Source organism: Candidatus Methylobacter favarea (assembly GCF_902806695.1).
In the GTDB taxonomy this organism is placed as follows: domain Bacteria; phylum Pseudomonadota; class Gammaproteobacteria; order Methylococcales; family Methylomonadaceae; genus Methylobacter_B; species Methylobacter_B favarea.
On the sequence record NZ_CADCXN010000056.1, the window covers coordinates 1 to 46,202 of the forward strand.

Consider the following 46,202-nt stretch of genomic DNA (forward strand, 5'->3'; position numbering starts at 1 on the left):
TTCCTTGCCAGGTTGCGCCGCAAGTCAAAATGCTACAGCAAGTGCCAAAAGATGTTGGAATATTCCGTAAGGCTTCTGATGGCTAAAAGAAATAATGAGATTATCTATAGTTAATTAGCAATACCTGAAATAGTATGAGACAAGATCAATGAAACACAGGCCAAGAGAATATGGTAAATTTATAGCGCTGGACACCCTTTCATAATTTTAATAAAAACTTACAGGTGAATAAATCAATGCGCAAATATTTCTTAAATCTAATCTTTGCCATATGGGCTATTTCTTCGATTTCCGTCAATGCTGAACTTCTTACTAAAGAAAGCATTCCGGAAAAAATAATGACCGAAATTTATAAAAGACATCCCGATGCATTGAAGATTAAAGCCGAGCAAAAAAAACACTTCGGCCAGGAGCTTTATGCGATTTACATTAAAGAAGGAGAAAATAATCTAATAGAATTTTACAGGCCAACCGGACATTTTTTTGTGAGCGGAGAAAAGATTGAGGGATTCAAAATGCTTCCCCCGGAGGTTGAGGACAATTTAAAAACCGCTTTTACCACCTATGAAATAAAAGAAGCAATACTGATTCCAAATCCTAACGGCTCGGGCGAGGAATATGATTTATCGGTTGACTCATCAGGTAATACCTATAGCGTTTCAGTTAGTGGCAAAGGAAATATAATAAAAAAGGTTCGTTATTGAAACTCGGGCAAAGGCTTCACGGAAGTAACTATCAAGCTTGGTCTTTTATGATAACCATGCTTTAACAATTGATTTTTAACTGCTTCCAGCCTCTTCATATCTCTGCCGGGAAACAGGTTTTGCTTACTGACATCAGACTGGAGTTTGATAAATTTATCCTTAGTCATTAGTTATTTTATAGTGACCTTTCTGGTATTGGTCGTCTTTTATCCGGCCTGGAATTTGCCGGGCTGGATTCAGATCAGTAAACATTCTTATAATTTTGCTCTTGAGCAATGGTCTTATAAAGGACATTGCCTGGCTGAAGCCATTTTTCACGTCGCAGGCAAATATTTTTTATATAGGCCTCTCGACGGGCGTATTGTTTTGTATGCGGAATTCGTTCAGGGTACACTCCGCTCTGTATGTCTTTCGCCGTTCTCTTGTGTTTCTACTGACGGCCACTATCAGCGGTCCGATTATCGTTGCACTCTTAAAAGCAATACCCGTAATTATTGCCACTGGGCTTTAGATCTATTCGGCGGTTTAAACCTTATAGGCGATTGTTTGATTAAGCAAGTAACAATTTACCAATAGGCCAGTGCTTTTATGCCGATAGGGCACTTAAAATCGAACTGCTCATGGACAAATATCCTATTCCCCTGTTTATTTATGCGCTCAAATAGGTGCCGGCGCTAAAATACGAGATGCTTTTCAACCCGCTTGATGTCGCGTCCAACGGCTGAGGCTATTAAATATCAGTTATGAAAGCCAGTTTTATGGTTTGAATATTTTGAAAATGGACGAAAAGGAAAGCAGGGCGCTGATCAGTAATTATCAGAAACTGGAGCTATTTAAAACCAATAAACGGGTGTATTTATCCCCGCAACGAAAAATTGATGTCATTAATGATTCGGTGGTAGAACATAAAGCAGTCATTATTAATTCAGACTTCCAACTGGTTCTGGAGGTTACCGCCCATTGCCAGTCAGTTGATTATATGTGCTTCCAACGCTTGAGCTGTTATCAATAAATATGTAGGAAAAGCAAGTTGTTTATATTGATCAGTTTATGGTTAATTATTTCTTTTAACTACCCTCGTTTAAGTTATAGCTCGACCAGAAAAAATCTACCGGTAAAAGATATATGCTGAATTAGTTATTGTTGCATCTTTCTCTAATGAAATTAGAAAGGGTAATACGGCCACTTATGAAATTATTTGCTAAATCTGAAGTCGATATTAATATCTGTCAGGTATCATAAATTAGAAGATTATAAGAATATAAGCATTTTACTTTATCAGAAATCTTAATTTATATATTAAGACCGATATCGTAAACGAGGGGTTAGATACTGTGTAGTTGCTGCTCCGGAGGTGCTTGCGCTTAAAAATTCAGACGCAAACGAACCCCTCTATGGTATCGTTTGTGGCCTTCGAACGGTCCAATGTTCATTTTAGCTGTCGCTGCAATCGTTTCTGAAAAAGCTCTTCAATGTCAACCGGCTCCTTAGTTGGTTTGGGCTTCAGTGCCTGCAATGCAAGATTGCCCTTATGATTAGTTACATCTGATTCTGGTTTCGTTTTCTGCTGAGAACAGCAACACGTTAATATGTTGCTGCTATTTAATTCCTGGTTGTCTTTTTTATAGGTAATCATTTTATTTCCCCTCTCATGTGGATAGAAAGGATGTCTCGTCCACATGTAATAATTTTAAACTGTTCTACTCTTAACTGCATGCCAACATTTTTTCTGATGTAAGCAGTATTTATTTAATCAGAATGTCTGATTAATCGTTTCTCTTTTACACCCCTATTATTCCGGTTAAAATAAATATTCTCATATTGACTTTATTCTGTCTGTTAGATGGCGTACTGAACAGTTATACGAACGGTTGCTTAACAGAACCTGAATTCCTTAAACATACGCATGGAATAGGCCTTTATTGCTGATTCCTGAACACAATCAAGTGCCGAAACTGAACATAAAAGTTGCTATTTTTTGCTATTCTGTCGATTGAAAAAAGACTTACAATAACCGATTAATTTATAGCCGGTTAGTTTCTTAAATCACTATTATTGGCGGTTTGTAAATAAATAGCTAGTGATGAATATAAACATTGTTTACGCTTCTTTTACTTTGTAAAGGTATTTAGTCAGTTAACCATATCTCTGGCGGTGGCTATGAAATAGTAGCCGAAGATTTTAATGCCCAATTCCCTTCATGCCTAATAAGAACAGAACACCTTTATTGAAAAAATCCGCCAATGCAGCTCAGGTTAAATTGCCTTATATTGATTATTTGCTAGCTTCATTAGAAGCCGGTGATGAAGTTGTAGAAAAAAGTTTTGGCAGGCATAATCACTGGGGCTACTGGGAAAACCCCGGGTCAGCCGCATTGACAACTGCCGATTTTAAACAGGCGGCAGAAAATTTAACGAAAGAGATCTGCAAAGCCGGGCATATAGAAGACGGTCTGAAAGTGCTGGATGTAGGCTGCGGTTTCGGCGGCACGGTCGCGCATATCAACGAACATTTTACCGGCATGGAACTGACCGGGCTGAATATTGATGAGCGTCAGTTGCAGCGGGCAAGAGAAACCGTCATTCCCTTAGCAGACAACAGCATTCAATTTGAACAGGGCGACGCCTGCGCCTTGCCTTTTCCTGACCAGTCATTTGATGTGGTTTTAGCGGTTGAATGTATCTTTCATTTCCCTGACCGCAAGCAGTTTTTTAAAGAAGCTTATCGCGTGCTCAAACCGGGCGGCTTTCTGGCGCTGTCTGATTTTGTTCCGGAAACTGTATTGCTGCCTTTTGCCCGCATAAAACTGCCGGAGCGCCTGAGCGTCGGTTTTTATGGAAAATGCAATCTGCAATTTGCTGCGGAACATTACCGGAGACTGGCTGCTCAAATACGGTTTAATGTACAACTGGAACGCGATATTACGAGGAATACCCTGCCGACCTATGCCTATATAAGACAGCTTGGACAACAAAAAAATGTTTCCAGTATATTTGCTGTTGTTGAAACAGCAGCCATTGAACTGCTCAGCAGGCTCAGATTGATCAGGTATTACATTTACGCGTTTCAAAAGCCTTTAAGATAAACGCATTCGGGCTCTAACTGGCCCGCCCCTTACAATAAACAGCTTTAGACATTTTTGTCGACGTATGACCAAAAGAATACTCCTTGCTTTAATTCCGCTGATTTTCCTGCTGGCCGCCGTCGCCATTCAGTTTTTCCCCAAGCCCTCGCAGAAAGCCGGCATTCTTCCGCCCGCCACGGTTTATCATCAGTCCGGAGAAACTGCCAGCGTGGAAAAACCCTGCTCCAATGAACATCCCGAATGGCGGCAGGCGCAGGTTATCGACGGCGTGAAAATTGATGAGGCGCTGTCCTGCGAGCCGGATAATCCTTATGACGTTGCCGTTGCCGTCAAGGGCGTCAACAATGTATCCATGGCTACGCTGATGCAATCCGGTCTGTCTGAGGACGCCTTGACCCTGACCGATGATCTGGACGGCGACGGCGATCCCGATATTATCCGCATCAAACTGGAGATTGTAGAGCTGAATGGCGCAACTCCGGAGGGAGATTTTCTGATTAATACCTACGACATTGCGCCGGGCATTCAGCCGGGGCTGTGGGTTTTCGCGCCCAAATCGCGCGGCATGGCGCTTAAAAACTTTAATTCGGCGGTCGCCAACCCGCTGCTGCGCGCGCCGTCCCCCACAATCCGCGTCGAGCAGGGCGACAAGGTTTATATCACGCTGGAAAACACCCATTATTTGCCGCACACCATTCATCTGCACGGCGTCGATCATCCGTTCCAGACGGCGGCCGGCGAAGATAATGACGGCATGGATGACCACCCTGTTTTTCCGGGCAAAAGCCATACCTACGAATTACAGCCCCGGCATGCCGGCACCATGTTTTATCATTGCCATGTGCAAACCGCGCAACACATGATGATGGGCTTGAATGGCATGTTCGTCATAGAGGAAAACCATCCTGACAACTGGGTGCAGACTTTTAATATCGGGGCGGGGCAGGTTCGTCATCCATCGGTTTCGGTAAAGAAGTCCTACAGCCGCGAATATGATCTGTACTATCAGTCGGTCGATAAAAAACTGGCGCGCATCATACAGAATGCCAATGACCCGAGACTTATCGCCAACCGGATGAGCCGCGGCTATAACATGACCGATTCAGTTGAAAATTACTTCATGCTGAACGGTCATTCATTGCCCTACACGCTGCGGGACGCAATGATTGTCGTCGCTGAAAATGAAGATATAAAACTGCGCATCGCCAATGCCCAGCGCTCATCCGTGGCCATCCATTTTCATGGGCACAAAGCCGCGATCACCGCTTATGACGGCGTCGAGCAGCCGGCGGGCTCGCAGTTGACGCGCGATGTGTTTGATATCGCCCCGGCGCAGCGGCTTGATCTGCATTTGAAAACCAAAAACGACGGCCTGAACAGCTACGGCCCGGGCTTATGGATGTTTCATGACCATGTTGCGACCGGCACGACTACCGATGGCATGGAGCCGGGCGGCAATATGGCGATCCTGGCCTATAAACCTTTACTGGACGAACAGGGCATGCCGAAAATGCATGGCGACTTGCTCAGCCAGCTGTTTAATAAGGATTACTATGCCAAAAAGCAGGCGGTCTGGCCGGAAGGGGATTTTGCGCAGCTGCTGGGCGAAGCCGGATTAATTGCGCCGGATACTCTTCGTCTGATCATTTTCGGACTGGCGGCTGGTTTAATGACAGGGCTGCTTATTTTTATTGCACTGGTCTATAGGCGGAAACAAAACCTATGAAAATGCACCATCGCTTAAAGCGGATGTTGATAATTTCAGGAATGCTGGCAGTTCTCAATCCATCCTTTGCGATGATGAACCATGACGGCATGCTGATGGATGAAAAAGGCATGATCATGAATGCCAATAGCGACAATCTGCCTCGCGACTGCCCGAAGGTGTCAGGCGACGTCAATATTACCATCCATGCCGGCCGCAAGCATGCCTTGAAATTCAACGGCAAAATGTTTGCGTTCGACCGGCAGGAATGGGATGTGGCGCCGTGTTCGCGAATTAACATCACCTTCATCAATGACGATGAGATACGCCATCAACTGATGATTCATGGCTTGCCCGGCTATTTATACCCGCAAGGCATGTTTCATCTGGAGCTTTACGGAGCCGGCGAATTGAAGGCCTCCTTGATTGTGCCCAGCCAGAAAAAAACCTACCTTGTCCACTGCGAATTGGCGCAGCACATGGAAAAAGGCATGAAAGCGCAACTGAAAGTCGACGGCGGCGACGGCGACTTGCCCAGTATTCCCGGCATCACCGAGCCTGTCCGCGCCGATGTTTACCCCATAGACTGGAACAGCTCAGCCTGGATGATTCTGGCCGTCTGCATGATAGCGGGGTGCGTTATTCCATTTTTTGTCCTGAACAGAAAAGGCGATTTCACTTTTTTTCAAGACCAGGCAAAACGTGATAAATAAGGATCAACATCAAACTTGACATTTAACAACAATACTGCCTCAACGGATTTTTTAATCTTTTGTTCACCTTTAAAAACACAGAAGTTATGCCGAACAAGAGCTAGCGCTACCCCTCACCCATATAAACGCTCAACATAAGCAAAAGGAAGTTTTGCGCTGGCTTAACATTCAACCTTGCTACAATAACTGGATAAGTGCGCTTGCATCACTATTGCGATTAAACGATTAATTTGTGTTCCCGCTAAATATGACTGAAATACCTTATCTAACCATTCCGGAAGGCAAAATTTGTGACTTTATTAGCGGAGGTTTTAGACACGACACGCCTGAAGAATATGTGCGTCAAAATCTGGAAAAACGCTTGGTTAATGAATTGAAATATCCGCGTGAAAGAATCGGCGTTGAAGTAGCTTTACAAATGGGCAGTAATAAACCCCGTGCCGATGTCGTCATTTATCTGGAAAAACTCCCGCAAACCCAGGAAAACATTCATGTTGTCGTGGAATGCAAAAAAGAAAACGTGTCGCCTTCTGATAAAAAAGACGGCATTGAACAACTCAAAAGCTATATGTCAGCATGCCTTAACTGCGAATGGGGCTTATGGACAAACGGCAAGCAAAGGCAGGTCTGGCGCAGGATAAAGAACGCCGCTGGACAGGCTGAATTTATAGAATTCAACGACATTCCCGATGTATCCGGCTCAACCGAAGACATAGACCGCCCAAAACGCAACAAGCTGGTGCGCGCCGACGGCGACAACCTATTTTTAGCCTTTCGCCGTAGCCATGAAGCCATTCATGTGAGCGATGGGTTTAACAAAGAAAACGCCTTTTTCGAGTTTCTGAAAATCATCTTTTGCAAAATTGAGGATGAACGCAACATCCCCAAGCCGCTTGAGTTTTATGTCTCTTCCAACGAGCGCATTTCAATTGACGGGCAGCAATCTTGCAAACAGCGCATTGAAGCCATTTTTAAGCGCGTGAAAAGCAAATTCAATCAGATTTTTGACAGCAACGAAGAAATCAAATTATCGCCGCGCAGCCTTGCGCAAATAGCGGCTGAACTCCGAGGATACAGTTTTTTAGCAACTGATATTGATCTTAAAGGCCATGCTTATGAAGAAATTGTCGGCTCAAACCTGAAAGGCGATAGGGGGCAATTTTTTACGCCGCGCAATGTCATGCACATGGCGGTTGCCATGCTCAACCCCAAACTGGATGAGAAAATACTTGACCCGGCATGTGGAACGGGCGGTTTCCTGGTCACAGCGATGAACCATGTGATAGCGCAACTCAAGAAAGACTGGGCAAAAGATTTAGGCAAGCAGGAAAGTGAATGGAATGACGACGAAAAGAAAGCCTTACAAAACCGCATCAGTGAAATGGCCGAAAGCTCATTTTTCGGTTTCGACATTGCCCCCGAATTAGTCAAAGCCACCAAAATGAACATGGTGATGAATAATGACGGCAGCGGCAATATTCTTCGCACCGATTCGTTATTGCCGCCGCATTTATGGGAAGCCGATTTCAAAAATGCACTGGCTAAATCGCTGAAAATAAAACCCGCTGAATTAAGCAATAAAGACAGCATCGGTTTATTTGATGTCATTGTCACCAATCCGCCGTTTGGCAGCAAAATCCTTATCAAGGAAGAGTACATGCTCGATCAGTACTCGATTGGGCATGGTTGGGAAAGCCCCAAAAAAGCCGGGAACGGCGAATGGAAAAAGAAAACCGTTTTATCTGCGTCCCCTCCCGAACAGCTTTTTATTGAACGCTGCTTACAACTGCTCAAGCCTGGCGGACGCATGGCAATTGTCTTGCCGGATTCAATTCTTGGTTCGCCTGGCTTGGGGCATATTCGCCAATGGTTATTGGGCGAAGCAAAAATTATTGCCAGCCTTGATCTGGATTCCGACACCTTTCAGCCTCACACGGGCGTGCAAACGTCGATTTTAATTCTGCAAAAGCTTACTCCGGAAGAAAAAGCCGAAGAGCAGCGCACCCGCATCCTGCGTCCTTACCATATTTTCATGGCGGTGATTGATAAAGTCGGTCACGACAAACGCGGTAATAATCTTTACCAGCGTGACGAGCACGGCGAAGAAATACTGATTGAAGTCAATGAAACCGTGACTGAACTGAACAAAACCGCAGACGGACAAACGACCGTAAAATCCGCCAAGCGTTTTGAAAAAGTGCCCGATGATCAAACCCGCGCCGTTCCTGCTGTATTTAGGGAATGGAAACGCGATGAAGGCATTGCATGGTAGCTGCGACCGGGTATCAGGCTCCGATTACTTGGGACGCGCCCCATAAGCCGCAAACTTTTGGCTGGGTAAGTGTTCCAGTACAAAGCGTGTTTGAGAGTGGTTTACGGCTGGAAGCGAGTGTTTATGCAACGGAGGCAAAACAAGCTGAAACAGCAATTCAATCAAACCCGCATGGGTGCGTTAGCATTCACGAACTGGCTAGTATTTATCATTGTCCACGGTTCAAGCGCGTCTTTGTGAAAAAATCAAAATTTCCAATTTATCAGCCGTCTCAGATTGGCGAATTGAACCCATCTCCAGCCGCTTATATTTCTGATAAGACACTTGCCGATTTAGATAGTCTTCGAGTTTCAGAAGGTCAGATATTAATGACTTGCTCAGGCACAGTGGGCAACGTTACCTATGTAAGCCGGACGCTCGCAGGACATATTTTTAGCCATGATCTTTTAAGAATTCGTAGCCATGAAGAACATCATGCAGGTTATTTGTATGCTTTTTTTAAAAGCCAACAGGGACGAACGCTCATTCAGTCCAATAATTACGGCGCGGTAATACAACACATTGAACCCGCGCATTTGTTAAAACTACCGATTCCAGACGCGCCGGCCCTACTTAAAACCCACATCCACTATGCCATCACAGAATCCTTTAATCTGCGTGATGAATCGAACGACCTGATCGCACAAGCCCGCGCCAAATTGCAAGCCGCGCTAAAACTGCCGCCGGTTGAAGAGTTGAATCCGCCAGCCAACGGAAATAATGGGTTACGCTGTTTCAGCGTGAATGCCGCAGATTTAAACCAACGTCTTGAAGCCAATTATCACAACCCGCTAGCTCAGGCAATTACTCAGCACTTACACCAATACGCCGCGCAAGTATTAGCATTGGGCGATGATACATTAACCAAGCAATTCGTTTTGCCCGGTAGATTCAAGCGAATCTATGTAAAAAAGGGACATGGTATAGTCTTTTTTAGCGGCAAAGATATTGGTGAGCTTGATCCGAACGACAAAAAATATTTGTCATTTTCGCAGCATGACAAAAAGATCAAGGATGAATTGACCATAAAACAGAATATGCTTCTGATTACATGTAGCGGAACATTGGGTAACATAGCATTAGTGCCAAAACATTGGGATGGTTGGACTATGACGCATGACATAGTTCGATTAATACCATCTTCCAGTGAAATTTCAGGTTATCTATTTGCATGGCTGGGTTCAAACTGGGGCAAAGAGCTTATTAACCGCAACCGTTATGGCGCTGTAGTTCAGCATATTGAAGTAGAACATCTTGCAGATGTCTCCGTTCCTCTGCTGACAGACGTAAGGCTCATGCGCGAAATCAATAGCCTCGTACTTCGCGCCAATGAATTACGCTACACCGCCTTTACCAAAGAACAGGAAGCTTTACGTTGGTTTAATGAAGAGGTACTGAAATTGCCAGTGCTGTAGCTTCAGTTTTAATTAAAACTAACACAAACTAGAGTGCATAAAGTTCCCGACCCAACATCAAGAAATAGCTTATCATATCGCTCTGGAATGAAGGATAGTCATTTTAAAATAACTATTCAGTTGAAATACTTATGAGGGTTTAATGAAGCATTTTCTTTTGTTGATCACGGTTTCCATACTGGTAATGAACTGCCAGACAGGATCGGCGGGCCAGAAGGCGGCCGCGCTTCATCCAAGCACTCAGAACAGTAAAAAAGACGCGCTGCAATGCGCCGCTTTCAGTCCGTATGTAGGAAAGCTCAGTCCCGATTACGGCGCGCATCCGTCCCCGGAATTAATTGATGAACTGCTGGATAAACTGGTTAAGGAAACCGGTTTTCGCTGCATCATGACTTACGGCGTGTTGAACGGACTGGACTATACGTTTGCCGCGGCCGAGGCGCGGCATATCAAGGTGATTGCAATTGTGTGGCTGGATAATGATGCGGCCGTCAATTCCCAATCCATTGCCAAGGGCATCGAGGTCGCCAAGGCATTTCCAAAAACCATCATAAAGCTGAGCTGCGGCTCCGAAGTGCGCACCCGCCACGGTTATGCGTTTGACGGCGAAATCATGCGCTGCATCGACAGTCTGCATAAGGCCGGCGTGACGCAGCCGGTTACGACCATAGATATCTGGTGGGAATGGTGTAACCGGACTTACCCTTGCCAACCGAACAGTTTCGGCAAAAGCGTCGATTGGATAGGAACCAATATTTTTCCGTGGTGGGATAATAAATATTCAGGGATATTTCCCTGCACGCCCGCGAAAAAAGCCGCTGATTTCCATATTGCCCGGCTTAAGGATATCGGGCGCGCTTATCCCGGCAAGGAAGTTATCGTGACTGAATTCGGCTGGCCGAACGGCCCGGAAGGCAAAGGCGAAATCAATAAAACCACGGGCCGGCCTTGCGATGTGGCGAGCCGGAAAAATCAGGCGCTGGTGGTGCGGAATACTTTCAAAAAACTGGCTGAAAAAAACTGGTCAGGCGTCGTGTTTGAAGCCTTTTCGGAAAGCTGGAAACCCAATGATGAGGGCGATTTTGGTAAATACTGGGGTATCTGCCAGGGAAATCCGCCTTATGCCTGTGCGAAAGGCTTACGACGCAATTGAGATTTTTATAGCGCTGAATTTACTTTTCCAAGACGCCATTTAAATATTAATTAATCAAGCACTGTTAAAATTCGACTATATTAAAGACCTATTCTCAATTTAATTAAAATTTAAGTTGTGAGTCAGGTTCAGTAAAGTTTTTTCCTTACGCCCTGAATGATGCGATTCCTTGCCGTACTCGCCAATTCATGATTCAACACTTTCTAACCGGCAATAAACGTGCTTTATAATTCGCGGGTAAATAAATACCGCCTATCAGACTACATTTCATTAACTGCTTATGGCTATCGATTTTAGTGGAGAGCAATTTTTTAGTGAGTAAGGCAAAATTATTTTTATACATGCTGATGCCGGTCTGGTTATTGTTCATGTCTGAGGTTGGTTATGGACGGTATTCCGCCATCATTATCGACGCCGACAACGGCAGCGTGTTACATGAAGTGGAGGCGACCCAAGCCTGGTATCCGGCTTCCCTAACTAAGGTAATGACACTTTATATGACATTTTCCGCCTTGAAAATGGGGCAAGTTCAGTTACGCGATAATATAAGAACTTCCGCCCATGCCGCGCGCCAGCCAAATAGCAAGCTGGGTTTAAGGCAGGGCGAATTAATCACCGTTGAAGATGCTATTATCGCTGTTATTACGCGCTCTGCGAACGATGCCGCCGTGGTTCTGGCTGAAAGTCTGGAGGAAAGTGAAGATTATTTCGCCTTAAAGATGACTTTGAGAGCTCAGTCTTTAGGTATGAAAAATACCAATTTTATGAATGCCACCGGCTTGCCCAATGATAAACAAGTGACAACTTCATTGGATATGGCAATTCTGGCCTGGCGAATACAACGCGATTTTCCCGATTATTATCAGTATTTTTCTATTCACAGTTTTAATTATAAAGGCAACGAGTTGCGGGGTATTAACAAGTTTGTAGCGAACTATCCCGGAGCCGAAGGAATGAAGACCGGCTTTACTTGCGGTTCCGGCTATAATCTTATCGCTGCAGCGCATCGAAATAACCAGCATCTTATTGGGGTAGTTCTCGGAGGCATGACCAGCGCCGAACGGTATCAGCTAATGAATAGCATGATGGATGAAGGCTTCGCCAATAGATACAGTACAGTTCAGCCACGGCATATCAGCAATATACCTACAGTTTCAACAGGTGTGCCTCCCTACCAGTTATCTTGCGGTAATGGAAAAGCCAGTGCTATCGGCGATAACTATAATGAAAAGAAAAAAGCCCACCCTAACAAGCGCAAGCACTCGCTTATCGGCAAGACAAAGCGCCTCGGCAAAAAAACACTTATTAGTAAGAAAAAAGCTGTCAACAAGAGTAAGGCAGCCAGTAAAACCAAAACTATCAGCAAGAGTAAACGGCTAGGCAAGTCTAAAAATCCTGGCAGGATCATGAAACCGGCCAGCAAGAGCAAGCGACTAACCAAAAGCAGGCCTGTGGCCAGCAAGCGCTATCGCCATAATAACTGAAGGTAAAATAGTAGAAATGCAGAGCTTGATTATTTGAATCTGTAAATGTGTAGAATATAAAAGGCAAGATTATTTTTGTTCCAGGCAGCTTGATAAGGCAAACCTCATTATTAAAAGCGTCATCATGACGGGAAAAAGCAGGTAATGTTTCTGAAATTCCAGGGTCACGAGAACGCAACTCATAATCAGCCAGGGCTGTAATCCCTGCATTTCTGAAACAGACTGCATGCCGCGATAGGTGTCATAATCAATTTTATGTGCTTGGTTGACCAAAAGTAACGACACCAAAGCGGTCATAAAAGCGAAATAAAGCGGGAAAAAAAAGAATATCGGCGAGTCTTTGTTAAATAACATTTTCCAATAGGCGAACCATACCAGTAAGGTGCTGCTGGCAAAAATATCATAGCCGATTTTAAGCGGTATTTTTTTAACAATGACCCCGGCAATACTGAAGATAGCCGCTCCTGTTCCGAGATAAATTAACAGAGGCGATATCAACAGGTTTTGCAATGAACTGGCAAATTGCACCAGGAAACTCAAAATAAGGCTAATAATAATGAAAAACGGCATAGTCTGATGTATTAATAAGGAATATAAATTCGCTAATTGATTAAATTAATATCTTGCTTTTTTTATCAGATATTGCTTATGCACAGATTTGTTTTACTGGGTTAAAAAGTTATCGAAGGTTGACTTAGGCCTTATCCGGCAAAATTAATTAATTGTAACCTTTTGATTATAAAATACAATTACTTTTAGTATAAAAAGACTACAATCTAACAAAGGCACAGATTTCATAAGGGTTAAGCGAGGTTATGTAAGCATTATGCACAGAGTTATCCACAGCAATTGTGGATAAGAATATAGGTGCTTGATTGTTAAATTCTAATAATAAAACTGGCAGCATAATTTAAAAAAAGATAACTTTAGCTAATCCGTTTTTATTTAAAAGAGATAGGAATTGCCAGTAAATTTCTGCGCCTGATCAGAATAATCAGGAGTCAGAACTCGATTTTTTTTCAGTCAAATTAAGTGCTCGATACCGCGCCAGATCTTTTGGCGTGTCCACATCCCATTGCTTTTGCAGTTCATGACAGCGCAGATTAAAGCGGGCAATTCGGGCGCGGGTTTCATTAAGCACACCCGCCGTGCCCCAAGGGATGTCAGCAAAGAGTTTCGGGTGTAGCCGATTAAGGCCAATGAGCACATAGCCTCCGTCTTCGGCAGGAGCCAAAGCACAGCATTTTTCCCGGCTCAAGGCAGTTATTGCTTCTTCCAGATCACGTTCGGTTAAGGAGGGGCAATCGCAGCCTATCAATAAGGCCTGGGAGTATGTGCCCAGCGTCAAACCAAAAGCGTGATGCATGCGCTCGCCCAGACCAAAGCCTTGCTGTTGCTGAAGAACCACGCGATAGGCTGCGGCCGATGCCATAAAAAAAGGCTGATCAGTTGTCGGCGTACACCAGAGTTGCACAGGGCATAAATTATTTTGCGTGGCCAGTTGCAGGGTTCTTATAGTCAATTCGATATGAATATCGGCAGCCTGCCCGGGCGTTAACGCGGGCAGCAAGCGGGTTTTTACCTGACCTGGGACAGGGGCTTTACAAAATATCATTAACACCGCTTCAGGGTATTTATACACCATGTCTAGCGTCTACGGAGCGGCTTAAAGGGCAGCAGCAATAATTTCATAAATCCTAATTCGGCTTGCCGGCGGAAAGGCTTTAAACCAATCGTCATGGTTGTTTGAGGGTGTTTCGGTTCTGCGGTATAGGTTTTACAAAGCTTGTCCCACCAGGAAACGGAAAAGCCGTAATTGCTGTCTGTTTCAGCGGGAATAGTTGAGTGATGAATGCGATGCATATCGGGCGTGATAATCAGCCAGCGTAATTTTTTATCTATTGCAGGCGGAATATTGACATTGCTGTGATTAAAAGTGGAGGCGCCGTTCAGAATAACCTCGAAAGCAATGACAGCGCCGGGATGAGCGCCAATTAAATAAATGCAAAGCACTTTGTAAGCCATGGAAATCATAGTCTCCAACGGGTGAAAGCGCACCGCAGTCGTGGCGTCAAATTCCAGATCGGTATGATGAACCTGATGCAGGCGCCAAAGCAGAGGCCATTTATGCAATACGAAATGTTGGGCATAAATGGCAAAATCTAGAAATAATAATGTCATTATAATTGACAGCCATGCGGGAGCTGCAAACCAGTTTAAAACACCCCATGATTTTTCAGCCGCGGCAATCGCGCTTAAATAGGCGATACCGCCGGCGGTTAAACGCATAAGCAACATGTTAAACGTGGCAAGCCCGAGATTAATGGGCCAGCGTTGCTTACGGCCAATCGGCAAGGGTCTTCGCGGACTGAAATATTCCCAGCCAATCATGACACCAAAAATGCCCAGCGCCGCCGTTAAACGGATTATGGTTTCCAAAAATGTCCCCGGCAATAAAGGTCAGCCAAAAGCTGAGGGTCTGCTCCAAAAAAATAACGCCAGCGTAAGCTCCACATAAGCAGTAGGGTTTTATAAATACCGAATTGTTCCCATCTTCGAGCTGAACTGGTAACTTTTGCTTTTAGACAGACGGGAGGACTGATTTTTTTGAGCGCTTGGCATAGCTCGATGTCCTCCATTAGGGGAATTTCAGGATAGGCGCCAGCCGCCGCAAACGCCTGCCTGCTGACAAAAATTACCTGGTCCCCGGTGGCGATCCCCGTTAGCCGTGAACGCTGGTTCATCATGTAGGCGATGAGCTTTAACATGAAATGGCTGCCGCTCAATTGAATATCAAAACGCCCCCATTGGAAATTACTAGCCAGTTGCTGCTGAATTCCGGGCAACGCGTTTTCAGGCAGATAGGTATCAACATGCAAAAAAATCAGGATTTCCCCCCTGGCATGGCGGGCTCCGTTATTCATTTGCAGGCCCCGGCCTTGTTCTGAAGTTACTATCTTGTCAGCCAATGGATCGGCAAGATCCGCTGTATTATCAGTACTGCCGCCGTCAGCAATGATAATCTCGCAGTTGTGTCGCAACGGCTGTAATGCCGATAGACAGGATTGAATGGCGCTTGCTTCATTTAACGTAGGAATGATAATGGAAAAATTCATTATTTGAAGATCAGAAATAAGCTGGTCTAGCTTAAGTAATATCAATCAGGGCAGGGTGAAATAATTCGATATCCTCGATAGCACGACCTTGCTGCGGCGGAGAATAGGCGTTGTAGTTAGAAATAGCAACAGGTTCCAGATAGCCGACAATTTGTTCCAGATCGGATAGACGCAGGCCCTGACGAACGAGATAAGCTATATAGCTATGGCGAATGGCTTCAGCAGTAATTTCTATCGGATCAGGTAAACCGGAGTCCAGCGCAGCACATAGCAGCGAGGCGGCGAGATCTTCAGAGGTATTGGGATTATCTGCAGTCCAGACAGGATGAGCCCCGGATTGTTCAAATAATGATTTAAGTGAGCGATTAAGAGTAATAACTCGTGGAACTGAGCCGGGAATAGTGAGAGTACCTTTTCCCATATCTATCTGATCAGCTTTTAAGGACGCGGCTTCTTCCGGGCTCAGCCCGCACAATAATAAACTGATAAATTGTCTGGTTTTAAGATTGGCGGCCTTAAGTAAAGCCTTTAACTGCGAACTGGAAAGCTCCCGGTGCGAGGGGCTTTCCAGAGCACCGGCTTTGGCCTGCTCCAGAGGGGGTACAGGAGTTTGCCGATAATTAAGCATCTCCGCCGTGGGATTGTACATATGAATACCGGCCAGCGTGACCGGCGATTGCGGTTCATGTTTTCGGGTTAAAAACTCGAAGATCCAGACGCTAAAAAGCCCGAGCAATAAAGAACCGGCAATGGCAATACCGGCATCGCGGCTATAATCGGGTCCTATCGGATCCTGGGACAGATAGGCCCGGCTTATAACCGTCACTTGCGGATATTTTTCCTTGTGACCGGTTTCAATTTGCACCAACCGCTGCTGCGTGTCACGGTACAATTTTTCCAGCCCTTCCAGATCCGTTTTTAAAGCTTCGTGTTCGGCAAATTTTGAGGTAAAATCCGCCGCCTGTTTTTTATGCGCATCAAGCTGAGCGCGAATCGCGATAACGCTTTGCTTTGCCGCGGCATATTTATTTTCTGCATCAGTCAGTACAATATTTTTACCATAGGCATGTTTTTTTTTGACTTCAGCTTCAAGCTTTTCAATTTGTTCCGGAACAAATTTCAAGGCGGGCTGCTTGTTTAGATAATCGCGGGTAAATTTTTTATCAAATTCGGCCAATCGCTCACGTAATTCCTGCAAGCGTTTTTCAAGGTCTTGCAAGCTGCGTTGTTCGTGCTCCGGCACTACTGTCTGGTTAGCGGCAATGGCCGTTCTTATGGCGTCAAGATGCGCCTTTGCCTTGACTTCTTCTTCACTGGCCCTGTTTAGGGAATCAGTCAAACCTTTAAGGCGGGCTAGTGCTTCATTTTCATTTCGGCCCGTCGATGAGATATCATTGTTTTTTCTGAACGCTTGCAATTGCGTCCTGGCGGCGTTGATTTTTTCAGTCAGACCTTTCAATTCGTCTTCGATAATGCGGCTGGTATTGTCAGTTGATTTTTTAACTTCGGCCGCGCGGGCATCAAGGTAAACATCAATCCAGGTATTGATAAGCACAGGCAAAAATTCAGGATCAGTGCCTTCGGCCAGAACTTCAACCAGATTGGTTTTAGCCACAGGTTCTACATTCAGTAAACTGCGGATATCGGAAGCTGTGAGCCGGTTTACGGAGTCATCAGTGGCTGCTGCTTTAAGCCGCGCTAAAGTCTCAACAACAAGTTCATGGCCCAGTAAAATTTGTCGTTGGATAGCGACATGCTGAATGTCGGCTACGCTGCTTTCGCGGTCTATCGCCGTCATTGCCGAGGTTAACAGGGTTGCACTGCTGCGGTAAACAGCAGGACGGCTGTAATTGTAAGTCAGGCCGGCAGCGGCGCTGATCAGGAAGACTGCAGCAAAAATAATGAGTCTGGGCGAGCGGGACCAGAGATTTTGCTTGAATTCATAAGGCGAACCGGTACTGTTGTCAGGGAAAATTTCGACTGGCGGCAGGTAATTTTTCATTATTTCAATGTGCCCTTGTAAAGGAGAAAAGACTATGGCATGAAAAGCAAAAAACGTCTAATTACTAAATTATGGCGCTAATTTTCATTCAGATCTATCCTGGCTTATTGGCGCGCTATAAAGGTTCAAACAGGGCAGTAAGGTCTTCAGCGGTAAGTTTTAATGATTCTTTCCCGGTTCCGTCCTTATAAATGCTTTCGGCCAGCAGGCGTTTTCTTTCCTGCATGGCAAGAATTTTTTCTTCGACCGTATTTTCAGTGATCAGTTTATAGACAAAAACCGGTTTATCCTGGCCGATACGGTGGGCGCGATCGGCGGCTTGAGTTTCTACTGCCGGGTTCCACCAGGGATCATAAATAATAATGGTATCGGCTTCAGTCAGATTCAAACCCACGCCGCCGGCTTTCAGGCTAATGAGGAAAACGTTCACCTCACCGCTTTTAAATTGTTCAATAGCATCATCACGGTTGCGGGTCTGGCCGGTCAATTTGCTATAGCCGATTTGCCGGGCGTTTAACTCTTCTTCAATCAGCGCGATCATGCGCGTGAACTGTGAGAAAACCAGAAGCCGACGTCCTTCTTCCAATTGTTCCGGCACTAATTCCATCAGCAAATCGAGTTTGGCGGATTCCCGTAATTTTTGCGCTTCCTTAAGCCGCAGCGTGCGCGGGTCGCAACAGGTCTGGCGGAGCTTTAATAAAGCATCTAGAATGGTAATATGACATCGGGCCAGGCCTTTCTGGGCGATTGCCTCGCGGACTTTTTTTTCCATGGTCAGGCGGATGCTTTCATATAATGCGGCCTGTTGTTTATAAAGGGGGACGGAACGAATAATTTCGGTCTTGAGGGGTAATTCTCGCGCCACTTCCTCTTTGGTACGACGCAGCATAAAAGGCGCTATGCGGCGGGACAAGCGCGACCGCTGCTCAGTGTTGCCATGGTTTTCAATCGGCGTGCGATAGATTTTTTTAAATGTCGTGCTGTCAGCCAGAAAACCGGGCATCAGGAAGTCAAATTGCGCCCACAGTTCGCCCAGATGATTTTCCATTGGCGTTCCGGTGAGGCAGAGCCGGTGAGCGGATTTAATACGCCGCACGAGCTGCGCGGCTTTGGACAGCGGATTTTTAATGGTTTGGGCCTCGTCCAGAATCAAATAATGATACTCATGCTCCAGCAGGGTTTCCTCATCGCGGGGCAGCAGAGGGTAGGTAGTCAGTACCAAATCATAGTCTCTGATTTTAGCGAATAACTGTTTGCGTTCGATTCCCTGCAAGGTCAGCACGCGCAAGTCAGGCGTGAAGCGTTCAGCTTCACGACGCCAGTTACTCATCAGGCTGGTGGGGGCAATAATCAGAGACGGCGAAACCATCCGTCCCTGTTGTTTTTCTACTAAGAGATGGACAAGGGTTTGAAGGGTTTTACCCAAACCCATATCGTCGGCAAGAATGCCGGAAAATCTGTATTCCCGAAGAAACTGTAGCCAGTTGAGTCCGTGCTGCTGATAATTTCGCAGTTCTGCATGAAAATTTACCGGCAACGCTACGTTTTGAATTCCGCTAAAGTGTTTTAATTTTTGCCCCAGCTCCCTGAGTTCCCGTCCGCCGGATATCGTGAATAAGCCGGAATTTTGTGCTTCCAGGTCAGAAAGACTTGCCGCATTATAACGGGATAATTTGAGGGTGCCGTCTTTTGCGACTGTGCTGCTGTTAAACAGTTCATACAATATATTCAGAAACGGTTTAATTCGGGCGCTGGGCAAGGTTAGATAAGTATGGTCACTGATGGGCAGGTTGAGGATATCGGGAAGATTTTCAGGATCGTAATTTTCCAGCACCGGCATAATTAATGGCAGTAAAGCATGAGGCTGACCATTAACCTCTATGTTAAAGCGCATTTCAAACCAGTCATTGCCGGGTTCGCGGATTTCAGCTTCCCAGTTCTCAGCGCTTTGAAAATTAAGCCGGAAACTGTCTTCAATCGTAATAATCCAGCCTTCCTGTTCCAGCTCCGAAAGGGTGTGCTGAATAAAATTTCTCCAACGCGCAGCGCTGTCTATTCGGCTTTTTTCGCCTGGACTGAAAAGTACCTGTTCCTGTATGCCCTTTTCTTCCGGCCGGACCAGGGTAAAGCCTTGATCAGTAAGCCGCCTTATGGCTTTTGATTCAGCTTCGCCAGCGCGTTTAATCCGCACCAGCCCGTGATCGGTTTTCAGTATGCTGTAGTCTTCAAAATGAAATGCGGGAACTGTCCACTCTCCGTAATTAAAGGCCACTTTTATAAAGTGCAGATAAGATTGAGCGGCTGTTTGCTTTCCTGCCAGAGAGATTTCAGGTACGGGTGTTAAATCATTCAGTTCGATGAGATGAACTTCTTTCGGAGCAGGCAGGGGCAGAGCAGGGTGTGCGATAGTTAATCGCTGGCTGAATTCATCGGCATACTGAGCCGGAATAAGGGGCGCCGATAACATCTTTTTTAGTTGACCTGCACTAAGGCCGGCGGTATTGAATTCTCCCACTATGCCCAAACCGGTATCCAGATATTGAGGAGGATCTGTTAACAGGAACAGCGCCGGCGGCTCTGCTTCTACATTTAACTGATAATCATCCTGATCAGACTGTTGCCAGTTAAACAGTAACTTTCGTTTATCTCCCGCCTTTAACGGCGGTTTCTCAAGGTCTTGCCAGTACAGCCTGCCTGTTTGCAGCAGCTTTGTTAACGCGACATAGCCTGTAGCCCCTGCAAGTACTGGCTCGCCTGTAAAAGAGGTAGTAAATGCAGAGAGTAATTTCGCAATTTCCTCATCCTGCGGCTGGATATAATTGAGGTAGTTAAAGCTGTAACGTAAGTTGTTTAAGGTGGTTTTCCTGCCCTTGCTTATACCGCCGGATTTTTTTTCCTTGGTTATAAAAAACTCGAAAATAAATTCGTGTTCGGTCTTGCCCGGCTTGAGTATATAGACGATGAAATCATGCTGCGAATTGTGCCTGGGCATCTGTTCGTTAAGATTATCCAGCCAGTCCAGGCAGCTCGGCCCCTTAATTGGAGATAAAGATAGTGGTTGAGTGGAATGCTGGTACATCAGGCAGGCGGCGGCAACATGCTTGCAATTAAAACCGACCGGGCATGAGCAATAGCCCTCAATCTCGGCTGCGCTAAAGTCCGGCCTCCATATAATGCGGATATTCTGCTTATAGGGACTTCTGTCGCTGCCTTTTACCGCCGCATTAAGTTGAACAAAAAGCACACCCTCACTCTTGATGGTAAGATCGACTACCAGGCCTTTTTCGAAATAGCTTCTACCGCGCTCATACGAACCATCGCCGCATTCGCAGCGGATATCCGAGCGCAGAATTTTTTTCTGTTTTTCCATGAGAGCGGGTAAATAAGAAACAAAAGATTATTGTATAACACCTAAAGCCCGGACTGCTTTGATACAAGGCCAATTTCTGCAAAAAACAAGTATGTTTTTTTAGAGCAAGGAAATAAGAAGTTAAGTCCGAATAAGGCTTCCAGAGGACAGGCTGCTGCAAGCTCCTGCTTTAAGCGCAATAAAAAATTTTTATAAAATCATCATTGATATTAATAATTACTGCTTTTTTCCTCTTTTCCAGCCATTGACATAAACGGCCCTGATGGCCTCGACAATAATGCCCTTACCGCACCCTATCATAGTTCGCCCTGACTCATACTTGGACTTACACCTGGCTTGCACGGCTATAGTCCAGGATAATGCCCGATGGCTGGAAGGAACAGATCGGCTCTTGCCAGCAGCAGGTCGCTGATGATATGTATAAACAATGTGCTATGCCGGCCGCGCGGCCGGGTTGCAGCGCGCATATTTTTCGGGGTGGCCGGCTATGCTGGCTGCGAAATAGCTGAGCAGCACATGAAAATAGCCCCTGCCGTCGTGAAGGTTCGAACGCCGCCTGGCATATCATTGCGCATTTCGCGCTGCGTTCACACCGCCGCAAACGAATAAAAAGGCAGTGCAAGTGCCTTGTGGGGCCGTTCACAATTTAATTTTTCAAGTCTGAGCCACCCATTATGACCGGCATTTCGGACGTCGATGAAAGCTTTGATCGGGCGCCGAGGCCGAGCGCGATCACTGCCAACATCAGTGCGGCTCTTAGTAAACAACGGCCGCCCTTCTGCCGACTCGCCCGTGTGAATATCAACTCCAGGCCGGCGAGGAGGTCCGTGCGGTCCCGCCGCAGCGCCTCCAGCCGAGTGAGTTCAGGTCGCACGAATCAGGGGAATTTGATGCCGGTCCAGTCAAAGGGGAGAGGCTTACCGGAGCGTCCAGCCTCACTTCACAATGCGCCATCAGCATATCCTCGGCAATTGCTCGCCGCTCAATAAATCCAGAACGCGGCTGATGCCCATCGCCGTCTGTAGCGTCACCAGTCCTTTTGGGTGAGCGGCTTTTACCCTGCCTATCGAACAAGCCTGTTGGCCGAGTGGATGTTCTCGTAAAACTGCCAGCGTCTTTTCGGTTTGCGCTTCAGGCACAAATAGCGCAAAGCAGCCTTCGTTGGCAATGTAAATCGGGTCAAAGCCTAAAATTTCACAGGCGCTTTTCACATCCTCGCGTATTGGCAGAGCTGTTTCGTTGATTTCGATAGCCTGATGCGATGCATCGGCCAGTTCCATCAGGCAGCTGGCTAAGCCGCCGCGCGTCAGGTCGCGCATGCAGTGAATGTCGATACCGGCCTGAATTAAGCCCTGAACCAGGCCGGACAGATCGGCGCAGTCGCTTTGCAGGGTGCTTTCAAAGTTCATGCCTTCGCGTTCCAGCATGACGGCGATGCCGTGCCGCGCCAGGTCGCTGTTGATAATAATGCTGTCGCCGGCTTGAATGCCCGCAGGCGCGCTGTTGATGCCTTCGCCAATAATGCCGATGCCGGCAGTATTGATATATACCCCGTCGCCGCTGCCGTGCTCGACCACTTTGGTGTCGCCGGTGACAATCAGTACGCCCGCCTGTTGTGCGGTTTGCTGCATGGACTGGACGATGCGTTGCAGGTCTTTTATCGCAAAGCCTTCTTCAATGATTAGCGAACAGCTGATGTATAAGGGTAAAGCGCCGCTCATCGCCAGGTCGTTCAAGGTCCCGCATACCGCCAGTTTGCCGATATCGCCGCCGGCAAAAAACAGCGGTTTCACGACATAGGAATCGGTGGTGAAAGCCAGCCTGGAGCCGTTGATGTTTAATACCGCGCTGTCATGTTTCTGGTTCAGGACAGGATTGCTGAATACCGGCTGGATGATGCTGTCCAGCAACTGTCGCATCAGGCGCCCCCCACCGCCATGCGCCATGACGATTTGATCGTATTGCAGGGGCAGAGGGCAGTTAAGTTCCAGATCAGGCATGTTCAAAACGACGGTAGCGGTAATAGGCGGCGCAGGCGCCTTCGGATGATACCATCGTAGCGCCCAATGGGTGTTCAGGCGTGCAGCGTTTGCCGAATTCGGGACAGTGCGCCGGTTTTATCAGACCTTTCAGAACTTCGCCGCTGCGGCAGTCCCTGGGTTCCTGCGTGTTAATCGTTGCTACTGCAAAGCGCCGCTCGGCATTCCATTGCTCGTATTCAGCAGTTAAGGCCAGACCGCTGGCGGCGATTTCACCCAATCCGCGCCAGCTTCTATCGACTATGTCGAACACTTGCCTCATCAGCTGTTGGGCAGGCTGATTGCCTTGCATGTTAACCACGCGGCTGTATTCGTTTTCAACCTGACAGCGTTTTTCTTCCAGTTGTTTGATGCACAGATAAAGCCCGTGCAGAATATCGACGGGCTCAAAACCGGTGACGACGATAGGGATTTGATAGTGTGCGCAAAGCGGCAAATATTCGTGATAACCCATAATTGAGCAGACATGGCCCGCGCCAAGAAAGCCCTGAACCTGATTGTTGGGCGACCTGAGCAACGCTTGCATAACCGGCGGCACGCGGACGTGGCAAATAAGCAGTGAAAAGTTGCTCAAGTCCTGTTGTTTAGCCTGATACGCGGCTAAAGCAGTGGTCGGGGCGGTGGTTTCAAAGCCTACGCCAAAAAAAACAACATTTCTGCCGGGATGCTGCCGGGCGAGATTCAGCGCATCCAGCGGTGAATAAACGATACGAATATCCGCGCCTTGCGCTTTAAGACTCAGCAAATCATGGTCCGTGCCGGGAACGCGCAGCATGTCCCCGAAAGAGCAGAAAATCACCTCCGGCTGCGCGGCAATCGCCAGCGCTTTATCAATATAAGCCAGCGGCGTGACGCAAACCGGACAGCCGGGGCCGTGAATCAGATTGATTTCGCCTGGCAGCAGCTGATCGATGCCGTATTTAATAATGCTATGGGTCTGACCGCCGCACACTTCCATGATGTTCCAGGGCTGCGTAGTAATTGCTTTTATCGCGGCAGCGAGTTTTTTAACGATTTCGGGATGGCGGTATTCGTCCAGGTATTTCATAAGACAGCCTGAGAATGCTGTGCTTCGACAAGCTCACCACGAATGCAGGCGGTTTTTTTAGATCCCATGATTTTTTTCAAACGCGGATAAATCGTTAAAAGCCTGCAGGCTGGCCACGGCATCGGCCTCATCCAGAACGGAGAGGGCAAAGCCGGCATGAACGATCACATAATCGTTGATTTTGGCATCAGGCACATAAGCCAGGCTGATTTCTTTGCGGATGCCGGAAAAGCTGACGCGTCCTGTACGGGCCAAGGGATCGCGGTCGTCAGACAGACTGATAAGCTGGCCGGGAATGGCTAAACACATCGTGGTTCTCCAATAAAGTTTGCGGCAACTAACTGACCGAGGGCCAGTCCGCCGTCATTGGGAGGTATTTTTTCATGGCAGTAGACATTAAAGCCAGCGGTTTTTAATTTTCTGACGGCTTTCTCCACCAGACAGGCATTTTGAAAGCAGCCGCCGCTGAGGACGATTGTTTTTTGCCCGGCCCGCTCGGCAATAGCCAGCATGATTTCCGCCAGGGTGTTATGAAATTTAGCGGCGATATGTTCATGCGTACAGTGCGGGATGTCTTTCAATAGTTGTTCGATGGCGGGTTGCCAGTCAATAACGATGGGGTCGCCTGGGTTTAGCCGGAATTGGTTCAGCCGGAATTGATAATGATTGTCGAATATTTCCGATGCCGCGCTGGTTTCCAGGATCATCGCCGCCTGCCCCTCGTATTGATTGATCCGGCACAGTCCCAGGAGACTTGCGACAGCATCAAATAAACGGCCGGCGCTGGTGGTGCGCGGACAGTTGAGTTGTTTGGCTAATGCCGATTGCAATAAATTGAGTTCCTGAGCGGAAAAGGGCAAATCCAGGCGTTCAAATACGCCGTCAGAAAAGATTTCGTAGAGAAGACCCAAAGCGGCGCGCCTGGGTTCCTGAATGGCCTTGACGCCGCCGGGCAATGAAAAGGGGCGAAAATGCGCATAGCGTTGAAAGCCCTGGTTGTTAATGAGCAAAAATTCGCCCCCCCACAGCGTGTTGTCGGTACCCAAGCCCGAGCCGTCCCAGGCAATGCCTAGCGCCGGCGGCTCAAGCCCGTGTTCGGCCATGCACGCCAGCGCATGGGCGTAATGGTGCTGCACGGCTTGTGTCTTTACGCCCGGTTGGCCTGCAAACTGGCTGCTGGTATAGCCTTTGTGCAGGTCGTGCAGGATTGTTGTCGGCCTGATTTGATAAAATTGCTGCAAATCCGCCAGCGTCGCCTGGAATTGCTGTTGCGACGCTTCCGAATCCAGATCGCCAAGATGCTGGCTTAGAATGACTTGCCGGTCATGGCTGACGGCTATCGTGCTTTTTAACTGGCCGCCCACCGCCAGCGTGTCGGGCATGGCAGTTTTTAAGGTAATAGGCAGCGGCGTGTAACCTCTGGCTCGGCGCAGCACCGTGATGTTGCCGTTGATTAGCCGGACAATCGAATCATCGAGAGGCCGCACCACAGGCCGGTCATGGGTCAGAAAATAATCGGCAATGCCGGCAAGCCGTGTCAACGCTTGCCGGTCATTGATGCAAATAGGTTCGTTTTGACGGTTGCCGCTGGTTGCGACTATCGGCAAGCCAAAGTCATCCAGCAAAAGATGATGCAACGGCGAATAGGGCAGCATGACGCCGAGCAGCTTGCTGTCAGGCGCTACCGCATCGGCAAGCTTCCCGCTATCCCGGCGCTTCAACAGCACAATGGGCGCCGCGGGCGAGGTCAGCGCCGCCTGTTCAAGCGCACTGATAAAACAAAGCTGCTGCGCAATCGCCAAATCAGGAAGCATCAGCGCAAAGGGCTTTTGCGGACGATGCTTTCGTTGTCTAAGACGCTCAAGGGCCTGCTGGTTTGTTGCATCCACCAGCAATTGATAGCCGCCTATGCCTTTTATGGCAACGATTTTCCCGGCAAGCAAATTCAGGCTTGCGATCGTTAAGGCATTGTGTTTTTCGGCTACCGGATTTCCTGAATCATCCAGCAGTTTCAACTGCGGGCCGCAGTTCGGACAGGCAATAGTTTGCGCATGAAAGCGCCGCTTATCCATTGAGTGATACTCCTGTGCACATTCAGGGCAGACAGTAAATGCAGCCATGCCGGTTTGAGCGCGGTCATAAGGCTGCCCGGTCATGATGCTGTAACGCGGGCCGCAGTGGCAACAGCTGGTAAACGGGTAATGATAATACCGGCTGGCGGGATTAAAAATATCGCGAACACAGTCCGGGCAGGTTGCACTATCAGGCAATACAAAAACCGATGGGCCGCCTTCAGCCCGACTGGCTTTAATCTGAAAATCATGAAATCCCTCAAGCGCCTGGCGCGTTATCGTCAGGGATTTGATCTCTGCAAAAGGCGGCAACTGATTTTTGAGATCATCCAGAAACTGCTGCTGGCATTCAGCACAGCCTTCAATAGCCAAGGCCACGCCTTCACGCGTATTGGCAATCCAGCCGTTTTGCCGATGCCGTTTTGCGAGCCGGACAACAAAGGGACGAAAACCTACTCCCTGAACAAGGCCTTGAATAGTGATACTTAAATGTTCTCTGTTAATGTCGCGGCCTCTTTGTTCAGGCATAGTAAAAAACCGGATGTAATTGTATCTCCCGCAGCATGAGTCGTCATCGGCAGCAGTCCATATTCGTACGCCAGAAGCAAGTTTTCATTAAAATTTAATTATTGAAAGCTCCAAAAATGCTACGCTTTTATTTATTTTCTTTTTCTGACTATGGAGCAGCTATGGGCCCTCATTATCTTAGCCAATTTTTTACTCCCAAATCAGTTGCTATCGTCGGCGCATCAGAACGTAAAGACAGCGTCGGCTATCGCCTGTTGCTCAATATGCAGGAAGCCGATTTTAAAGGCGGTCTTTATCCTGTCAATCACAAACGTGAAACCCTGTTAGGCTTGAAAGCTTATCCTGATCTGATTGCCGTTCCTGAAGACCCGGATCTGGTTGTGATTGCCATACCGGCGCCGTCTGTTCCTGAAATTGTGCGCCAGTGCGGTGAAAAAGGCGTCTCTGCCATCATTATTATTACTGCAGGCTTTGCTGAACTGGGCGCCGAAGGGCACAGGCTGCAACAGGAAATTCTCGATATTGCCCATCGCTATAACATCCGTATTCTGGGCCCGAACTGCCTCGGTATTATTCGCCCCAGCGGCCATCTGAACGCAACTTTCGCTGACGGCCCGGTTAAAGACGGCAATCTGGCATTGCTGTCTCAATCCGGGGCCATCTGCACGGCCATTCTGGACTGGGCAAAGTCCCAGGACATCGGTTTTTCCAGCGTCGTCTCGATGGGCGGCGCGGCCGATATCGATTTTGGCGAAGTGCTGGACTTCCTGGCGACCGACAGTAAAACCACCGGTATTTTAATGTATGTGGAAGGCATTCGCGATGCCCGCCGGTTTTTGAGCGGTCTCAAGGCGGCTGCGCGGCTAAAGCCCGTTATTCTGATCAAGGCCGGGCGCCATGAAAACGGCAGTAAAGCAGCGATGTCGCATACCGGCGCGATGGTCGGCGGCGATAATGTATATAATGCAGCCATTGAACGGGTCGGCGTGGTCAGGGTTTACAGCATCACGGAACTGTTTTCGGCGGCGCGTGTCCTGGCCAACAATTATGAAGTCGCCGATGATCGTCTTGCTATTATCACCAACGCCGGCGGCCCCGGCGTCATGAGCACTGACCGTGCCGAAGATGTCGGCGTAAAAATGGCCGTTCTGAGCCCTGACAGCATTGCCGCGTTAAACGCAGTTTTGCCGCCGCAGTGGTCTCATGCCAATCCTGTCGATATTTTGGGTGACGCCACTTCTGAACGTTACCGGAAGGCTTTGGAAATTTGCCTTAGCGATAACAATATTGATGGCGTACTGGTCATTTTGACGCCCCAAGCCATGACTGATCCGACACGGGTTGCCCAGTGTATTATTGACGGCGCCAAAATCAGTAAAAAACCGGTGCTGGCGTCATGGACAGGCGGAGCGAAAGTGCAGGAAGGCCGAAAACTTTTTGCCAATAGCAAGGTCGCCCACTTTAGCACCCCCGAAGCCGCTGTCGATGCCTTTTCATTTCTGGCTAATTACGCCCAGAATCAAATTCTGCTAAGACAAATTCCCTCTCCTGCCGAGGAATTGGCCACGCCTGACGTTGAAGGAGCCAGGCTAATTATCGAGCGGGTGCTGGCGGAAGGCCGGCAAGTGTTAACGGCCCGGCAGTCCAAAGCCATTTTGGCCGCATTTCATATCCCTATCAATCAGACTGTCAGGGCGTCGACCGCCAAAGAAGCCATGATTGCCGCTGAAACGATGGGCTTTCCGGTCGTCTTAAAAATCGACATTGCCGAATTCAGCCATAAATCCGATATCGGCGGCGTCAGGGTTAATATCAACAGCGTTCAGGAGGTGTCGCGCAATTTTGTCGAGATGGAAGCCGCCATTAAACAAAAACATCCCGAAATCACCGAAGTCGGCATAACGATAGAACCGATGATCCGCTCGCCCGGCGGCCGGGAGCTGATGACAGGCGTCGTTCGGGATCCGGTGTTTGGCCCTGCGGTCAGCTTTGGACTGGGCGGCACGATGGTGGAAATCCTGCAGGACCATGCCGTCGCCCTGCCGCCGTTGAATGCCTACATGGTTGAGAAAATGATCGCTAAAACCAAGGCGGCCAAATATATAGGGCCATTTCGCCAACTGCCTCCGGTCAATAAAAAAGCCCTTGTTGATGTGCTGCTTAATATCTCGGCCCTGGTCAGTGAGCTGCCGGAAATCCTGGAGCTGGACATTAACCCCTTGATTGTCGATGAATATGGCGTCATTGCGGTCGATGCCCGCATTAAAGCGCAATTGTTCACCCAGCTAACCCCGTATTCCCATATGGCGATCCATCCTTATCCCAGCGAGTTAACGCGGCACTATCAATTATCCAATGGCGTCAATATCACGATTCGGCCGATTCGCCCTGAAGACGCCGTTTTGGAAAAGGATTTTGTCCATCGTTTATCCGAGCACAGTAAATATTTCCGCTTTATGCAGGCTTTACAGGAATTAACGCCAGGAATGGTAGTGCGCTTCACGCAAATCGATTATGACCGTGAAATGGCTTTTGTGGCAATCACCGAAGATGAACGCATGCCGAACGAACTGGGGGTTGGCAGATACCTGATGAGCCCGGACGGCCGTTCGGTAGAATTCGCGCTGGTCGTCGCCGATGACTGTCAATGCCTGGGGATAGGCACCCGGCTCATGAAAGCCTTGATGCAGACCGCTAAAGCCAAAGGCATGTCATTTTTTGAAGGTGAAGTCCTGGTCATTAACAAACCCATGCTGTCACTGGTTAAAAAGCTGGGATTCAGTATCGAAAACATTGCCGGCGAGAATGAAGTCGTGCGGGTTGTTAAAGACTTGAGGCAATAATGAAAGTATCTTCTACGCATTTATTGCTGATGCAGCAGGCCTCGGTCAGCAAGAGATTATTTAGGCTTTACGGGTTGCGGTTTTAGCTTCCAGATATCCCGATTGTATTCGGTAATGGTTCTATCGGTAGAAAACTTACCGCTGTTCGCGCAATTTAAAATGCTCATTTTAGTCCAGCGATCCTTATCTTGATAGGCATCTTCCACGCGTTTCTGGGCATCCACAAAACTTCGAAAATCGGCAATCGTCATCCAGGGGTCATGCGGGCTTTTTATGGATACCAGAATATCATCAAAAATCCCCGGTTCGAATTGATTAAAATGGCCGGACTCCAGAAGGTATATCACCTGCTGCAACTCGTCATCCTGATTGATAATAGCAACAGGGTCATAATGATCGCGCCTTGTTGCAATCTGTTCTTCCGTCAAGCCGAACAGAAAGAAATTCTCATCGCCGACTTCTTCACGAATTTCGATATTGGCGCCATCCAGCGTACCGATAGTCAAGGCGCCGTTCATCATGAATTTCATATTGCCGGTACCCGACGCTTCCTTGCCGGCCGTTGAAATTTGTTCGGAAAGATCAGCGCCGGGACAAATTTTTTCCATGGCCGACACCCTATAATCAGGCAGAAATATCAATGCCAGTTTAGCGCCTATTTCAGGATCTGAATTAATGACCTGGGCAACATTCTTAATCAGTTTGATGATTTTTTTTGCCATACGGTAACCGGGAGCCGCCTTGCCGCCGATTAATACGCATCTGGCCAGCCAATTTTCGGTGTCGCCTTTTTTGATGCGGTTGTAGAGATAAATAACATGCAATACATTTAACAGTTGCCGCTTGTATTCATGGATGCGCTTGACCTGGACATCGAATAAGGCGTCAACATTAAGATCAATATTATGTTGCTGCTTTTTGAAATCAATCAAGCGCTGTTTGGCGGCTTTTTTAAGGTCGCGCCAGCGCTGCCTGAATTGAGCGTCTTCAGCGTAAGGTTCGAGTTTCTTTAGTTGCGACAAGTCGGTAATCCAGCTGTCGCCAATGGTTTCCGTGAGCAGGCTTGCCAGCTCAGGATTACAGGCAGCAAGCCAGCGGCGCGGCGTCACGCCATTGGTTTTATTATTGAATTTATGCGGCCACAATTCATGGAAATCCCGGAACAGATCCTGCTGCAGTAATCTGGAATGCAGCGCCGCTACGCCATTTACCGAAAAACTGCCGACTATGGCCAGATAGGCCATTCTTACCTGTTGCTGAGGGCCCTCTTCAATGATGGACATTCTGCGTAAACGTTCGCTATCGCCGGGCCAGCGCATGCTAACTTCAGTCAGAAAACGGGCATTGATTTCAAAAATAATATCCATCAGCCGCGGCAATAACCGTTGCATCATTTTAACCGGCCATTTTTCCAGCGCTTCGGGCAACAGGGTATGGTTGGTGTAAGCCATTGTGCTTCGGGTAATAGCCCATGCAGCATCCCAGGTTAAACTGTGAACATCCATCAATAAACGCATGAGTTCGGCAATCGCTATACAAGGATGGGTGTCATTTAACTGGAAACAGCTTTTTTCAGCAAAATGACAAAAATCTTCGCCATGCAAGCTTGCCCAGTGGGTAGTGACGTCCTGCAAACTGGCGGAAGCCAGAAAATATTGCTGGCGCAGTCTCAGTTCCTTGCCGTTTTCATTGGCGTCATTCGGATACAGCACCATGGTTATATTTTCAGCCGTCGTTTTTGCAGCGACTGCTTCCGGATAATCGCCGGCATTAAATTCATCGAAATTAAACTCTTCAGTTGCTACCGCCTTCCACAGCCGCAGGGAATTGACAGTGCCATTCCGATAGCCCGGTACCGGCGTATCAAAGGGTACCGCCAGTACATCGTGGGTATCCATCCAGCAAAACTGTTGTCTGCCGCTTGCATCCTCCTGTATTCTGGAATAACCGCCGAATTTGATTCGGTGCGAATATTCCAGACGTTCAATTTCCCAGACATTGCCATGACGCAGCCAATGATCCGGTTTTTCAAGCTGTTCGCCATTACTAATAGTCTGGGTAAACATGCCATATTCGTAGCGCAAGCCATAGCCGATGGCGGGCAACTGCAAGGTAGCGCAGCTATCTATAAAGCAAGCAGCGAGGCGGCCCAGGCCGCCATTGCCCAAGCCTGCATCCGGTTCACTGTCTATCAGCTCTTCAATGTCAATGCCGAGATCATACATGGCCTGTGTCGCTACATCGCTTACTCCCAGGTTAAGCATGGCATTGCTTAACGTACGGCCCATCAGAAACTCCATGGACAGATAAAAAACCCGTTTGCAGTCATTATTTTTATAGGTATGGTGAGTGATCTTCCAGCGCTCCATCAAACGGTCGCGAATTGCCAGAGACAAGGCTTCACCGGCATAAAAAGGGGAACGGCAGCGTTCATCCCTGCCCAGTAAATGAATGTAATATTGCTTGAAATCATCAATAAAATCCTTTTTTGTCATACCCTGGTCAGGGAGTTGAATGATTGACAACTTGGGCTTACTGGTAACAAATTGGTTAGTTGACATGGCTGGTCCTCAAATAAAATTCAAGCTGCTTACCAGTGCAATGCCCTCAGGCGGGAGAACTTTTTCCTTTGATGTTCATGCATGCGCGTCATAACATTCACCAGCGCTTCTATCGCATCGAGTATATACGGGCCTTTATTCAACATGACGCATTCTGCCCGCACAGCCATGGCCGCGTCGGTAAATTCAGGCCTTGACCGGGTTCCTTTTTTGGCAATGGATTCAAGCACCTGGGTTGCCCAGATGACAGGGACATGAGCCGCTTCGCATAACCACAGGAGTTCTTCCTGAATTTCAGCCAGTCTGGCGCTGCCCAGTTCCACGGCCAAATCACCTCTGGCAATCATGATGCCGAGGTTATGCCTGCCGATAGTCCCCAGGATAATATCGGGAAGATTTTTTACCGCACGATCAGTTTCGATTTTAGCGATTACGGGCAGATCTGAAGCATGCCGTTTTGCCAGTTCAGATATCAACCGCTCCATTCCTTCCAGCGTTTCTACAAATGAAAAGCCGACCAAATCGGTATGCGCGCAAACAAAATCCAGATCGATTAAATCTTTCTGAGTCAGCGGCGGCAAATTGAACTCGGCTCCCGGAAAATTAATCCCTTTGTCGCTTTTTATCCGGACGCCGCCGGCTTTTGCCACTGTTACGCGCAACAATGCGCCCTGCCCGGTCACGGTTTCGACGATCGCCCCGAGTTTTCCATCATCAATCCAGACCGGCTGGCCTGTTTCAAGTTTTTCTATCGCCGATGAAAGCGTACAACCGATTTGCGCCGGATGAATCAAAACCTCCTCATCATATTGAGCTGGTTTTCCGTCGATATTACCGGCAGTTAACAACAGCAAGTCGTTTTTAAATACATGGATATCAAGAGGTTCGCCTGAAAATTCCCCCAACGTAAATTGCTCAACTGAGTTTGGATTACCTGCCTGTTGAGGCGTTGCCGGCATTAATGTGCAACCTGAAACCAGATAAGCCGTTTTATCGCAGCTCACCAGCCAATCCATGTCGGAAAGGGCTTTTTCCACTTTCAAATAACGCTGTTTGTTCTGGTTGTCAATAAAGCTCAGGGTCATGCCCGGCGCAAGTTTCTTATGAAGCGATTTCGGGATGGATACGCTGAATAATGAACTATCAACAGAAGGGCTTTGAGCGCCAATTGTTAAAATCAGATAGCCAGGAGCTACGACCTTGCCGGTCCGGTCTTTTTGTACACGGATGTGATGAATCGAAGGTCCCGTCGCAATGGGACCGGTGCGAATCTTGTGCCCGGCAATATCCATAAGAATGCGGCAGGGACGGCCCACTTCTGTTTCGGCGCGGCGGACATTTCTTATCATTCCCTGCCAGATAACAGGATCATCGTGGGCGCAATTGATGCGGGCACAGGTCATGCCCTTTTCAAGTAATGAACTTACCAGCGTGTAATCCCGGGAAGCTTCTGTGTCCAGGGTCACCATAACATGCGCTCTACCATGCTCATCGTGCTCATGAAAGGGCCCGAATAATTCAATGGTATGCTGCTCAAGCAGTTGCTGACCCCGATTAAAGCCGTATTCGCTGGGGTTTTTTTCACCCGGCAGATAGTGTTTGTCTGTTGCCCGTTTCAATACGTCTATCAACGAATCCAAAGTCGATAATACCGAGGCTTCAGCCCTTCCCAGCGATGATAAGCCGGCCTGAGCCAGACGATCCTGTAAATGGCGCAGATCAAATTGCCGCATGGCAAGATAATGCGCAAGATTGCAGGCGCTTTTGGAAAAGTAACCGGAATGATAGTTGTGCCGGTATTTTTGTAGGCGCTGATTGGCATTGATTTCAATTTCCTGACGTAAGCCTGCGATCTCTGCAAGAATTTGTTTCAGGACCTCTTCGTAGGGATCGGGGGCGATTTTTTTAGTGTCTGACATGGCAAGAGTTATTAGTTCATACACGCTACATTTTAAAAAATCGAGATTAATTAAAAAATATGACAGTTTGATGAAGCCAAGAGGCCTTTGCATAAAAAGCAACCAGCCAAAAATGCGATAAAATAACTCAAACAGAGCAAGGGAATTCAACCATGACGCAAAAATGCAGGGTATTTGATGCCCGCTTTAAATTACCGCTCTACAACTGATCAAGGATTAAGGAAATGACTGCTTTTATTCCTCGACCTGTTAACCAAGTTCTCAACTCGTCGGTATCGTAAGCCTTGTCCGCTAAAACGGCTGAGGCTTTAACATTTTCAAGCAAGGGTATCGCTTGCTGGCATTCGGCCTTCTGGCCGCCAGTCAGGATGAACTTAATCGGCATGCCCAACGCATCGCAGAGCGCGTGGATCTTACCGCTAAACCCGCCTTTGGAACGTCCCAGCGCCCTAACCACCGAGCCATCGATAGCAACATCCTGACCATTGGCATCTTCACAAAAATGACCGAAGAGCTTCTCCCAAGCACCCTGGCGCACCAGCGTGAAAAACGCTTGAAGATGCTATTCCACTTGCCCTGCGTAGGCGGCAAAACCCGCCGCTGTGAGCCCGAACGTAATATCCACAAGCAGGCGCTAATAAATTGCCGGCAAGTGTTTGGCCGCCCGATATGAAGGCCTCTCAATTTCTTTAACTTTGCCAATATTCGCACTCATTCTTCATCGCTTAAATGTATCCGGTTCATTACACTCAAAATGATCAATTCTATCGGATTGGTAAAACGTCAACAGAACCTAGGCTCACTGGCTTATTAGCCAAATATAATTATCATTTGTTCATGACAGGAATATGACAGGTTTTCAGATGCCATGTAACAGGCGTGCTCATGGCAAATTGAATCTGACTGGCTATCCAAAGGCAGTAAAGGGAAGTATCGGTAATAAAACGCTGATCAAAATCTGAGCGAGGCCGGGACTTATTCAATCCATCGCTAAGGGCCACAGATACCGTCCTGGTTGTCAACCTTATTGCCGTATAGTCCGATAAGGCGCACGGCCGTATGTTGACTAACTGTTGGCCTTCGAATACAGAAGTGGCGGGGATGGTCGGAGCACCAGTACCCCTCGGAGATATCGGAGATAAGGGTGAGCAAGTCACGATCCGCTTTCAGACAGGAGGTTAGTGAGGTGATTGTCAGTGGCTTGGGCAGTTGTTTTCCACATGGCAATGGCATCAATGAGAGATTGATGGATCAGGTAATTGCTTGCTTTTCGATTTCTTTTGAATCTTGAAATAGTCAACACTCAAGCAGAAAACGACAGAAGCCGGTTTGCCACAGGGCAGGAACTCGTCATTAGTCCAGCCGTTCCTGAAAAAGCCTGAGCCGTTATGCTGTTGCCTGCTGATTATGAGGGGGTAGCGCCATTCAAGGAATAATCTTCCAGAATAAGGCGCCAGATATCTTCTGCCGATTCTGCATAATGCAGGAGCTGGCGATCGCTTGGGGAAATCACCCCCTCCTCAACCATGGCGTCAAAATTAATGATTTTATCCCAGTAGGTTTGGCCGACCAGAATGACCGGAACAGGTCTTACCTTTTTGGTCTGGATCAGAGTGAGCGTTTCAAAAAGTTCATCCAGGGTGCCGAAACCGCCGGGAAATGCGACCAGCGCGATAGCGCGCATTAAAAAATGCATTTTTCGTATGGCAAAGTAGTGAAACTGAAAACACAGGTCGGGAGTGATATAAGGATTAGGTTTCTGCTCGCCCGGCAGTACGATGTTAAGCCCCATGCTTTTGCCGTCCACATCAGCGGCGCCGCGATTGGCGGCCTCCATAATGCCGGGGCCGCCGCCGGTGACTACGGTCACGGAGCACTGAAGCTTTCTGGCTTGCTGGGTGATAAGCGCTCCCAGCTTGCGCGCCTCGTCATAATAACGGCTTTTCTTCAGAACGCGGCGGGCAACGGCTGCCTTATTTTCAAGGATTGGGTCGCCCGGGTTTGCAGTCAGCGCCTGTTCGGCGTTCAGCAATGATTTTTGCGCCTTTTCATGCTCCGGAATGCGGGCGCTGCCGAATATGACCACGGTGGATTGGATGCCATGTTCCGATTGGGTCAGCTCAGGCTTTAGCAATTCCAGCTGCAACCGCACCGGCCTTAATTCATCCCGCATCATGAAATCAAAATCATTATATGCCAATCGATAAGAGGGGGATAAACTCTGGGGCGTACCGAGATCGGCAGAGACATTTATGACATCTTGCTTGGCCGATGGGAAAGGGCTTTCGGCGGGAAGTAGGGTTTTTTTTGCCATTAGCAGTCCGTGTTGAAAAGATTTAATACCTTAATTATTTCAAATAAGTAGTGATAAAGTAATATTAAGTTTAACAGTCTTACCGTCATTACCCTATCCGTACTTATTTCCCCATGTTAAGTGCAAACTATAAAAATAACTCATAGAATTAATATTTCCCGGTTTAAAACCGGAATAAATCCGCCCGAAGAGAATGCCATGCCTAAACAAATAAACTATATTCGCTGGTTTGATGAATTAACTATCGACGATATTGCGCTGGTAGGCGGCAAAAATGCCTCATTGGGTGAAATGTATCGCGAATTGACCTCTCAGGGAATCATTATTCCCAACGGCTTTACCGTGACCGCCGAAGCCTATCGCTATGTGCTGGATCAGTCGGGCGGCTGGCAGGCTCTGCACGAGGCACTGGATAATTTGAAACCTGATAATGTCGCCGATCTTGCCAGACGCGCCCGTAGAGCCCGGGAAATCATCTATGCAGCACCCTTCCCTGCCGATCTTGAAAGCCAGATTCTCAAGGCATTCGCCCGATTGCAGCAACAGTACGGCGAGGATTTGAGCGTTGCCGTGCGCAGTTCGGCAACCGCTGAAGATTTGCCGACCGCCAGTTTTGCCGGGCAGCAGGATACTTATCTTAATATTCGCGGCGACCAGGCCTTACTGGAAGCCTGCAAGCGCTGTTTCGCCAGCCTGTTTACCGACCGTGCGATTCATTACCGGATCGACCAGGGCTTTGACCATTTTAAACTGGCGCTTTCTATCGGCGTGATGAAAATGGTGCGTTCCGATCTGAGCGCCAGCGGCGTCATGTTTTCCCTCGATACCGAATCAGGTTTCAAGGATGTGGTTTTTATCACCGGCGCGTATGGTCTGGGTGAAAATGTCGTGCAGGGCGCAGTTGACCCGGACGAGTTTTATGTACACAAGCCGACCTTCGAGCAGGGCTATCGCGCCGTGCTAAAGCGCACGCTGGGCGCGAAAAAAATAAAAATGGTATACAGCGACGGCAGCACCCGCGAAGCTACCCGCAATGTCGTGACTTCTGCTGAAGAGCGCAATCATTTCTGCCTTAACGATCAGGATGTGCTAACCCTCGCTGACTATGCCGTTAAAATAGAAAAGCATTACAGCGCCAAGGCCGGGCACGCCAAGCCAATGGATATGGAATGGGCGAAAGACGGCAGTGACGGCATTTTATATATCGTTCAGGCAAGGCCGGAAACCGTGGTCTCCCAAAAGCGCGGTATGGTTCTGGAACAATACCGCCTTAACACAAAAGCCCAGCCGCTGGTTACCGGCCATGCAGTGGGCAGCAAGATTGCTACAGGCAATGCCCGCATCATTGATAAACCAGAACATCTGAGCGAGTTTAAACCGGGCGATGTGCTGGTTGCGGATATGACCACGCCGGACTGGGAACCGGTGATGAAAATTGCTTCGGCGATAGTCACTAACCGCGGCGGACGCACCTGTCATGCGGCAATTATTTCCCGGGAACTTGGCGTTCCCGCCGTAATAGGCTGTGATAACGCGACCACGGCCATTAAAAACGATACACCCGTAACCGTGACTTGCGCCGAAGGCGATAGCGGCAAAGTCTATGCAGGCATTCTTGACTTTGACATTATCACTACGGATTTGTCCGATCTGCAACGTCCTGAAACCCGTATCATGCTGAATATCGGCAATCCCGAACTGGCTTTTAAAACCAGCTTTTTGCCCAATGACGGCGTCGGTTTGGCGCGTATGGAATTCATCATTACCGAATACATCAAAGCGCATCCGATGGCCTTGATACACCCGGAGAAAGTGCAGGATGTAAGTGAACGCGAACAACTTCAGGCCCTTGTCCGCAACTATGCAAGCCCGCAGGATTTCTTTATCCAGCAACTTTCGGAAGGCGTGGGAACTATCGCCGCAGCGTTTTATCCCAAGCCCGTCGTGGTGCGCATGTCGGACTTTAAAACCAACGAGTACGCGACCTTGCTGGGCGGACGCTGGTTTGAGTTTGACGAAGCCAACCCGATGATCGGTTTTCGTGGCGCCTCACGTTATACGCATCCAGCCTACGCTGAAGGTTTTGCCCTGGAATGCGCGGCCATGAAACGGGTGCGCGATGACATGGGTCTGACCAATGTCATTCTGATGATTCCGTTTTGCCGCCGTGTTGAGGAAGCCCGTCGCGTCCTTGAATACATGGCGCGGCTGGGCTTAAAGCGCGGCGAAAACGGGCTGGAAATTTATGTCATGTGTGAAATTCCCAATAACGTCATCCAGATCGACGCCTTCTCCCAGCATTTTGACGGCTTTTCCATCGGCTCAAATGATCTCACCCAGCTTACCTTAGGCGTAGACCGGGATTCCGGGATTGTCGCTGAAGATTTTGACGAACGCGATCCCGGCGTCAAGGAAATGATCCGCCTTGCAGTAGTGGGCGCGCGGCGCAATGGCAAACATTGCGGCCTGTGCGGCCAGGCGCCCTCGGATTATCCTGAAATGGCGGAATTTCTGGTCGAAATCGGCATAGACTCGATGAGCCTGAACCCTGATACGGTCCTGAAAACCACGCAACACGTTCTGGAAACTGAACAGCGTATGGGTAGAATTAAGCAGTGAAGTCTTCTGTGCATAGAAGAAGTTTTACATTTTACATCAACTGATGTGACTGCTATTGCAAGCACGGCAAGGACATCCAGGGAATACCGAGCTTGCACAGAAGGCCCTATGGGCGCACAAATTAAATGTCGCAGCTTGCCAGGCATCAGATGTATTAATTCAAATTTGAGCCGACATGATAAGGAAGTACTTAAGACTTTTACCGATAATATCTGAGACTATAATTAACTGCTTTCAGCCAAAACTATCCAGTCAATTTCTTTTAATTAAAGTTCCGAATAATCGGCCCGAACAATTTGAGATAGCCAGCATTGGCATGATCTCCAGAAGTGTATATCGTTTCAGTTCGGATGAGATACAGTTAGCAAACCTGACTAACATTCCAACTTTTTTGCCGTCAATGCCAAATGTATGGAAAGTATATGGAAATTTTATAATCATTTTTTAGACGTTCTGAGGCTAAAGCGGTTGGCTTGGGTTTGTCTTCGTTAGCGTCAGTGGTTGACGGTAGTTTTACCTTTTTTTATGCTCATTATCCATTGGAATATACTGTGCTAACCCTTATAAAACTTTAATGACTTTTATATAAGTGTTTGGATTAGTAGAATGGTCTAAAAAATATCACTTTTCTACAACAACGGGAGTTTAAGACGCGTGGTTGCATGTTGAAAGAGCGCAAGGAAAATCATCATCATTTTACGAATGGAGAAAAACGGGTTGAGTTATACGTAAATAGCAACGAATTACCGACAAATCCAAGTACAGTTAATGCAAAAACCGAACTGAACACGCTCAATTTGAATTGGCGGGAAAAAGAGCTGCCGGAGCGTGAACGGACAAAGCACGTTCACCGCTTGCATCCTTATCTTGGTAAATTTATCCCCGCAGCTTGTCGAAATCTTTTTGCGTAAATATTTTCAGGCAGGGCAAACGGTTTTTGATCCCTTTTCAGGCTCCGGCACAACACTTGTGCAAGCCAATGAATTGGGCATTCACGCGGTCGGCTGCGATATTTCCGCCTTTAATGTCCTGCTGACCAGAGCCAAAACAAAGGCGTATTCGGGCGCGGAAGTGAAGCATGAAATTAAGGATATTCTTGCGCGGGTTCAAAACGTACCGTTAGAACAAGCCAATCCAAACACTGACAGCGAGTTTTTAAAAAGCTGGTTTGCGCCGCAAGCCTTAAGTGAACTGTTGGCGTTTCGGGATTTAATCCCTGAATATGAAGATCAGGAAATTTTAAAGGTCATTCTATCCCGCGCTGCGCGGTCGGCGCGAATGACCACGCACTTTGATTTAGATTTTCCAAAGAAGCCTCAAACCGAACCCTATCACTGTTATAAGCCTCAACGGACATGCCACCCAACTCCAACGGCATTTCAATTTTTGAAGCGCTATAGCCTTGATACAATCAAGCGCATTGAGCAATTTTCGATGCTTCGCACCAATGCAGGCGTGGAAGTTATCCACGGCGATAGTCGCCACGTCAATCCGGGGCCTATCGACGGCGTTATCACGAGTCCGCCTTATGTCGGTTTGATCGACTATCACGAACAGCACCGCTACGCTTACGAATTGTTAGACATAGAAGATCGCAGCGGGCAAGAAATCGGGGCGGCAAGCAAAGGATCAAGCATCAAGGCTAAAAAAGAATATCAAGAGCTGGTGGCGGAAGTGTTCACCAATGCCATGCAATATATGCCCTCTGGGGGCGCTTGATTATTATCGCAGGGGATCGCCAGAACCTTTATCCCGATATTGCCAAAATCTGCAAAGTTGAAGAAGAAGCTGTTATTCAGCGTCGTGTAAACCGCAGAACAGGCAGGCGGGCAGGAGAGTTTTATGAATCCATTTTCATTTGGAAAAAAAATAAATACCTGAATGCCACATAATAAAAAACTAATGAAAGATGCCATTCAAGCCAAGATCGGCGGCTTGAGGGAAAGGGTGATGGATCGTGTACTGCGTACTGATCCGTTTATTGCTGAAAAGCACAGGGCAGATAAACCGCTCTATGCCGCTTTGGTTCCAGATGAAATATTCAAAGGCTCACACTTCGAACGGCGTTTTGTAACGCCCTTTGGCGGTGTGTGGGAAGACCTCGCCGTCACCGCCGCTCAATACGGATTGGGGTCTGATCAAAGGGGTGTGATGATTTCGGGAACGGTCAAACAAGATCGGTTGCGGCGGATCGCAAAAGTCCTAAACGATTTAGAACATACGGCAAGAGGTATAGAGCGTGTGCGTCCTGATTGGGACAAAGAGCTGGCTTATATTTTAGAAGGCGGCGGCGAAGATATACCCGTTCAAGTTATCTGTGATTTGTTTGTGACCGATACCGAAAAAAATCTCAAATATGCGTTTGAGCTAAAAGCGCCGCTGCCAAATAGTGACCAAACCAAAGTCAGCAAAGAGAAAATTTTAAAACTTCATGCTATGGAACCCTGCCAAGTGAATGGCGCTTATTATGCTCTGCCCTATAACCCCTACGGCAAGCGAGAAAACTACACTTGGAGTTTTCCGGCCCGGTGGTTCAACATGAAAGAAGACGAGGCTGTTTTGATCGGTGATGAATTTTGGGAAAAGATCGGTGGAGTCGGAACCTATCAAGCCTTCATTGAAGCTGTGAACGAGATCGGCAAAGAATATAAAGAACGTATCTACCGCGAATTTTTAGGCATAGAACCGCCACCGGGATCGGAGTCTGTCGGCTTGCTTTAGCCCATGTAGGCCCCTAATAAATGCTCTCCTCGTATTGAGATGAGACAAAAATATGGGTAAGTATTGCATTAACACATTTTTTGGCTTTAATGGGTATTGCCGGGTCTAACGAGGCGGCCAAAGGGACGCGCAGCCCATTGGCTACCCCTTATCTCAACCCGGTTAAGCGCAGCTAAGTTGGCGCCATGAAGAACGCTTGCTGGCACTTCATGAAAGTCATGGCTTAGCCGACGAGTCCGTGAATGTCGGGTGTCAGTAACATGGGCTAATTGCTCTCAACTGGCAGGGGAAAAGCGACTTTTGTACCCGCCGGAGCCTCGTTCAGGCAGCGCTGGGAGCGGGCGAGGTCGAATGACCTGCCTTCAGCCGCGCTACACTCGGATTGAAGCGGTGGCCGAGGCCATCGGGGCCGGGCCCGCTAAGACCCAGCCTGTGCCGCGCCGGCTTTGAGTCTGCTCACCTTGTAAGCTTGGCAAGCCCGTGAAACCCTGGGCGAAGATCAGTTCGCTGCGGCCATATACGCCGCCGCCTGCGTTGACCGAGGCCGTACGCGCGTCTTCTGGCCGTGGCCAATTGCCCCGCATTTGCAGATTTGCCGCCCAGCCACCCTCGCCCCAGGCGTTGAGTGCGACCGCGCCGAACCCCGTGTACAGCGGGGACCTACCTATCTGCCGGCTGCCATCCGCGGCCAGTTCTGCTACCTCTGCCTGTTCCTCGATATGTTCACTCGCCAGATCATCGGCTGACAGGTGTTTACAGAAGAAAGCAGCCATTACGTCAGCGCTGTTGCAGGTTAGGTAGGGGCGCAATAACCCTCGGCGCTGGAGCCAAAAGACCTGGAACTGGAACACCACCCATACCGTAGCTTTAAATCCGGGTCATGCCGAAACTCAAAACACCTCGCCCTAGAAGATCGTTAATTCACAAAAAATAGCCGCATAAAATTTTTACTTTGAGGCGACAGTCACCTTGAAATTTTCCGGTTGCCTCATTTCAGTTAATGTGGTTCCTGATTACCGGCTATTCTCAGTTAATGTGGTCCCGAAAAAAGGATGTAATCGGTTCCTGTGATTTTAGTATCCGGCCACTATATATAGATAGCGTTGTTTGAGTAAAGATTAGGAAATTCTTCCCCAATCCAGCGAACCTTTCTTTATATAGCCATGACCAATCTGATGCTACAGAGGCTCGATAGATAAAATATTAAAATATGTTTTGAGTCGGCAATTGCCGACTCGACTCATGGGGAAGGAAAAGAGATAGTCTCCAAAGCGAAAAGGCTCAAGGTGATGGTATGAGCAATAGTAAAAGCAGGTAAAATAAAGCTCAAGGATATCCGTAGAAGCATTTATATTTTGTATGTAGCAGGAAAAAATTATTGCGCACTTTGAAGACAATTTTCGCTTATTCTTCCAGTCAGGGCAATTTAGCGGAATGCGATTGATAAACAGGCCGGGGGAGTAAATTCACTTATCGGAGTTTTTAATACCTGCACATGCGAGTAGCGGTTGGTAGCAATAAAGATAAGCTTACCGTGTACCAAAGACAACGATAGTTTTTCCATGAGCTGTAATCAGTTTCTTATCTTCCAATTCCTTTAAAACTCGCCCGGCCATTTCTCTCGAACAGCCCACAATACGGCCGATTTCCTGGCGAGTGATGCGTATTTGCATGCCATCAGGATGAGTCATTGCATCGGGCTCCTTGCAAAGATCAAGCAAGGTTCGGGCAATTCGTCCTTCCACGTCCATAAATGCCAGATCGCAAAATTTACGGCTGGTAATCAAAAGACGCGCTGACAATTGTGCTCCCAACAAGTACAGCAAGTCAGGCGCATACGCCAATAATTCTTTTTTTAAAATCTGATGAAACCGTTCATAGCCTATTTCTGCCAAATAACATTCGCTACGTGTTTTAACACTGACTTTTCTTATTTCCGTACCTTTAAAAACTCCGATTTCACCGATAAAGTCATTTTTATTCAGATAAGCCAGAATCAATTCATGCCCGCCTTCATCCTCTTCTACGCAAATACTGACTGAACCGGCAATTATAAAATACAGTCTATCACCTACATCGCCTGGCCTTATAACCGTGGTTTTGGCCGGGTAGGTTTTTTTATGGCACAGGTTAAGGAAGTGTTCAAGTGCTGTGGTATGGGAATTGTCTTGGTAATTTAGCTTCATGGCGGTATTTAATCTAATATCCAGGCGTGGTAAATGCTGTTAACAGTGCAGGATTTTTACAAAAAAATCAATCCAGACGCTCTTTCAACACGCATTAATGTGTTAATCTATGCGTCATTTTTAAGCGGGGAAAATTATGCAAGCAACAGTCAAATGGGTCGATGGCGTTATGTTTCTCGGCGAAACGGGCAGTGGGCATGCAATAGTTATGGATGGTTCTGCCAATCACGGCGGGCGTAATATGGGCATACGTCCCATGGAAATGATTTTACTGGGAGTGGGCGGCTGCTCATCCTTTGATGTCGTACAGATTTTACAAAAAGGCAGAAACAACCTTATTAAATGTATTGCTGAAGTTTCTGCCGAACGGATTGATGCAGTACCCAGCGTATTTAGCAACATCCATCTGCATTTTATTGTTACAGGTCATGAGGTGAAAAAATCGGCTGTTGAGCGGGCAGTGAAATTGTCTGTAGAAAAATATTGTTCTGCAGCTGCCATGCTGAGCAGCACGGTAGCAATCACTCACGATTTTGAAGTTATCGAGGTTCAATGGGTTGAATAAGTTGCAATTGCACGGCTTTAATAATTTAACCAAGTCGTTAAGTTTCAATATTTATGATATTTGCTATGCTCCTGCAGAGCAACAGCAGGCTTATATTGAATATATTGATGAAGCTTATAATGCTGACAGATTGACGCAAATTCTTAAAGATGTTGCAGAAATCATAGGCGCACAGGTTCTTAACATTGCCCATCAGGACTATGATCCGCAGGGCGCCAGTGTAACCATGCTGATTTCGGAAGAGGATATTTTGCCGCCTTCCACCATGAATAGCCAGGCGCCGGGGCCGTTGCCTGAAACCGTGCTGGTGCATCTGGATAAAAGCCATATCACGGTGCATACCTACCCTGAAAGCCATCCTGACAACGGCATTAGCACCTTCCGCGCCGATATTGACGTTTCAACCTGTGGCCGGATATCGCCATTAAAGGCGCTTAATTATCTGATTCACAGTTTTGAATCAGACGTGGTTACCATGGACTATAGAGTAAGAGGTTTTACGCGGGATATTTCCGGGAAAAAACATTATATTGATCACAATATAACATCCATTCAGGACTATATTGCCAAAGATACCCAGGATAGCTACCAAATGATAGATGTGAATATCTATCAGGAAAATATCTTCCATACCAAAATGATGCTTAAGGAAACCGAGCTGGAAAATTATCTCTTCGAAAAAGAAAGCAATTTGTCAGTTACTCAAAAAGCGGAAATAGAAAAGAAGCTGCAAAAGGAAGTAACGGAAATTTTTTATGGCCATAACTACCGGAAAAAGAAAATAAAAATCGATGAAAAGTCTTTTTGAAGTTTAATTGACTCGAATGCGGCGCTCAAAATTTATAGTTGGGCTGGCCCATAATCAGGATGATTTTTAGAAGCGGGTCGTAAGGAATCACTCCTATTTCCGTGCTGCTCTTGCTTCAACTATTTGATGGTACTCATCCGCTTTGGGGCGGTATAAAAATATACCCAGCGCTGACATGGCGATAAATATATACAGGGTATTGAAATCATCGCCCAGAATAAACATCGCAAAACCCATAATTCCAATACTTTGTATAAGCGTCATGGAAGTCATGACAGTTACTCCATACCGGTTTTTTGCCGGCTCATGGCCAGGCATTGTCTGGTTCAACCGAAGCTGAATGTGCCTGATCAGATTGGTCATTGGAAATAGTGCGATGGCACAGGCATATAATATAGTTCTGACCAGCATGCGTTGATTTTCGGGTAAGTGCTGTTGCAGTTGGCTCCCCAGGGCATGACAGACAATAATATAGATAACCAGCATGCCAAGCATGATTCCGGCAATAGTCCACGAGAAAACAAGATCAGATTTCAAGCGTTTGTTTTCCAATCGGCTCGGCATGTGTATTCATTAAGTTAAATTAATTATCTATGATAACAAATCTTGTCATCCAAATTAACTTTCCAGTCAATAGTGAAATTTAATAGCGTTGAGCTAATAAGCTGGCAAAGGTTGAGTGTCGAGTAATTTTCAATCTTAAAACTATTATCCGAAATTTGAGATGGATACCGATAATCATCTATTTAGTGGCGAAAACATTTCAATAAATAAAGTAAACTTGCATGATTGATATTGTTAATCACCATGCAAAACTTACCAGGGAACCGGGGGAATCAACATTGAAAAGTTGCCACCCCGGTATTGTGCAATCATCCGGTTTTTTTGCCGGAGTTACCCTGGGTGTTATCAATGGAATTT

The 46,202-nt window shown here is 47.4% G+C and carries 34 protein-coding genes and 2 pseudogenes; 17 read left to right on the forward strand and 19 right to left on the reverse strand.

Annotated elements, in window-relative coordinates:
• The 3 genes and pseudogenes from HUX64_RS19640 to HUX64_RS07600 form a co-directional block, all read left to right on the forward strand.
• A pseudogene (locus tag HUX64_RS19640) lies at nucleotides 1–114 on the forward strand (IS1 family transposase); the annotation flags it as partial.
• 122 nt (nucleotides 115–236) lie between these two features.
• On the forward strand, nucleotides 237–704 hold the full coding sequence (locus tag HUX64_RS07595) for a hypothetical protein (RefSeq protein ID WP_174625635.1): 468 nt from the start codon (nucleotides 237–239) through the stop codon (nucleotides 702–704).
• A gap of 772 nt (nucleotides 705–1,476) precedes the next feature.
• Nucleotides 1,477–1,716 carry a hypothetical protein gene (locus tag HUX64_RS07600; protein WP_174625636.1) on the forward strand — a complete coding sequence of 80 codons (240 nt, stop codon included), beginning with the start codon at nucleotides 1,477–1,479 and terminating at the stop codon, nucleotides 1,714–1,716.
• Nucleotides 1,717–2,133: 417 nt separating this feature from the next.
• On the opposite strand, the gene HUX64_RS07605 is transcribed toward HUX64_RS07600, so the two are convergent.
• Entirely contained in the window at nucleotides 2,134–2,340 is a 207-nt protein-coding gene (locus HUX64_RS07605; protein ID WP_174625637.1) for a hypothetical protein, read from the reverse strand.
• A 564-nt stretch (nucleotides 2,341–2,904) separates the two neighbouring features.
• Between HUX64_RS07605 and HUX64_RS07610 the strand changes: the two genes are divergently transcribed.
• The 7 genes from HUX64_RS07610 to HUX64_RS07640 all read left to right on the forward strand — a co-directional run bounded on the left by HUX64_RS07610 (nucleotide 2,905) and on the right by HUX64_RS07640 (nucleotide 12,570).
• Nucleotides 2,905–3,789 (forward strand): class I SAM-dependent methyltransferase, encoded by an 885-nt coding sequence (locus HUX64_RS07610; RefSeq protein ID WP_174625638.1) that lies wholly within the window; start codon nucleotides 2,905–2,907, stop codon nucleotides 3,787–3,789.
• Nucleotides 3,790–3,853: 64 nt separating this feature from the next.
• Nucleotides 3,854–5,515: a multicopper oxidase domain-containing protein gene (locus HUX64_RS07615; RefSeq protein ID WP_174625639.1), complete on the forward strand. Its 1,662-nt coding sequence runs from the start codon at nucleotides 3,854–3,856 to the stop codon at nucleotides 5,513–5,515.
• Nucleotides 5,512–6,207 (forward strand): multicopper oxidase domain-containing protein, encoded by a 696-nt coding sequence (locus HUX64_RS07620; protein WP_246246954.1) that lies wholly within the window; start codon nucleotides 5,512–5,514, stop codon nucleotides 6,205–6,207. Before HUX64_RS07615 ends, HUX64_RS07620 begins: the two co-directional genes overlap by 4 nt.
• Nucleotides 6,208–6,439: 232 nt before the next feature.
• The gene (locus tag HUX64_RS07625) at nucleotides 6,440–8,479 is read left to right on the forward strand and encodes a type I restriction-modification system subunit M (RefSeq protein WP_217426459.1); all 2,040 of its coding nucleotides are present in this window, start codon (nucleotides 6,440–6,442) and stop codon (nucleotides 8,477–8,479) included.
• The gene (locus tag HUX64_RS07630; protein WP_174625641.1) at nucleotides 8,473–9,933 is read left to right on the forward strand and encodes a restriction endonuclease subunit S domain-containing protein; all 1,461 of its coding nucleotides are present in this window, start codon (nucleotides 8,473–8,475) and stop codon (nucleotides 9,931–9,933) included. The genes HUX64_RS07625 and HUX64_RS07630 overlap by 7 nt, the downstream gene beginning before the upstream one ends.
• 142 nt (nucleotides 9,934–10,075) lie before the next feature.
• Nucleotides 10,076–11,086: a glycoside hydrolase family 17 protein gene (locus HUX64_RS07635; RefSeq protein ID WP_174625642.1), complete on the forward strand. Its 1,011-nt coding sequence runs from the start codon at nucleotides 10,076–10,078 to the stop codon at nucleotides 11,084–11,086.
• A 314-nt stretch (nucleotides 11,087–11,400) separates the two neighbouring features.
• The gene (locus tag HUX64_RS07640) at nucleotides 11,401–12,570 is read left to right on the forward strand and encodes a D-alanyl-D-alanine carboxypeptidase family protein (protein WP_174625643.1); all 1,170 of its coding nucleotides are present in this window, start codon (nucleotides 11,401–11,403) and stop codon (nucleotides 12,568–12,570) included.
• A 69-nt stretch (nucleotides 12,571–12,639) separates the two neighbouring features.
• Here HUX64_RS07640 and HUX64_RS07645 read toward each other — a convergent pair whose 3' ends face one another.
• The 10 genes from HUX64_RS07645 to hypF all read right to left on the reverse strand — a co-directional run bounded on the left by HUX64_RS07645 (nucleotide 12,640) and on the right by hypF (nucleotide 26,745).
• Nucleotides 12,640–13,140 carry a hypothetical protein gene (locus tag HUX64_RS07645; RefSeq protein WP_246246955.1) on the reverse strand — a complete coding sequence of 167 codons (501 nt, stop codon included), beginning with the start codon at nucleotides 13,138–13,140 and terminating at the stop codon, nucleotides 12,640–12,642.
• A 424-nt stretch (nucleotides 13,141–13,564) separates the two neighbouring features.
• Complete coding sequence (locus HUX64_RS07650) at nucleotides 13,565–14,185, reverse strand: TIGR04282 family arsenosugar biosynthesis glycosyltransferase (RefSeq protein ID WP_343034386.1); 621 nt, start codon at nucleotides 14,183–14,185, stop codon at nucleotides 13,565–13,567.
• Nucleotides 14,186–14,217: 32 nt separating this feature from the next.
• The gene (locus tag HUX64_RS07655) at nucleotides 14,218–15,009 is read right to left on the reverse strand and encodes a sterol desaturase family protein (protein ID WP_174625645.1); all 792 of its coding nucleotides are present in this window, start codon (nucleotides 15,007–15,009) and stop codon (nucleotides 14,218–14,220) included.
• Entirely contained in the window at nucleotides 14,997–15,686 is a 690-nt protein-coding gene (locus HUX64_RS07660) for a TIGR04283 family arsenosugar biosynthesis glycosyltransferase (RefSeq protein ID WP_174625646.1), read from the reverse strand. Before HUX64_RS07660 ends, HUX64_RS07655 begins: the two co-directional genes overlap by 13 nt.
• A gap of 31 nt (nucleotides 15,687–15,717) precedes the next feature.
• Nucleotides 15,718–17,688 (reverse strand): GumC family protein, encoded by a 1,971-nt coding sequence (locus HUX64_RS07665; protein ID WP_174625647.1) that lies wholly within the window; start codon nucleotides 17,686–17,688, stop codon nucleotides 15,718–15,720.
• 115 nt (nucleotides 17,689–17,803) lie between these two features.
• Nucleotides 17,804–21,058, reverse strand: a complete 3,255-nt coding sequence (locus tag HUX64_RS07670) for a DEAD/DEAH box helicase (protein ID WP_174625648.1) — start codon at nucleotides 21,056–21,058, stop codon at nucleotides 17,804–17,806.
• Between the two features lie 953 nt (nucleotides 21,059–22,011).
• Nucleotides 22,012–23,058 (reverse strand): hydrogenase expression/formation protein HypE, encoded by a 1,047-nt coding sequence (hypE, locus tag HUX64_RS07675; RefSeq protein WP_174625649.1) that lies wholly within the window; start codon nucleotides 23,056–23,058, stop codon nucleotides 22,012–22,014.
• Nucleotides 23,051–24,145 carry a hydrogenase formation protein HypD gene (hypD, locus tag HUX64_RS07680; protein ID WP_174625650.1) on the reverse strand — a complete coding sequence of 365 codons (1,095 nt, stop codon included), beginning with the start codon at nucleotides 24,143–24,145 and terminating at the stop codon, nucleotides 23,051–23,053. Before hypD ends, hypE begins: the two co-directional genes overlap by 8 nt.
• A 57-nt stretch (nucleotides 24,146–24,202) precedes the next feature.
• Nucleotides 24,203–24,454, reverse strand: coding sequence for a HypC/HybG/HupF family hydrogenase formation chaperone (locus HUX64_RS07685; RefSeq protein ID WP_174625651.1), 252 nt, complete (start codon nucleotides 24,452–24,454; stop codon nucleotides 24,203–24,205).
• Nucleotides 24,445–26,745: a carbamoyltransferase HypF gene (hypF, locus tag HUX64_RS07690; protein ID WP_174625652.1), complete on the reverse strand. Its 2,301-nt coding sequence runs from the start codon at nucleotides 26,743–26,745 to the stop codon at nucleotides 24,445–24,447. Before hypF ends, HUX64_RS07685 begins: the two co-directional genes overlap by 10 nt.
• A 161-nt stretch (nucleotides 26,746–26,906) precedes the next feature.
• On the opposite strand from hypF, the gene HUX64_RS07695 reads away from it, so the two are divergent.
• Nucleotides 26,907–29,588: a bifunctional acetate--CoA ligase family protein/GNAT family N-acetyltransferase gene (locus HUX64_RS07695; RefSeq protein WP_174625653.1), complete on the forward strand. Its 2,682-nt coding sequence runs from the start codon at nucleotides 26,907–26,909 to the stop codon at nucleotides 29,586–29,588.
• Nucleotides 29,589–29,644: 56 nt separating this feature from the next.
• Here HUX64_RS07695 and HUX64_RS07700 read toward each other — a convergent pair whose 3' ends face one another.
• The 5 genes and pseudogenes from HUX64_RS07700 to HUX64_RS07715 all read right to left on the reverse strand — a co-directional run bounded on the left by HUX64_RS07700 (nucleotide 29,645) and on the right by HUX64_RS07715 (nucleotide 36,382).
• On the reverse strand, nucleotides 29,645–32,149 hold the full coding sequence (locus tag HUX64_RS07700) for a glycogen/starch/alpha-glucan phosphorylase (RefSeq protein ID WP_174625654.1): 2,505 nt from the start codon (nucleotides 32,147–32,149) through the stop codon (nucleotides 29,645–29,647).
• Nucleotides 32,150–32,178: 29 nt separating this feature from the next.
• The gene (locus HUX64_RS07705; RefSeq protein ID WP_174625655.1) at nucleotides 32,179–34,068 is read right to left on the reverse strand and encodes a pyruvate kinase; all 1,890 of its coding nucleotides are present in this window, start codon (nucleotides 34,066–34,068) and stop codon (nucleotides 32,179–32,181) included.
• 199 nt (nucleotides 34,069–34,267) lie between these two features.
• The gene (locus HUX64_RS19645; protein WP_246246956.1) at nucleotides 34,268–34,606 is read right to left on the reverse strand and encodes a transposase; all 339 of its coding nucleotides are present in this window, start codon (nucleotides 34,604–34,606) and stop codon (nucleotides 34,268–34,270) included.
• Between the two features lie 53 nt (nucleotides 34,607–34,659).
• Nucleotides 34,660–34,779, reverse strand: a pseudogene (locus tag HUX64_RS19650) (IS5 family transposase); the annotation flags it as partial.
• Nucleotides 34,780–35,473: 694 nt separating this feature from the next.
• Entirely contained in the window at nucleotides 35,474–36,382 is a 909-nt protein-coding gene (locus HUX64_RS07715) for an LOG family protein (RefSeq protein ID WP_174625656.1), read from the reverse strand.
• Between the two features lie 198 nt (nucleotides 36,383–36,580).
• On the opposite strand from HUX64_RS07715, the gene ppsA reads away from it, so the two are divergent.
• The 4 genes from ppsA to HUX64_RS07730 all read left to right on the forward strand — a co-directional run bounded on the left by ppsA (nucleotide 36,581) and on the right by HUX64_RS07730 (nucleotide 41,722).
• A complete protein-coding gene (gene ppsA / locus HUX64_RS07720) occupies nucleotides 36,581–39,001 on the forward strand; it encodes a phosphoenolpyruvate synthase (RefSeq protein WP_174625657.1) in 2,421 nt (806 codons plus the stop codon).
• A 662-nt stretch (nucleotides 39,002–39,663) separates the two neighbouring features.
• Nucleotides 39,664–39,912 (forward strand): hypothetical protein, encoded by a 249-nt coding sequence (locus HUX64_RS19200; RefSeq protein WP_217426460.1) that lies wholly within the window; start codon nucleotides 39,664–39,666, stop codon nucleotides 39,910–39,912.
• Nucleotides 39,905–40,720, forward strand: a complete 816-nt coding sequence (locus HUX64_RS07725) for a DNA methyltransferase (RefSeq protein ID WP_217426461.1) — start codon at nucleotides 39,905–39,907, stop codon at nucleotides 40,718–40,720. Before HUX64_RS19200 ends, HUX64_RS07725 begins: the two co-directional genes overlap by 8 nt.
• Before the next feature lie 183 nt (nucleotides 40,721–40,903).
• On the forward strand, nucleotides 40,904–41,722 hold the full coding sequence (locus tag HUX64_RS07730) for a TdeIII family type II restriction endonuclease (RefSeq protein ID WP_217426462.1): 819 nt from the start codon (nucleotides 40,904–40,906) through the stop codon (nucleotides 41,720–41,722).
• A 371-nt stretch (nucleotides 41,723–42,093) separates the two neighbouring features.
• Here HUX64_RS07730 and HUX64_RS07735 read toward each other — a convergent pair whose 3' ends face one another.
• Nucleotides 42,094–42,495, reverse strand: coding sequence for a hypothetical protein (locus HUX64_RS07735; RefSeq protein WP_174625659.1), 402 nt, complete (start codon nucleotides 42,493–42,495; stop codon nucleotides 42,094–42,096).
• A 756-nt stretch (nucleotides 42,496–43,251) separates the two neighbouring features.
• Entirely contained in the window at nucleotides 43,252–43,908 is a 657-nt protein-coding gene (gene crp, locus HUX64_RS07740; RefSeq protein ID WP_174625660.1) for a cAMP-activated global transcriptional regulator CRP, read from the reverse strand.
• Nucleotides 43,909–44,044: 136 nt separating this feature from the next.
• On the opposite strand from crp, the gene HUX64_RS07745 reads away from it, so the two are divergent.
• Nucleotides 44,045–44,473 carry an OsmC family protein gene (locus HUX64_RS07745; protein WP_174625661.1) on the forward strand — a complete coding sequence of 143 codons (429 nt, stop codon included), beginning with the start codon at nucleotides 44,045–44,047 and terminating at the stop codon, nucleotides 44,471–44,473.
• Nucleotides 44,466–45,281 (forward strand): adenosylmethionine decarboxylase, encoded by an 816-nt coding sequence (gene speD / locus HUX64_RS07750; RefSeq protein WP_174625662.1) that lies wholly within the window; start codon nucleotides 44,466–44,468, stop codon nucleotides 45,279–45,281. Before HUX64_RS07745 ends, speD begins: the two co-directional genes overlap by 8 nt.
• Before the next feature lie 93 nt (nucleotides 45,282–45,374).
• Here speD and HUX64_RS07755 read toward each other — a convergent pair whose 3' ends face one another.
• Nucleotides 45,375–45,845: a hypothetical protein gene (locus HUX64_RS07755; RefSeq protein ID WP_174625663.1), complete on the reverse strand. Its 471-nt coding sequence runs from the start codon at nucleotides 45,843–45,845 to the stop codon at nucleotides 45,375–45,377.
• Nucleotides 45,846–46,202: the final 357 nt, after the last annotated feature.

What these genes read in the sequence shown, in the direction of transcription:
- HUX64_RS07715 (WP_174625656.1), bottom strand. Translation starts at nt 36,382, where the DNA reads ATGGCAAAAAAAACCCTACTTCCCGCCGAAAGCCCTTTCCCATCGGCC.
- ppsA (WP_174625657.1), top strand. Translation starts at nt 36,581, where the DNA reads ATGCCTAAACAAATAAACTATATTCGCTGGTTTGATGAATTAACTATC.
- HUX64_RS07645 (WP_246246955.1), bottom strand. Translation starts at nt 13,140, where the DNA reads ATGCCGTTTTTCATTATTATTAGCCTTATTTTGAGTTTCCTGGTGCAA.
- HUX64_RS07755 (WP_174625663.1), bottom strand. Translation starts at nt 45,845, where the DNA reads ATGCCGAGCCGATTGGAAAACAAACGCTTGAAATCTGATCTTGTTTTC.
- HUX64_RS07745 (WP_174625661.1), top strand. Translation starts at nt 44,045, where the DNA reads ATGCAAGCAACAGTCAAATGGGTCGATGGCGTTATGTTTCTCGGCGAA.
- HUX64_RS07700 (WP_174625654.1), bottom strand. Translation starts at nt 32,149, where the DNA reads ATGTCAACTAACCAATTTGTTACCAGTAAGCCCAAGTTGTCAATCATT.
- HUX64_RS07695 (WP_174625653.1), top strand. Translation starts at nt 26,907, where the DNA reads ATGGGCCCTCATTATCTTAGCCAATTTTTTACTCCCAAATCAGTTGCT.
- HUX64_RS07685 (WP_174625651.1), bottom strand. Translation starts at nt 24,454, where the DNA reads ATGTGTTTAGCCATTCCCGGCCAGCTTATCAGTCTGTCTGACGACCGC.
- HUX64_RS07660 (WP_174625646.1), bottom strand. Translation starts at nt 15,686, where the DNA reads ATGAATTTTTCCATTATCATTCCTACGTTAAATGAAGCAAGCGCCATT.
- HUX64_RS07730 (WP_217426462.1), top strand. Translation starts at nt 40,904, where the DNA reads ATGAAAGATGCCATTCAAGCCAAGATCGGCGGCTTGAGGGAAAGGGTG.
- crp (WP_174625660.1), bottom strand. Translation starts at nt 43,908, where the DNA reads ATGAAGCTAAATTACCAAGACAATTCCCATACCACAGCACTTGAACAC.
- hypD (WP_174625650.1), bottom strand. Translation starts at nt 24,145, where the DNA reads ATGAAATACCTGGACGAATACCGCCATCCCGAAATCGTTAAAAAACTC.
- HUX64_RS07735 (WP_174625659.1), bottom strand. Translation starts at nt 42,495, where the DNA reads ATGGCTGCTTTCTTCTGTAAACACCTGTCAGCCGATGATCTGGCGAGT.
- hypF (WP_174625652.1), bottom strand. Translation starts at nt 26,745, where the DNA reads ATGCCTGAACAAAGAGGCCGCGACATTAACAGAGAACATTTAAGTATC.
- HUX64_RS07605 (WP_174625637.1), bottom strand. Translation starts at nt 2,340, where the DNA reads ATGATTACCTATAAAAAAGACAACCAGGAATTAAATAGCAGCAACATA.
- hypE (WP_174625649.1), bottom strand. Translation starts at nt 23,058, where the DNA reads ATGCCTGATCTGGAACTTAACTGCCCTCTGCCCCTGCAATACGATCAA.
- HUX64_RS07620 (WP_246246954.1), top strand. Translation starts at nt 5,512, where the DNA reads ATGAAAATGCACCATCGCTTAAAGCGGATGTTGATAATTTCAGGAATG.
- HUX64_RS07595 (WP_174625635.1), top strand. Translation starts at nt 237, where the DNA reads ATGCGCAAATATTTCTTAAATCTAATCTTTGCCATATGGGCTATTTCT.
- HUX64_RS19200 (WP_217426460.1), top strand. Translation starts at nt 39,664, where the DNA reads ATGTTGAAAGAGCGCAAGGAAAATCATCATCATTTTACGAATGGAGAA.
- HUX64_RS07630 (WP_174625641.1), top strand. Translation starts at nt 8,473, where the DNA reads ATGGTAGCTGCGACCGGGTATCAGGCTCCGATTACTTGGGACGCGCCC.
- HUX64_RS07665 (WP_174625647.1), bottom strand. Translation starts at nt 17,688, where the DNA reads ATGAAAAATTACCTGCCGCCAGTCGAAATTTTCCCTGACAACAGTACC.
- HUX64_RS07635 (WP_174625642.1), top strand. Translation starts at nt 10,076, where the DNA reads ATGAAGCATTTTCTTTTGTTGATCACGGTTTCCATACTGGTAATGAAC.
- HUX64_RS07670 (WP_174625648.1), bottom strand. Translation starts at nt 21,058, where the DNA reads ATGGAAAAACAGAAAAAAATTCTGCGCTCGGATATCCGCTGCGAATGC.
- HUX64_RS07705 (WP_174625655.1), bottom strand. Translation starts at nt 34,068, where the DNA reads ATGTCAGACACTAAAAAAATCGCCCCCGATCCCTACGAAGAGGTCCTG.
- HUX64_RS07610 (WP_174625638.1), top strand. Translation starts at nt 2,905, where the DNA reads ATGCCTAATAAGAACAGAACACCTTTATTGAAAAAATCCGCCAATGCA.
- HUX64_RS07615 (WP_174625639.1), top strand. Translation starts at nt 3,854, where the DNA reads ATGACCAAAAGAATACTCCTTGCTTTAATTCCGCTGATTTTCCTGCTG.
- HUX64_RS07650 (WP_343034386.1), bottom strand. Translation starts at nt 14,185, where the DNA reads ATGATATTTTGTAAAGCCCCTGTCCCAGGTCAGGTAAAAACCCGCTTG.